This is a genomic window from Actinacidiphila sp. bgisy160 (genome assembly GCF_057707815.1).
Window position 1 is genome coordinate 55,628 of the sequence record NZ_JBYIQW010000011.1, and the last position, 57,671, is coordinate 113,298.

General features: G+C 73.6%; 44 protein-coding genes. 22 read left to right on the forward strand and 22 right to left on the reverse strand.

Translation table 11 applies throughout. The features are described 5' to 3' along the window. Positions 1 to 535: 535 nt before the first annotated feature. The 4 genes from AC3EUJ_RS12420 to AC3EUJ_RS12435 form a co-directional block, all read right to left on the reverse strand. Complete coding sequence (locus tag AC3EUJ_RS12420; RefSeq protein WP_431961168.1) at positions 536 to 1,918, reverse strand: serine hydrolase domain-containing protein; 1,383 nt, start codon at positions 1,916 to 1,918, stop codon at positions 536 to 538. Positions 1,919 to 1,972: 54 nt separating this feature from the next. Further along, positions 1,973 to 3,025: a YeiH family protein gene (locus tag AC3EUJ_RS12425; protein ID WP_431961169.1), complete on the reverse strand. Its 1,053-nt coding sequence runs from the start codon at positions 3,023 to 3,025 to the stop codon at positions 1,973 to 1,975. A gap of 71 nt (positions 3,026 to 3,096) precedes the next feature. Next, a complete protein-coding gene (locus tag AC3EUJ_RS12430; protein WP_431961170.1) occupies positions 3,097 to 3,660 on the reverse strand; it encodes a cysteine dioxygenase family protein in 564 nt (187 codons plus the stop codon). 99 nt (positions 3,661 to 3,759) lie between these two features. Continuing rightward, positions 3,760 to 4,665 carry a LysR family transcriptional regulator gene (locus AC3EUJ_RS12435; RefSeq protein WP_431961171.1) on the reverse strand — a complete coding sequence of 302 codons (906 nt, stop codon included), beginning with the start codon at positions 4,663 to 4,665 and terminating at the stop codon, positions 3,760 to 3,762. Between the two features lie 161 nt (positions 4,666 to 4,826). Between AC3EUJ_RS12435 and ddaH the strand changes: the two genes are divergently transcribed. Both ddaH and AC3EUJ_RS12445 read left to right on the forward strand, forming a co-directional pair. Then, positions 4,827 to 5,642 (forward strand): dimethylargininase, encoded by an 816-nt coding sequence (gene ddaH / locus AC3EUJ_RS12440; RefSeq protein WP_431961172.1) that lies wholly within the window; start codon positions 4,827 to 4,829, stop codon positions 5,640 to 5,642. A gap of 31 nt (positions 5,643 to 5,673) precedes the next feature. Further along, complete coding sequence (locus AC3EUJ_RS12445) at positions 5,674 to 7,206, forward strand: phytoene desaturase family protein (protein ID WP_431961243.1); 1,533 nt, start codon at positions 5,674 to 5,676, stop codon at positions 7,204 to 7,206. Positions 7,207 to 7,433: 227 nt separating this feature from the next. Here the strand turns inward: AC3EUJ_RS12445 and AC3EUJ_RS12450 are convergent, their stop codons facing one another. Next, positions 7,434 to 8,426: a small ribosomal subunit Rsm22 family protein gene (locus tag AC3EUJ_RS12450; protein WP_431961173.1), complete on the reverse strand. Its 993-nt coding sequence runs from the start codon at positions 8,424 to 8,426 to the stop codon at positions 7,434 to 7,436. Between the two features lie 477 nt (positions 8,427 to 8,903). On the opposite strand from AC3EUJ_RS12450, the gene AC3EUJ_RS12455 reads away from it, so the two are divergent. Further along, positions 8,904 to 10,160 (forward strand): MFS transporter, encoded by a 1,257-nt coding sequence (locus tag AC3EUJ_RS12455; RefSeq protein WP_431961174.1) that lies wholly within the window; start codon positions 8,904 to 8,906, stop codon positions 10,158 to 10,160. Positions 10,161 to 10,208: 48 nt separating this feature from the next. Here AC3EUJ_RS12455 and AC3EUJ_RS12460 read toward each other — a convergent pair whose 3' ends face one another. Then, positions 10,209 to 12,044, reverse strand: a complete 1,836-nt coding sequence (locus AC3EUJ_RS12460) for an ABC transporter ATP-binding protein (protein ID WP_431961175.1) — start codon at positions 12,042 to 12,044, stop codon at positions 10,209 to 10,211. Continuing rightward, on the reverse strand, positions 12,041 to 13,771 hold the full coding sequence (locus AC3EUJ_RS12465) for an ABC transporter transmembrane domain-containing protein (protein WP_431961176.1): 1,731 nt from the start codon (positions 13,769 to 13,771) through the stop codon (positions 12,041 to 12,043). The genes AC3EUJ_RS12460 and AC3EUJ_RS12465 overlap by 4 nt, the downstream gene beginning before the upstream one ends. A 400-nt stretch (positions 13,772 to 14,171) precedes the next feature. Here AC3EUJ_RS12465 and AC3EUJ_RS12470 point away from each other — a divergent pair, with 400 nt between their 5' ends. Continuing rightward, positions 14,172 to 15,653 carry a sugar transferase gene (locus AC3EUJ_RS12470; protein ID WP_431961177.1) on the forward strand — a complete coding sequence of 494 codons (1,482 nt, stop codon included), beginning with the start codon at positions 14,172 to 14,174 and terminating at the stop codon, positions 15,651 to 15,653. 3 nt (positions 15,654 to 15,656) lie between these two features. On the opposite strand, the gene AC3EUJ_RS12475 is transcribed toward AC3EUJ_RS12470, so the two are convergent. Continuing rightward, the gene (locus tag AC3EUJ_RS12475; protein WP_431961178.1) at positions 15,657 to 16,607 is read right to left on the reverse strand and encodes a GDP-L-fucose synthase family protein; all 951 of its coding nucleotides are present in this window, start codon (positions 16,605 to 16,607) and stop codon (positions 15,657 to 15,659) included. Between the two features lie 95 nt (positions 16,608 to 16,702). On the opposite strand from AC3EUJ_RS12475, the gene gmd reads away from it, so the two are divergent. Both gmd and AC3EUJ_RS12485 read left to right on the forward strand, forming a co-directional pair. Beyond that, positions 16,703 to 17,716 (forward strand): GDP-mannose 4,6-dehydratase, encoded by a 1,014-nt coding sequence (gene gmd, locus AC3EUJ_RS12480; protein ID WP_431961179.1) that lies wholly within the window; start codon positions 16,703 to 16,705, stop codon positions 17,714 to 17,716. A gap of 182 nt (positions 17,717 to 17,898) precedes the next feature. After that, positions 17,899 to 20,607, forward strand: coding sequence for a CBM96 family carbohydrate-binding protein (locus AC3EUJ_RS12485; protein WP_431961180.1), 2,709 nt, complete (start codon positions 17,899 to 17,901; stop codon positions 20,605 to 20,607). 44 nt (positions 20,608 to 20,651) lie between these two features. Here the strand turns inward: AC3EUJ_RS12485 and AC3EUJ_RS12490 are convergent, their stop codons facing one another. Further along, a complete protein-coding gene (locus AC3EUJ_RS12490; protein WP_431961181.1) occupies positions 20,652 to 21,062 on the reverse strand; it encodes a nuclear transport factor 2 family protein in 411 nt (136 codons plus the stop codon). A gap of 202 nt (positions 21,063 to 21,264) precedes the next feature. On the opposite strand from AC3EUJ_RS12490, the gene AC3EUJ_RS12495 reads away from it, so the two are divergent. From AC3EUJ_RS12495 to AC3EUJ_RS12515, 5 genes are all read left to right on the forward strand, one after another. Further along, on the forward strand, positions 21,265 to 23,481 hold the full coding sequence (locus tag AC3EUJ_RS12495; RefSeq protein ID WP_431961182.1) for a LamG-like jellyroll fold domain-containing protein: 2,217 nt from the start codon (positions 21,265 to 21,267) through the stop codon (positions 23,479 to 23,481). 105 nt (positions 23,482 to 23,586) lie between these two features. Beyond that, on the forward strand, positions 23,587 to 23,790 hold the full coding sequence (locus AC3EUJ_RS12500; protein WP_431961183.1) for a hypothetical protein: 204 nt from the start codon (positions 23,587 to 23,589) through the stop codon (positions 23,788 to 23,790). Positions 23,791 to 23,899: 109 nt separating this feature from the next. Then, positions 23,900 to 26,128 carry a LamG domain-containing protein gene (locus AC3EUJ_RS12505; protein WP_431961184.1) on the forward strand — a complete coding sequence of 743 codons (2,229 nt, stop codon included), beginning with the start codon at positions 23,900 to 23,902 and terminating at the stop codon, positions 26,126 to 26,128. Beyond that, positions 26,125 to 26,829, forward strand: coding sequence for a hypothetical protein (locus tag AC3EUJ_RS12510; protein ID WP_431961186.1), 705 nt, complete (start codon positions 26,125 to 26,127; stop codon positions 26,827 to 26,829). Before AC3EUJ_RS12505 ends, AC3EUJ_RS12510 begins: the two co-directional genes overlap by 4 nt. Next, entirely contained in the window at positions 26,826 to 27,665 is an 840-nt protein-coding gene (locus AC3EUJ_RS12515) for a glycosyltransferase family 2 protein (protein WP_431961187.1), read from the forward strand. Before AC3EUJ_RS12510 ends, AC3EUJ_RS12515 begins: the two co-directional genes overlap by 4 nt. On the opposite strand, the gene AC3EUJ_RS12520 is transcribed toward AC3EUJ_RS12515, so the two are convergent. Together AC3EUJ_RS12520 and AC3EUJ_RS12525 are read right to left on the reverse strand one after the other, a co-directional pair. Beyond that, positions 27,610 to 28,773, reverse strand: a complete 1,164-nt coding sequence (locus AC3EUJ_RS12520) for a glycosyltransferase (RefSeq protein ID WP_431961188.1) — start codon at positions 28,771 to 28,773, stop codon at positions 27,610 to 27,612. The two genes, AC3EUJ_RS12515 and AC3EUJ_RS12520, sit on opposite strands and share 56 nt — an antisense overlap. Further along, positions 28,770 to 29,315: a WcaF family extracellular polysaccharide biosynthesis acetyltransferase gene (locus AC3EUJ_RS12525; protein WP_431961189.1), complete on the reverse strand. Its 546-nt coding sequence runs from the start codon at positions 29,313 to 29,315 to the stop codon at positions 28,770 to 28,772. Before AC3EUJ_RS12525 ends, AC3EUJ_RS12520 begins: the two co-directional genes overlap by 4 nt. A 129-nt stretch (positions 29,316 to 29,444) precedes the next feature. Between AC3EUJ_RS12525 and AC3EUJ_RS12530 the strand changes: the two genes are divergently transcribed. Continuing rightward, positions 29,445 to 30,977 carry a hypothetical protein gene (locus tag AC3EUJ_RS12530; RefSeq protein WP_431961191.1) on the forward strand — a complete coding sequence of 511 codons (1,533 nt, stop codon included), beginning with the start codon at positions 29,445 to 29,447 and terminating at the stop codon, positions 30,975 to 30,977. A 17-nt stretch (positions 30,978 to 30,994) separates the two neighbouring features. On the opposite strand, the gene AC3EUJ_RS12535 is transcribed toward AC3EUJ_RS12530, so the two are convergent. Continuing rightward, entirely contained in the window at positions 30,995 to 31,441 is a 447-nt protein-coding gene (locus AC3EUJ_RS12535; RefSeq protein ID WP_431961192.1) for an FAD synthase family protein, read from the reverse strand. Positions 31,442 to 31,606: 165 nt separating this feature from the next. Between AC3EUJ_RS12535 and AC3EUJ_RS12540 the strand changes: the two genes are divergently transcribed. From AC3EUJ_RS12540 to AC3EUJ_RS12550, 3 genes are read left to right on the forward strand one after another with little or no spacing between them, the layout of a single operon-like run. Next, on the forward strand, positions 31,607 to 32,863 hold the full coding sequence (locus AC3EUJ_RS12540; protein ID WP_431961244.1) for a glycosyltransferase family 4 protein: 1,257 nt from the start codon (positions 31,607 to 31,609) through the stop codon (positions 32,861 to 32,863). A gap of 23 nt (positions 32,864 to 32,886) precedes the next feature. Further along, positions 32,887 to 34,632: a tyrosine-protein kinase domain-containing protein gene (locus AC3EUJ_RS12545; protein WP_431961193.1), complete on the forward strand. Its 1,746-nt coding sequence runs from the start codon at positions 32,887 to 32,889 to the stop codon at positions 34,630 to 34,632. Next, entirely contained in the window at positions 34,629 to 35,888 is a 1,260-nt protein-coding gene (locus tag AC3EUJ_RS12550; protein ID WP_431961194.1) for an MATE family efflux transporter, read from the forward strand. Before AC3EUJ_RS12545 ends, AC3EUJ_RS12550 begins: the two co-directional genes overlap by 4 nt. 76 nt (positions 35,889 to 35,964) lie before the next feature. On the opposite strand, the gene AC3EUJ_RS12555 is transcribed toward AC3EUJ_RS12550, so the two are convergent. The 6 genes from AC3EUJ_RS12555 to AC3EUJ_RS12580 all read right to left on the reverse strand — a co-directional run bounded on the left by AC3EUJ_RS12555 (position 35,965) and on the right by AC3EUJ_RS12580 (position 43,489). Next, positions 35,965 to 37,533, reverse strand: coding sequence for a methionine--tRNA ligase (locus tag AC3EUJ_RS12555; RefSeq protein WP_431961195.1), 1,569 nt, complete (start codon positions 37,531 to 37,533; stop codon positions 35,965 to 35,967). Positions 37,534 to 37,674: 141 nt separating this feature from the next. Further along, a complete protein-coding gene (locus AC3EUJ_RS12560; protein WP_431961196.1) occupies positions 37,675 to 38,445 on the reverse strand; it encodes a CDP-alcohol phosphatidyltransferase family protein in 771 nt (256 codons plus the stop codon). Positions 38,446 to 38,501: 56 nt separating this feature from the next. Next, entirely contained in the window at positions 38,502 to 40,649 is a 2,148-nt protein-coding gene (locus AC3EUJ_RS12565; RefSeq protein WP_431961198.1) for a SpoIIE family protein phosphatase, read from the reverse strand. Positions 40,650 to 40,906: 257 nt separating this feature from the next. Further along, positions 40,907 to 41,995: a serine hydrolase domain-containing protein gene (locus tag AC3EUJ_RS12570; protein ID WP_431961199.1), complete on the reverse strand. Its 1,089-nt coding sequence runs from the start codon at positions 41,993 to 41,995 to the stop codon at positions 40,907 to 40,909. Then, on the reverse strand, positions 41,961 to 42,158 hold the full coding sequence (locus AC3EUJ_RS12575) for a hypothetical protein (protein ID WP_018556880.1): 198 nt from the start codon (positions 42,156 to 42,158) through the stop codon (positions 41,961 to 41,963). Before AC3EUJ_RS12575 ends, AC3EUJ_RS12570 begins: the two co-directional genes overlap by 35 nt. 38 nt (positions 42,159 to 42,196) lie before the next feature. Then, positions 42,197 to 43,489 (reverse strand): multidrug effflux MFS transporter, encoded by a 1,293-nt coding sequence (locus AC3EUJ_RS12580; protein WP_431961200.1) that lies wholly within the window; start codon positions 43,487 to 43,489, stop codon positions 42,197 to 42,199. An 81-nt stretch (positions 43,490 to 43,570) separates the two neighbouring features. On the opposite strand from AC3EUJ_RS12580, the gene AC3EUJ_RS12585 reads away from it, so the two are divergent. After that, positions 43,571 to 44,581: a Gfo/Idh/MocA family protein gene (locus AC3EUJ_RS12585; RefSeq protein WP_431961201.1), complete on the forward strand. Its 1,011-nt coding sequence runs from the start codon at positions 43,571 to 43,573 to the stop codon at positions 44,579 to 44,581. A 5-nt stretch (positions 44,582 to 44,586) separates the two neighbouring features. Here AC3EUJ_RS12585 and AC3EUJ_RS12590 read toward each other — a convergent pair whose 3' ends face one another. Then, positions 44,587 to 46,233 carry an alkaline phosphatase D family protein gene (locus tag AC3EUJ_RS12590; protein ID WP_431961202.1) on the reverse strand — a complete coding sequence of 549 codons (1,647 nt, stop codon included), beginning with the start codon at positions 46,231 to 46,233 and terminating at the stop codon, positions 44,587 to 44,589. Between the two features lie 1,003 nt (positions 46,234 to 47,236). Next, positions 47,237 to 47,830: a PadR family transcriptional regulator gene (locus tag AC3EUJ_RS12595; protein ID WP_431961203.1), complete on the reverse strand. Its 594-nt coding sequence runs from the start codon at positions 47,828 to 47,830 to the stop codon at positions 47,237 to 47,239. 67 nt (positions 47,831 to 47,897) lie between these two features. Here AC3EUJ_RS12595 and AC3EUJ_RS12600 point away from each other — a divergent pair, with 67 nt between their 5' ends. Together AC3EUJ_RS12600 and AC3EUJ_RS12605 are read left to right on the forward strand one after the other, a co-directional pair. Continuing rightward, a complete protein-coding gene (locus AC3EUJ_RS12600) occupies positions 47,898 to 48,596 on the forward strand; it encodes an ABC transporter ATP-binding protein (protein WP_431961204.1) in 699 nt (232 codons plus the stop codon). A 5-nt stretch (positions 48,597 to 48,601) separates the two neighbouring features. Further along, positions 48,602 to 51,400, forward strand: coding sequence for an FtsX-like permease family protein (locus tag AC3EUJ_RS12605; protein WP_431961205.1), 2,799 nt, complete (start codon positions 48,602 to 48,604; stop codon positions 51,398 to 51,400). 346 nt (positions 51,401 to 51,746) lie between these two features. Here AC3EUJ_RS12605 and AC3EUJ_RS12610 read toward each other — a convergent pair whose 3' ends face one another. Beyond that, a complete protein-coding gene (locus AC3EUJ_RS12610) occupies positions 51,747 to 52,061 on the reverse strand; it encodes a 4a-hydroxytetrahydrobiopterin dehydratase (protein WP_431961207.1) in 315 nt (104 codons plus the stop codon). Between the two features lie 117 nt (positions 52,062 to 52,178). Between AC3EUJ_RS12610 and AC3EUJ_RS12615 the strand changes: the two genes are divergently transcribed. The 4 genes from AC3EUJ_RS12615 to AC3EUJ_RS12630 all read left to right on the forward strand — a co-directional run bounded on the left by AC3EUJ_RS12615 (position 52,179) and on the right by AC3EUJ_RS12630 (position 56,996). Continuing rightward, the gene (locus AC3EUJ_RS12615) at positions 52,179 to 52,871 is read left to right on the forward strand and encodes an SDR family oxidoreductase (protein WP_431961208.1); all 693 of its coding nucleotides are present in this window, start codon (positions 52,179 to 52,181) and stop codon (positions 52,869 to 52,871) included. A 125-nt stretch (positions 52,872 to 52,996) separates the two neighbouring features. Further along, entirely contained in the window at positions 52,997 to 53,647 is a 651-nt protein-coding gene (locus tag AC3EUJ_RS12620) for a hypothetical protein (protein WP_431961209.1), read from the forward strand. Beyond that, the gene (locus tag AC3EUJ_RS12625) at positions 53,644 to 55,761 is read left to right on the forward strand and encodes a bifunctional polysaccharide deacetylase/glycosyltransferase family 2 protein (RefSeq protein WP_431961210.1); all 2,118 of its coding nucleotides are present in this window, start codon (positions 53,644 to 53,646) and stop codon (positions 55,759 to 55,761) included. Before AC3EUJ_RS12620 ends, AC3EUJ_RS12625 begins: the two co-directional genes overlap by 4 nt. 29 nt (positions 55,762 to 55,790) lie before the next feature. Continuing rightward, positions 55,791 to 56,996: an acyltransferase family protein gene (locus tag AC3EUJ_RS12630; protein ID WP_431961211.1), complete on the forward strand. Its 1,206-nt coding sequence runs from the start codon at positions 55,791 to 55,793 to the stop codon at positions 56,994 to 56,996. 26 nt (positions 56,997 to 57,022) lie between these two features. Here AC3EUJ_RS12630 and AC3EUJ_RS12635 read toward each other — a convergent pair whose 3' ends face one another. Then, positions 57,023 to 57,592 carry a hypothetical protein gene (locus AC3EUJ_RS12635; RefSeq protein ID WP_431961212.1) on the reverse strand — a complete coding sequence of 190 codons (570 nt, stop codon included), beginning with the start codon at positions 57,590 to 57,592 and terminating at the stop codon, positions 57,023 to 57,025. Positions 57,593 to 57,671 lie beyond the last annotated feature (79 nt).

A 57,671-nucleotide genomic window follows, 5' to 3' on the forward strand; every position in this document is an offset into this window, starting at 1 on the left:
GGCGCGGCCCGCACCGACCTCGCCGGCCGTGACCACTGTCACCCGCGGAACGGCACGTCGACCGCCCCGGGAGGTCGATCCGCGCTCGCCTGGGTTTCCGACAGCTTGTCGGCAACCCAGCGACTCAGGTCTACCTGAGTCGCGACGATTCCTGCAGGCCCGACGCAGGAGGATTCCCTTGACGCCGGCCCACGGCTCCGCGACCGCACCGTTCTCGGCCGTCATCCGCTCCGCCAGCCACGACCGGCACACCGAGGCGGAGACCTCGGTCTTCATCGACGACCGCGGCCAGGGCTCGCCGTGCCGTCTCCGCCAGGGCCGGGCGGCCCAGGCACGCGCGCGGTTCAGGCGCTCCCCGGCGAGATACCGGCCGACGCCGGTGAGCGCGGCGGCGGGAGCCCGAAGGGACGGTTCCCCGCGCCCGGCAGCCCCGACTCATCTGACCAGCCTGTCCGCCGGCGTCGCGGGGGCTCGCGTCCGGCGGCGCCGGCGTCGGCGTCCCCGTCAGTGCGGGTCCCCAGGACGACCGGGGCTGCTAACCCAGGGGGGAGGTCCAGCCCGAGGGGTCGACTCCGCCCGGGACGGGGGCCGTCGGGTCGTAAGGGGTGCGGGTGAAGACGAAGGAGCCGAGGTCGAGATGGCTGACCGCGCCGTCGGGGGTGCGCACGGCGCGGAGGGTCTCGCCGTCGTAGTAGCCGTCCAGGCCGGTCCAGGTGCCGTCCGGTTCCGCGCGGAAGCGGGCACCGCGGGCGGTGCCGGACAGGGCGGCCAGTTCCAGGTCGCGGCCGGTGCGCAGGCGCAGAACGTGGGAGGCGGTGCCCCAGTACCAGGGGCCGGTGAGGGCGAGCAGTTCCGGGTCGGGGTCGGAGACCGGCCGCCAGGGCTCGGGGATGCGGGGCTCGCGTTCGGCGACGAGGCGCAGCAGGTCGGCGGCGATCGTCGTGGCCGGGGCGCCGGTGGTGGAGTTGGCGAGGACGACCGCGCCGAGGCCCTCGGCGACGTCGCACCACAGCCCGGCCACGAAACCGGGCATCGAGCCGCCGTGGCCCACCAGCACCCGGTCGCCCGGGGCCTTCGCCAGTTGAACGCCGAGGCCCTGGTCGCCGCCCGGCGCGGCCGGCCTCCGCATCTCCTCCAGCGTCGCCGGCGCCAGCACGCGCTCGTCGCCCGCGGCGAGGAAGGCCGCCCAGCGGCACAGGTCGTCGGCGGTCGACCACAGTTCGCCCGCCGGGGACATCAGCCCGGTGTCCTGCACGGCCTCGGCCATCATCAGCTCGGCGTACGGGTGGACGGCCCAGCCGCCGGCGTGCGGGGCACGCGGGCGGCGCGTCGTACGGGTCATCCCCAGCGGCTGGAGGACCTCGGAGGTCAGCACCTCGTCCCAGGGCCGGCCGTCGTGGAGCGCCTCGACGACGGCGCCGAGCAGAGCGTACCCGGGGTTGGAGTAGTGGTGGCGTTCGCCGGCGGGGTGCAGCCGCGAGGTCCCGCCGAGGAGGTCGGCCGTCTCCGGGCGCAGCTCGCCGGGCGTGCGCTCCCACCAGGGTCCGGGGGTCTCCGCGGCCAGTCCCGCGGTGTGTGTGAGGAGTTGGCGCACGGTGACCCCGTCCGCCGGGGTGCCGCCGATGTGCTTCTCGACCGGGTCGTCAAGGCCGAGGCGCCCGGCGTCGCGCAGCCGCATCACCAGTACGGCCACGAAGGTCTTGGTGATGGAACCGATCCGGTACTGGGTGTCCCCGTCCGGGGCGTGCCCGTCCACGCAGGAACGCGCCCCGGTCCACACGTTCTCGCCGTCCCGGACGACGGCCGCCACGAGGGAGGGGGTACGGCTCTGGGACTGGGCGACCGCGACGCGGTGCAGCAGCGCCCGGCGGGTGTCGGGGAGCAGGGCGGCGTCGGGGTCGGTGTGCGGTGTCGGCATGCGCTCACCTTAGAGGTCGCCCCGGCGCGGGTGCCGGGCGCTCGGTCGCGGGCGTCAGCTGGTCAGGAGCACTCCGGCGTAGGAGACGGTGGCGATGAGGGTCCAGGAGATCAGGCCGACCGCCACCACACGCGGCCCGGTCCGCGCGAGCGCGGGCAGGTGCACCATGCTGCCGAGCCCTACCATGGCCATGGCCAGAAGCAGTTGCTGCAACCGCTGCGCGCCGTCGAGCACGTCGGCCGGCAGGACTCCGGTGCCGCGCACGGCGATCATGACGAGGAAGCCGACCACGAACAGGGGCAGCAGCGGGGTCCGCCGCGCGGACGCGGTGGCATCGGGCCCCGCGGTGCCGGAGCCGGCGCGCCGCCTGCGCAGGGAGTAGGCGACCGCGGCGACCAGCGGTGCCAGGAGCGCGACGCGCATCAGCTTGACGAGCACCGCCTCGCCGAGCGCCGCCGGGCCCGCGGTCTGGGCCGTCGCGACGACCTGCCCGACGTCGTGCACGCCGGCCCCGGCCCAGCGTCCGAACTGGACGTCGTCCAGGCCGAGCGGGTGGTGCAGCAGCGGCAGCACGCCGATGGCCAGGGTGCCGCAGAGCGTGACCAGGGCGACGGACGCGGCGACGTCCTCCTCGTCGCTGCCGGTGACCTGGCTCACCGCGCCGATGGCGGAGGCACCGCAGATGGAGTAGCCGGTGGCGATGAGCAGGGGCTGGTCGCCGCGCAGGCCCATGCGGCGGCCGAGCCAGACGGTGCCCCAGAAGGTGGCGGCCACGACGCCGACCACCATGCCGGCCGTGGCCCAGCCGAGGCCGAGCACGTCGTCGAGGCTCAGTTGCAGCCCGAGGACGACGATGCCGACCCGCATCAGCCGTTTCCCGGCGAAGGTCAGTCCGGGCCGGGCCCCGCCGCGCAGGGTCGCGCGCAGGCCCGGCAGGTTGGCGGCGGCGATGCCGAGGACGACGGCGGTGGTGGGCACCGGCACGGCGGGCAGCAGCAGGTGCAGCGCGGTCGCGAGCGCGGCGCCGAGGGCGGCGACCAGCAGGCCGGGCAGCACGGCCGCGGCGGCCCGGCGGCGGCCCGCACCGCCTCCGGCGGGGGCGGTCACGGCGGGCGCCGCCGGGGTCGCTCCCGCGGGGGCGGGCGACGGGGCGGCGGCGGGCGCGTGAGTGCGGAGGTTCACCGTTCGCCGACCGGCAGCCGGTAGACCCGCCGCACGCTGGAGCCCAGACGGGAGATGTCGGCCCCGTAGATGTGCAGCGATACGGCCTTGCCGGTACCGCCGTTCCACACCTCGTGGATGTCGCCGGGCGGCGCGAAGCCGCACACGTCGCCCGGGGCGTTGACGACGTCCTGGGTCGGGACGAGGCGGGAGCCGTCGCCGTCGGGGACCAGCCGGTAGCGGCGCTCGTGCTCCTGGCCCTGGTGCACGCCCGTGACGCACCACGAGACGTGGTCGTGGATGGACGTCCGCTGCCCCGGCAGCCAGACCAGGGCGACGATCGAGAAGCTGCCGTCCTCCTCGGCGTGCAGGATGTGCTGGCGGTAGCGGTCCGGGTCGCCCTCGGTGTGCCGGTCGGCCAGCAGGCCGGCGGCGCCGAGGTACGGCGCGAGCCGTTCGCCCACCAGATGGGCCGTCGGGCCGGGCGGCAGGCCACGGCCGACCGTCTCGCGCACCTCGTCGACGAGGCGGGCCAGCCGGGCGGTGGGCGCGGAGAGCGCCGGAACGGTCGCGGAGGTCATGCCCGCAGCGTCCGTGCGCGCGGGCCCGCGCGTCCACTGACAGTTCCTTCACCCTGCCCGCGCCGCTCCTTATGGATGGGGCACGGACAGGGGCCCGGGTCAGCAGCCACTGCGCCGCTCGGCGACCGTCCGCAGCGCGTCGAGCACCAGCGCCGCGGCCGGGATCCGCAGATGGTCGCGCGGCACGTACGCCGCGACCCGGCGGCGGGAGACGGGGTCGAGCGGCCGCCCGGTGACCCGGTCCAGCCGCATGAAGGACAGCACCAGCCCGGGCATCATCGCGACCCCCAGCCCCTCCGCGACCAGCGACTGCACCACCAGGTTGTCGTCGGTGGCGAAGGCGATGTCGGGGGCGAAGCCCAGCTCGGCGCACTCGTGGAGGAAGTTGACCCGGCAGCGCATGCAGCCGGCGATCCAGCGTTCGTCCGCCAGGTCGCGGAGCCTGACCGAGCGGGACCTGGCCAGCCGGTGCCCGGTCGGCATCAGGACCATGAGCTGGTCCTCCAGCAGCGGGATCTCGACCAGGTCGTCCGGCACCGCCTCGTGCAGTCCGGGATAGGTGAAGGCGAGGGTGATGTCGCACTCGCCGCGGGTGACCCGCTCCAGCGACTCGGGCGGTTCGTCCCCCAGCAGCTCGACCCGTATGCCGGGGTGCTCGGCCGCCAGCAGGGCCAGCGCCTCGGGGATCAGGGTGGCGTTGGCGCTGGGGAAGGCGCACAGCCTCACCCGGCCGGTCTCCAGCCGGGTCACCGCCCCTATCTGCTCCCAGGCCACGGACATGCTGTCGAGGATGGTCTCGGCGTGCCGGGCCAGTGCCTCGCCCGCCTCGGTCAGCCGCATGCGCCGCCCGACGCGGACGAAGAGCGCGGTGCCGACCGAGCGCTCCAGCGCCTTCATCTGCTGGGTGACCGCGGGTTGCGTGTAGCCCAGCGCCGCGGCCGCGGCCGAGTAGGAGCCGGCCGTGACCACGGTGTGGAAGGTCTTGATGTGTCTGGAATCGAACACCTACGAATCATAAGAGGAACTTGGGGCAACCCGGCACGGGGCCCTCTGGTGCTTCTGGGACCGCTGCGCCGGGAGGTGTTTGCGTCCGCAATCCGGTGCGTGGCGTCCGCTGCGGGTCCACCATGTCTCTACGGCCTCAACCACACCGCGAGGAGCCTTCATTGAGCGCAGCGCGAACCGCCTCGTACCGCCGGTATCTGATGTGTCCTCCCACGTACTTCCGCGTCACGTACTCCATCAACCCCTGGATGGACCCCACGAAGCCGGTCGACCCCGCGCTCGCCCTGCTCCAGTGGGAGGACCTCCGCGACCGCTACCGCTCGCTGGGGCACACGGTGGACGTCCTGGAGCCGCTGCCGGGCCTGCCGGACATGGTCTTCGCCGCCAACGGCGCCACCGTGGTCGACGGCCGGGTCTTCGGGGCCCGCTTCGCCAACGCCGAACGGGCCGCGGAGGCGCCCGCGCACCGCGAGTGGTTCCTGGGCCGCGGCTACGGCGAGGTGCACGACCCGCACCACGTCAACGAGGGCGAGGGGGACTTCGCCGTCACCGAGAGCTGGCTGCTGGCCGGGAAGGGGTTCCGCAGCAGCCCGCTGTCGCACGCCGAGCTCCAGGAGTTCTTCGGCCGCCCCGTCATCGGCCTGGAGCTCACCGACCCGCACTTCTACCACCTCGACACGGCGCTGTGCGTGCTCGCCGGCGACGAGATCATGTACTATCCGGACGCCTTCTCCCCCGGCAGCCGCGCGGTGCTCCGCCGGCTCTTCCCCGACGCGCTGACCGCCACCCGCCAGGACGCCACGGCCTTCGGCCTGAACAGCGTCAGCGACGGCCTGCACGTCCTGATCCCCTCCGGGGCCACCGGGCTGCTGCGGCGGCTGCGCGAGCGCGGCTTCGAGCCGGTGCCGGTGGACATGTCCGAACTGCACAAGGCCGGAGGCAGTGTGAAGTGCTGCACCATGGAGCTGCGCGACTGACCGTGATACGAAAGGGCGCATGTCGCAGCAGCTGCCCCTCCGCACCTCGTACGACGTCGTGATCGTCGGCGGCGGCCACAACGGCCTGGTCGCCGCCGCCTACCTCGCCCGCGCCGGCCGCTCCGTGCTGCTGCTGGAGCGGCTGCCGGACACCGGCGGCGCCGCCGTCTCCACGCGGGCGTTCACCGGTCTGGACGCACGGCTGTCCCGCTACTCGTACCTGGTGAGCCTGCTGCCCCGGAAGATCGTCGACGACCTGGGGCTGCGTTTCGCCGTCCGGCGCCGCCGCATCTCCTCGTACACCCCGCACGGCGACGGCGGCCTCCTCGTCGACGCCGAGTCGCCCTCCGCGACCCGCGAGAGTTTCGTCCGGCTGACCGGCTCCGACCGCGACTTCGAGGCCTGGCAGCGCTTCTACGGCATGACGCAGCGGGTCGCCGAGCGCGTCTTTCCGACGCTGACCGCGCCGCTGCCCTCCCGGGCCGAGCTGGAGCGGACCGTGGACGACGCGGAGGCCTGGTCGGCGCTGTTCGAACGGCCGCTGGGCGAGACCGTCGAGTCCGTCTTCGAGGACGACGTGGTGCGCGGCGTGGTGCTGACCGACGCCCTGATCGGCACCTTCAGCCACGCGCACGACCCCTCCCTGCTGCAGAACCGCTGCTTCCTCTACCACGTCATCGGCGGCGGCACGGGGGACTGGGACGTGCCCGTCGGCGGCATGGGCGCCCTCACCGACGCGCTGGCGGACGCGGCGCGGGCGGCCGGTGCGGAGATCGTGACCGGGACCGAGGTCACGGCCGTCGAGACCGACGGCACCCGGGCCGAGGTGTCCTTCGAGGGCGGCCTGGTGGGCGCGGGCCACGTGCTGGTCAACGCCTCCCCGTACGCCCTGGCCGAACTGCTGGGGGAGGCGCCCCCGGACAAGCCGGAGGGCGCCCAGCTCAAGGTGAACATGCTGCTGCGGCGGCTGCCACGGCTGCGCGACACGGCGGTGGACCCGCGCGACGCCTTCGCCGGCACCTTCCACATCGCCGAGTCGTACACCCAGCTGGACCGGGCCTACCGCGAGGCGGCCGAGGGCGCGGTGCCCACGGCGCCGCCCTCCGAGATCTACTGCCACTCGCTGACCGACCCCTCGATCCTCTCCCCCGAGCTCGCCGCCCAGGGCGTGCACACCCTGACCCTCTTCGGGCTGCACGCCCCGGCGCGGCTGTTCACGGACGACCCCGCGCAGGCGAAGGAGACCCTGCTCAAGGCCACCCTGGCGCAGCTGGACGCGGTGCTGGCGGAGCCGCTGGCGGACTGCCTGGCGGTGGACGCGGACGGGCGGCCGTGCATCGAGGCGAAGTCGCCGCTCGACCTGGAGCGGGAGGTCGGCCTGCCCGGCGGGCACATCTTCCACCGGGACCTGGCCTTCCCCTACGCGGAGTCGGGCGGCGGCGCCTGGGGCGTGGGGACCGCGCACGCGAACGTCCTGCTGTGCGGGGCGGGCGCGGTGCGCGGCGGCGGGGTCAGCGGCGTCCCCGGCCACAACGCGGCCATGGCGGTGCTGGGCGGCCGCTGAACGCACGGCGGGGTGCGGCCTGCGCGGTGCGCGACGGCTCCCCGGCAGGCGAGCCGCTCCGCGCACCCGGGGCACCGGCCGCACGTCGTCCCGGACGAGGTCGCGCAACTGCCGGCGCCGCACCACGCGGTCCGGCGAGCCACCATCCGCCGCCCACCGCCCGCCGACGACAGGCGGTCGCTCCCCGGACCCGGCGCATCGGCCTTGTCCGGCGGCCCGCCCCGGGGTTACTCCGGCTCCGCCGGAGGAGGCGGCCACGTGTCGCCCCAGGTGACGTCGCGGGCGGCGCGGTACAGCGGCCCGTGCCGCTTGGTGACGGTGTCGCGGCGCAGGCCGTCCTCGACCGTGCACAGGTCGACGAGGACCTGCCCCTTGCGGATCTGCGGGTGCCGGACCACCCGGTCCGGTGAGCCGTGCCGCGCCGCGGGGAAGCGGGCCGCGGCGACGTAGCTGAACTTCTCGTCCTCGTACGGGAGGGAGCCCCCCTTGACCTGCCGGTGCAGTGAGGTCCGGGCGACCCGCGCCGCGAAGTGGCACCAGTCCGGGGCCTGCACCGGGCACGTGCCGTCGTGGGGGCAGGGAGCGAGAACGTGGAAGCCGTCCGCGACGAGCCTCGCGCGCGCCGCGAGGATCCGCGCGTAGCCGTCGGGGGTGCCCGGCTCGACGATGAGCACGGCGCCGCGCGCCGCCCTGGCGGCCTCGGCGACGACCGCGTCGCGGTCGGGTCCGGTGAGCTCGCCGATGACGTACGACAGCGTGACCAGGTCCGCCTCCGGCAGCCGGGCCCCGCCGCCCAGCGGCGTCTTCTGCCAGCGCGCGTCCCGCACCGCCGCGTGCTCCGAGCCCGCGGCCAGCTCACGGCCGAGCGAGAGCGCCGCGTCCGACCAGTCGAGGACGGTGCTGGTGTGCGTGCCGTCCTCCCAGGCGTCGGCGACCGCCCAGGTCGCGGCGCCGGTCCCGCCGCCCACGTCCAGGTGGCCGGCCGGGGCCCACTCCCCCGCCCGGGCCCGGAACTCCGCCAGCGCCGCGCCGACCGCGGCGTGGGTGGCCGGCATGCGGTACGCCGCGTATGCGGCGACGTCGGAGCGGTCGCGGAGGATCGGGGTGCTGCTGGGGGTGCGCCCCCGGTAGGTGGCGATCAGCCGGTCGACGGCCTGGGCGGCACGGCCGGGCGGGAGCCCGTCGAGGAGACCGGCGAGGGCGGATTGCAGAGAGGACACAAGGATCAAGGGTAAGGCCCGCCCGGAGCGGGCCGGCGCGGTCGCCGGCAGGGTGCTCCGGCACCCGGTCGGCAGGAGGTCGCGCGATGTTCCTGGAGATCGTGCTCACCGCTGCCCCCCTCGACCGGACGAGGCCGAGGAGGCGCAGGAGGCCGCGTTCGGGGACGACGGTGAGATCACCGGCGCCTGGACCGGCGAGGGCCGCTGCCACCTCGACCTGGAGGTCGATGACGCGGCGGACGGGGATGAGGTCCTGCGGCGGGTCGGCCGGGTCCGCCGGGTCCTGCTCGGCCTCGGTCTCGGCGGCCACGCCAGGGTGATCGTCCGGGACCGACGGAACCCCTGGGGCAGGCCCGGGGGTTGCGTCGGTCCGGATCCTCGCGGCGTCGTGCCATCCGGCCCACGCATCCGCCGCGTTGTCGTCGGTGACCCCTAGGCTCTGCCGTCATGACCTCGCCGGATGATCAATCGGATGACATGCGCCGAGACTTCGGCCGGCTGTGGGGCGCCTACGCGGTGAGCGCGGCGGGGAGCGCGGTCGGCTCCGGGGCCCTGCCATTGGTGGCCGTGCTGGCGCTGGACGTCACGACCTTCCAGGTCTCCCTCCTCGCGGCCCTGTCGGCGCTCGCGGGCGCCGCCATCGCCCTCCCCCTGGGCGGCCACGTGGAGCACCGCCGCAAAAGGCCGGTCATGATCACCGCCGATCTGGTCCGCTGCCTCGTGCTGCTCAGCGTCCCGGTCGCGGCCGCCCTCGGCGTGCTCACCTTCGCGCAGCTGTGCCTGGTGGGTGTCTTCCAGTCGGCCGCGGCCATCGTGTTCGGCGCGGCGAGCACCGCGCACCTCAAGGGCCTCGTCCCGCCGGCGGAGCGCCTCCGGGCGGCCTCGCGGCTGGAGACCACCAACTGGCTCAGCCAGAGCGCGGGGCCGCCGATCGGCGGGCTGCTCGTCACCGCCTTCGGGACGACGGTCTCGCTGGCCGTGGACGCGTTCTCCTTCCTGCTGTCCGCCCTGGGCGTCCGCCGGATCCGCCGCCCCGAACCGGTGCCCCCGGCACGGTCCCGGTCGCACGGCCGCGGCCGGGAGCTGATGGCCGGCTGGACCTACGTCCTGGGGCACCGCGGACTGCGGCCGCTGTTCTGGAACGCCATGCTCTTCGGCGGGGCCATCATGATGAGCAGCCCGCTGCTGACCGTCCTGATGCTCCGCGAACTGCGCTTCGCTCCCTGGCAGTACGGCCTGGCGCTCGGACTGCCCTGCCTCGGCGGCGTCCTGGGCTCCCGCCTCACCGCCCCGCTGACCGGCCGGCTCGGCCCGCACCGGGTGCTGCTCCTGTTCGGGGTCCTGCGCACGCCCTGGCTGCTGCTGCTCGCCTGGGCACCTTCCGGCTCCCTCGGGCCCGTCGTCCTGATCACCGCCAACACCTTCCTGCTGCTGGCCGCCGGTGTCTTCAACCCCTCCTTCACGACGTACCGCATGGCCGCGACGGACGACGCCGTCATGACCCGGGTCGTCACCGCGTGGTCGGTGGGATCCAGGACGGCCCAGCCGCTGTCCATGCTGGCCGGCGGCGCCGTCGCCGCAGTGGGAGGTGTCCGCCTGGCGATCGTCGTCGCGGGCGTGCTGTGCCTGGCCAGCGCCCTGCTGCTGCCCTGGCGCGCACTGCCCTCCGCGGCCGCCGGCGGGGCAGGGGCTGGGAAGGAGGCCGAGCCCTCGGGCAAGCCCGCCACGACCTGAACCCCGTCGGGCTGCCGTCGGAGTGGGACGGCGAGCCGGACGGTGTCATCACGGTGGCCCCTGTGGACCGGCGCAAGCGGCCGGCCGGCCGGGTGTTCCGTCCCGGCGCTCCGGCGTGTCCGTCGTGTCCGGGGTGTCCGTCGTGCCGTGCCAGGAACGCCAGAGGGCGGCGTAGGCCCCACCGCCGGCCACCAGGTCGTGGTGGGTGCCGAGCTCGGTGACCACACCGCGGTCCATGACGGCGACGCGGTCCGCGTCGTGTGCGGTCTGCAGCCGGTGGGCGATGGCGATGACCGTACGGCCCCGCAGGACACCGGCGAGGGCACGCTCTGTGCTGCGCGCCGTCGTGGGGTCGAGCAGTGCGGTGGCCTCGTCCAGGATCAGGGTGTGCGGGTCGGCCAGCACGACCCGGGCCAGGGCGAGTTGCTGCGCCTGGGCGCCGTCGAGGCGGTGGGCGCCACCGCCGAGTTCGGTGTCGAGACCGCCGGGCAGTTCACCGGCCCAGCCGGCGTCGACGGCGGCGAGCGCGGCGCGCAGCTCGGTGTCGCCGGCGGCCGGTTTCGCGATGAGGAGGTTGTCGCGGAGCGTGCCGTGGAAGACGTGGTGTTCCTGGGTGACCAGGACGACCTGGCGGCGCAGGTCGTCCGGGGCGAGGTCGGCGACCGGCACACCGCCGACGGTGACGGTGCCGCTGCGCGGCCGGTCGACGCCCGCGAGCAGCCGGCCGAGGGTGGACTTGCCGGCCCCGGACGGGCCGACCACGGCGAGCCGTTCCCCGGGCCGTACGTCCAGGTGGACGCCGTGCAGCACATCGCCGCCGTGGCCGTACGCGTACCGGACGTCCACCACCTCGATGCGGTCGTCGGCGGGCACGTCCGTGGTGGGCGGCCCGGCCCCGGGGACCATGGCCAGGCCCTCGACGCGGGCGTACGAGGCGGCGCTGCCCTGCAGGTGCTCCACCCACAGCAGCAGGTTGTCCAGCGGCCCGGCCATCTGCCGCAGGTAGATCGCGGAGGCGATCACGGTGCCGAGGGAGACGGCACCCCGGGCGTGCAGCGCGCCGCCGGCCAGCAGGACGCACACCACCGGCAGCGTGTAGGAGACGTCCACGGCGGGGAAGAGCACCGTGCGCAGCCAGAGCGTGCGCAGCCGGGTGCGGCGGGCCTGCGCGACGGCGGCCTCGGCCGTCGCGACGCGGCGTTCCTGCAGGCCGAGCGCCTCGACGGTGCGGGCCCCGCCCGCCGTGGCCGCGAGTTCCTCGGCGAGCGCCGAGTTGGCCTCGCCCTCGGCCAGGTAGGCGGCGCGGGCCCGGCGCAGGTACCAGCGCAGGGCGACCGCCATCACTGTCATGCCGGCCAGGCCGCACAGTCCGAGCAGCGGGTCGAGCAGGACGACGGCGCCGACGACGAACAGCACCTGGACGCAGGAGATGAGGACCTCGGGCACCGCGTCGCGCAGCGTGACGGCGACGGCGGTGACGTCGGTGGTGCCGCGTGCGACCAGATCGCCGGTGGGGACCCGTTCGACGGTGGCGGCGGGCAGCGCGAGCGTACGGTCGAGGAAGCGCTCGCGAATCCGGGCCGCGGTGCGCTCGCCGAAGCGGGCGCCGGCCCGCAGGGCCTGACGGGAGAGCAGGATCTGCAGCACCGTGCAGGCGGCGATGGCGAGCGCCAGCCGGTCCACGGCGGCGAGGGCGGCGCGGCCGGGCGCGTCCTTGACGGTGTCGACGATCGCGCCGAGCAGCCGCGGCCCGGCGAGTCCGGCGGCCGCGGCGAGCGCGTTGAGCGCGAGCACTCCGGCGAACGCGCGCCGTTCGGCGCGCAGTTCGCCGAACGCGGCGCGACGGACCCGGGCGCGGTCGGCGACCGGCAGCACCCCCGTCACCTTCCGGCCTCCTCACCCGTGCCGCGCGCCACCAGTGCCCGGTAACCGGGCTCGTCGCGCAGCAGGTGGTGGTGCGTGCCGGTGGCGGCCGCCTTGCCGTCGACGACGAACACGACGACGTCGGCCTGTTCGAGCACGAGCGGCGACGTCGTGGTGACCAGGGTGGTGCGGCCCTGCCGCGCGGCGCGCAGCCGTGCGGCCATCGCGGCCTCGGTGTGCGCGTCGACGGCGGAGGTGGGTTCGACGGCGAGCAGGGTGTCCGGGGCGGCGTGCAGGGCGCGGGCGAGCCGCAGCCGCTGGCGCTGGCCGCCGGAGAGGTTGCGGCCCTGGGCGGCGACGGCGGAGTCGAGGCCGTCGGGGAGGGCGTCGACGACGTCGTCGGCGACGGCGGCGTGGACGGCCGCGCGGATCGCGTCGTCGGCCGGCTCGTGGCGTCCGGCGACGACCTCGCGGACCGTGCCGGCGAAGAGGTCGGCCTCGTTGTCCGCGACGAGGACGCGGTCGCGGAGCGCCTCCACGCAGACGGCGTGCAGCCGGACGTCGCCCCAGGTCGCGTCGGAGGGGGCGAACCGGCCGAGCCGGTCGACGACGGCGACGGCGTCCTCGGGGCGGGTGGCGGCGAGCGCGGTCAGCAGCCCGGGGCGGACCTCCACTCCGGAGCCGGGGTCGCGCAGCACGGCGGGCCCGTCCGGGAGGTGGGCGGTGACCCGCCCCGGGGCGTCCGGGTCGTCGGCGTGTTCGGGCCGCAGGGCGAGGAAGCGGATGACCCGCCGTGCGGCGACGGTGGCCCGGGCGAGATCGGCGCCGCCCTCGATGAAGAACGCCACCGGGATCACCAGCACGGCGACGTAGCCGTAGACGGCGACGAGGTCGCCGACGCTGAGCGAGCCCTGTGCGGCCATCCGCGCGGCCAGCCAGGTCACCACCGCGAGGAAGAGCGCGGGGAGGCCGTTGCCGAGGGCGCCGACCCAGCTGGTCACGGCGCCGACCCGGTACCCCTGCTCGCGCAGGTCCGCGGAGTCGCGGCGGTAGCGCGCGGCGTACGCGTCCTTGCCGCCGAGGCCGCCCAGCACCCGCAGTCCGGTCACCACGTCGACCAACCGCGCGGTCAGCGCGCCCTGTTGTTCACGGTAGCCGGTGCCGACCCCCTGCAGCCGGCGCAGCAGGGGCCCGACGGTGAGGGCGAGCAGCGGCACCCCGGCCAGCACCACGACCGCGAGCAGCGGGGATATGGACAGCAGGAGCACCGCGACGGCGACGTACGCGACGACGGCGCCGACCCCGGGTCCGGTCACGGTCAGCGACTGCGCGATGGCCTGCACGTCGCTCATGCCGATGGCGACGACCTCGCCCGCCGTGACCCGGCGCGGCAGGGTGGCACCGAGGCGCGTCGCGTGCGCGACGGTGACCCGGACTGTGCGGAAAGAGGCGTCCATCCGGACCTTGGTCATCGTCCGGTGCCGCGCGACGCCGAGCCACGCCGTGCCCGCGCTGCCGGCGAGGATGGCCGCGGCCCAGCCGGCGAGGGCACCGTGGTCGTGCGCGCGCAGGCCGTCGTCGACCGCGCGCGACAGCAGGTACGGCGAGAGGGCCAGGCTCGCCATCCACGTGCTGCCCAGCAGCGCCCCGAGCACCACGCGGCGGCGCTGGCTGACGACCAGCCACCACAGGAACCGGACCGGACTGCCGATGTGTCTCGGGGCGGGAGCGATGCGGCTTCCTGGCATGGCCACACCATACTGACCCGGTCCGCCCGCTCCGTCACCCGCCCACCCGCCCGGAATGAGCGGTTCCACCCGCGCGCGCCCGTATACGAAGTGCCGGGGCGTACCGCACCATGGCCAGGGGGCGCACGAACCGCCCACCGGAGCGCGTCCGGGGGTGTACAGGGCGCCCGCGACCCCGCACAATCAGGAACGCTCCGCAGACGGCGCATTACCACATCACAGGGCCACTGAGCGGACAGATCAAGCCGTATGTGAACTTCAGGACAACTGGCCTCCGAAATTTCGTAAACCGCAGCGAACACACAACTGTTTGGCATAGCGTTCCGGGTTATTACGGCGCACGGCTACTTGGGGAAGTAGCGGGTGTGCCCACTTTTGTCGCGTTGTGCCAGGGGGGTCCATGCGGCGTGTCGGTATACCCAATTCAGTCCCGATAGATACGTCCCCCGCGCCCGGCCGTACGGCCGCCCCGCGCGGGCTGAGCGACAAGGCCCGCTGGTACCTGCCGGCGGCGCTCGTCACGGACGCGGTGGGGGTCGCGCTCCCGGTGGGAGTCGTCTTCGACGCCACGCTCCAGCCACATCCCGTGCTGTGCGCCGTGACCGCCGCGGCCGCCTGGCCGACCGTCCAGATCGCCCGCCGCCGGTACGGCCAGCGCGCGCTCGGCGAGTCGCGCAGCGGGCTGTCCGTGCTCTACGACTGGCTGGTCCTGCTCGGCGTGCTCGCGGTGGTCCGCGCGCTGCTCGGCGAGCACTCCGAACCGTACGTGGCGCTGCTCGCCCTCACCCCGGGTCTGCTGCTGACCACCGCCTGCCGCAAACTGACCTACCGTCATCTGCTGGCCTCCCGCCGCGAGGCGCACGCGGTGCGCCGCGTCCTGGTGATCGGCGAGCCGAGCGCGGCCGACTACGTCGTCGACCAGCTGGCCGCGCGCACCGACCACGAGTACGTCGTGGTCGGCACCATCCCGGTGGGCCTGGCCAACCTGGAGTGCGGCGCGCCCGTGGCCGCCCGGCTGGAGTCACTGGCACCGGCGCGGCCGAGCGCCGACTCCGGCGCGGTGCTGACCGCGGCCCGGGAGCTCGGCGCCGACCTGGTGCTGGTCGCGCCCGGCCCGCGGATGGCCGGCGAACGCCTGCGGCGGCTGTCGTGGGCCGTGCACGACGCCGGCATCCCGCTGGCCGTGCTCCCGGGCCTGACCGACGTGGCGGTACGCAGGGTGGAGCTCACCTCCGCCGCCGGGCTCACCCTGCTGCACATCAGCCCGCCGCTGCGGCGCGGTTTCCAGGTGGGCCTGAAGGAGGTGCTGGACCGCGCCGGGGCCGCCGTCGGACTGCTGCTGCTCTCCCCGCTGTTCGGCCTCATCGCGGCGGCGATCCGGCTGGGCTCCAAGGGGCCCGTGTTCTACCAGCAGATCCGGCATGGGCTGGACTGCGTGCCCTTCACCATGTGGAAGTTCCGCACGATGGTGACGGACGCCGACGACCGCAAGCCCGAGCTGGCCTCCGCCAACGAGAACGACGGCCTGATGTTCAAGCTGCGCCGCGACCCGCGCGTCACGCGGGTCGGGCGGATCCTGCGCCGCTGCTCGCTGGACGAACTGCCGCAACTGATCAATGTGTTGCGGGGCGAGATGTCGCTGGTCGGCCCGCGTCCCCCGCTGCCGGACGAGGTCGCCCGCTACGACGAGGTCGCCCTGCGCCGGCTGTCGGTGAAGCCCGGCCTGACGGGCCTGTGGCAGGTCAGCGGGCGCTCGGACCTCTCCTGGGACGAAACGCTGCAGCTCGACCTCCGGTACGTCGACAACTGGACCTTCACCAGCGACGTCGACGTGATGGCCCGCACGTTCCGGGCCGTCGTGGACGGCCGCGGAGCGTACTGAATGTCAGGCAGCGCGATCGTCCCTCCACCAGCGGTACGTGGCGGCGATCCCGTCCCGCAGCGGGATCGCCGGCTTCCAGCCGAGCGCGGAGAGGCGGGAGATGTCCAGCAGCTTGCGCGGGGTGCCGTCGGGCTTGGAGGTGTCCCAGGCGATGGCACCCTCGTAGCCGGTGACCTCCCGTACGATCTCGGCCAGTTCACGGATCGTCAGGTCGGCGCCACAACCGATGTTGACCGGCTCCTCGCCGTCGTAGCAGCGCAGCAGCACCGCGCACGCGGCGGCGAGGTCGTCGACGTGCAGGAACTCCCGGCGCGGGCTGCCGGAGCCCCACAGCACCACCTCGGGGGCGCCGTCGCGGCGCGCCTCGTGGAAACGGCGGATGAGCGCGGGCAGCACGTGCGAGGTCTCGAGGTCGAAGTTGTCCCCGGGGCCGTACAGGTTGGTGGGCATCGCGGACACGAACGAGGCGCCGTACTGCCGCCGGTAGGACTGCACCTGGACGATGCCGGCGATCTTGGCGAGTGCGTACGCCTGGTTGGTCGGCTCCAGCGGGCCGGTGAGCAGTGCGTCCTCGTGGATCGGCTGCGGCGCGTGCTTCGGGTAGATGCACGAGGAGCCGAGGAAGAGCAGCCGGCCCACCCCGGCCGCGTGCGCCCCGGCGATCACGCTCAGCTGGATGCGCAGGTTGTCCTCGAGGAACTGCACCGGGTAGGTGCTGTTGGCCATGATGCCGCCGACCTTGGCGGCCGCCAGCACCACCGCGTCGGGCCGCTGCTCCTTCAGGAACGCCTCGGTGCGCGCCGCGTCACGCAGATCGAGTTCCCCGCGGCCACGGGTGATCACCTCGTGCCCGTCGGCGGCGAGCCGTCGGGTCAACGCCGATCCGACCAGGCCACGGTGGCCCGCGACGAAGATCCGGGCGCGGTCGGGCAGCAGTGCGTTCGCTTCGCTCATGGAAGCGGATTCTGCCAGCAGGGTTCGCCCCACCGGGGGTGATTCCAAACATCAGTACGCAAAAGAAACATAACCGACCCAAGGGGGGAGATCGCATGGGCAAGAGTGCCCTGATCACCGGTGTGACCGGCCAGGACGGCTCCTATCTGGCGGAGCTGCTGCTGGGCAAGGGGTACACCGTGCACGGCCTCGTCAGGCGGTCGTCCAGCTTCAACACCGAGCGGATCGACCACATCTACCAGGGGCCGCAGGAGGCGAACCGCTCCTTCGTGCTCCACCACGCCGACCTCTCCGACGGCGTGGCCCTGGTGAACCTCCTGCGCGACCTGCGGCCCGACGAGGTCTACAACCTGGGCGCCCAGTCCCATGTCCGCGTGTCCTTCGACGCCCCGCTCTACACCGGGGACGTCACCGGGCTCGGCTCGATGCGGCTGCTGGAAGCGGTACGGGCCAGTGGGGTGGAGACCCGGATCTACCAGGCCTCCTCCTCCGAGATGTTCGGCGCCGCCCCGCCGCCGCAGAACGAGCGGACGCCCTTCCACCCCCGCAGCCCGTACGGCTGCGCCAAGGTCTACGGCTACTGGGCGACGGTCAACTACCGCGAGGCGTACGACATGTTCGCGGTCAACGGCATCCTGTTCAACCACGAGTCCCCGCGCCGCGGTGAGACCTTCGTGACCCGCAAGATCACCCGCGCCGTCGCCCGCATCAAGGCCGGTCTGCAGGACCGGCTCTACCTGGGCAACCTCGACGCCGTCCGCGACTGGGGCTACGCCCCGGAGTACGTCGACGCGATGTGGCGGATGCTGCAGCGCGACGAGCCGGACGACTATGTGGTCGCCACCGGCGAGGCGGCCACCGTGCGGCAGTTCGTGGAGACCGCCTTCGGGCACGTGGGCCTCGACTGGGCGGAGTACGTCCGCTACGACCCCAAGTACGAGCGTCCCAGCGAGGTCGACGCTCTGATCGGCGACGCCAGCAAGGCGGAGGAACTGCTCGGCTGGAAACCCTCCGTGCGGGTCGAGGAACTGGCCCGGATCATGGTCGACGCCGACCGCAAGCAGGTCGAGGACCAGCTCGCCGGCGTGACCGTGCGCATCGACCGCTGAACCCGTCTGGGGCCGCGTCGCGTCGATCCCCGGCGTCATCCAGCCAAGCCATGAGTGCACACAATTTCGTCAAACTTTCACGCGAGAAGCTTTACGGGCCCCTACGCTGCCGACCACAGGTGGGCGATCGGGCCGCTTGTGTACGAGACGGCCTTGGGGGGCACATGCGAAGACTTGGGGCGATGACCGCCGCCGGGACACTGGTGGCCGGCACTCTGGCGGGGTTGGGGGTGGTCGCGGCTCCGGCGGCGACCGCGCTCACCCCGCCGGTCGCGATGACCGCGGACGAACTGCCGACCTGGCAGACCAACGGCATCGTCTGGGCGATGGCCCAGTCGGAAGGGGTCGTCTTCGCGGGCGGGACCTTCTCCACCGTCCGTCCGCCCGGCAGCGCGGCGGGCAGCAACGAGCAGTCCGCGGTGAACTTCGCGGCGTTCGACGCCGCCACCGGCGCACCGGCCGACTGCCACCTGTCGTTCACGATCGGCCCGGGCAGCACGGCCACCGTGCGCGCCCTGGCCGTCTCACCGGACGGCGACACGCTGTACGCGGGTGGCTACTTCAGCTCCGTCAACGGCGTCCAGGTCAACAGCCTGGCCGCCATCGACATCGCGAGCTGCACGCCGATCGCGTCCTTCCACCCGGCGGTCTCCGCGACCGTGCGGGCGCTGGACGTGACGGCGGACACCGTCTACATGGGCGGTGACTTCACCAGCGTCGCCGGGCAGTCCCGGCGGTACTTCGCGGCACTGTCCACCGCGGGGGCGCTGACGGCCTGGGACCCGCAGGGCGACAAGCCGGGGCGGGCCGTCCAGGTCGCCCGGGACGGCTCCCACGTGATGATCGGCGGCGACTTCGACACCATCGGCGGGGGCGACTCGCACGCCCTGGCCGTCGTCGACTCCGGCACGGGCGCGCTGACGAAGGCGTACCCGATGGGCTTCTTCCCAGCGACCTCCGTCGTCAAGGACGTCACGGACGACGCGACGGGACTGTACGTCGCCAACGAGGGCACCGGCGGCGGTGTCTTCGACGGCCGGACCGCCTTCGACCTGAGCGACTTCGACCAGCGCTGGCGCGACACCTGCCTCGGCGCCACCCAGTCGCTCGCGGTCTACCAGACGGTGCTCTACAGCGGTTCGCACGCGCACGACTGCAGCAGCATGGGCGAGTTCCCCAACCAACGGCGCAAGCACCTGCTGGCGCAGTCGGTGGACGACCCCAAGCTGCTCGGCTGGTTCCCGGACACCAACGACGGCCTCGGCGAGAGCATCGGCCCGCGCGTGATGTCCGTGTCGTCCGCGGGCGGCAAGGACTACCTGTGGGTGGGCGGTGAGTTCACCACCGTCGAGGGCACGCCGCAGCAGGGCCTGACCCGCTTCTCCAACGGTCCCGACACCGGCAACCCGAGCACGCCGGAGGCGAGCGCGGCGAGCCTGGCGGCCGGCCAGGTGAAGGTGAGCTGGCAGGCGAGCCTGGACAAGGACGACAGCGCGCTGACGTACAAGGTCTACCGGGACGGCGTGGCCACTCCCGTGTACACCACCTCCGGCAGCTCGCTGCCCTGGGTACGGCCGCAGCTCAGCTTCACCGACACCGGGCTGACCGTGGGCTCGACCCACAGCTACCGGGTCACCGCGAGTGACGGCACCAACACCAGTCCGCTGTCCTCGACCGCCACGGTCACCGTGGCCGGCGGCAGCAACAGCTACGCCTCGGCGGTGCTCTCCGACGGCGCGAACCTGTACTGGCGCTACGACGAGAGCGGCGGCACCTTCGCCGCCGACGCCTCTTCGTCGGACGACAACGGCGACTACGTCGGCGGGCCGTCGTACCGGCAGAGCCCGGGGGCGGTCAGCGGTTCCAGCACGGCGGTCGGCTTCAACGGCTCGGACCAGTGGGTCCACAGCGACCGCAGCCACCCGCGCCCGGCCACCTTCAGCGTGGAGTCGTGGTTCAAGACCACCACGACCTCGGGCGGCAAGATCGTCGGCTTCGGGAACACCACCAACGGCACCAGCAGCCAGTACGACAAGCACGTCTACATGACCAACGACGGCCGGCTGGTCTTCGGCGTCTACACCGGCGCCACCAACACCATCACGACCGGCGCCGCCTACAACAACGGCGCCTGGCACCACGTGGTGGCCACCCAGGGCGCCGACGGCATGAAGATGTACGTCGACGGCACCCTCGCCGGCACCCACCCGCAGACCTCCAACGAGAACTACACCGGCTACTGGCGGGCGGGCGGCGACAACCTCAACGGCTGGCCGAACCAGCCGTCCAGCGGCTACTTCAACGGGCAGATCGACGAGACCGCCGTCTACCCGTCCGTGCTGACGGCCGCCCAGGTCGGCAACCACTACGCCCTGGCGAGCGCCCCGGCCGACACCGTCTCCACGCTCACCCCGGCCGAGGACACCTACGTCAACGCCGGAGCACCGTCGGCCAACTACGGCACCTCGGGCTCACTGGCCGTCCGCGGCAGCTCCGCTTACCTGACGTACCTGCGCTTCAGCCTGCCGCCGGCCCCGGCCGGCCAGACCCTGAAGAGCGCCGTGCTGCGGGTCATGACCAGCAGCGACCCGGCGGCGGGCACCAACGACACCGTCTCCGTCGTGCCCGTCACGGGCGCGTGGACGGAGACCGGGGTCACCTACGGCAGCCGTCCGGCGCTCTCCTCGACCGTCCTGGGCACGCTGAGCGGTGCGACGACGAGCTCGACGTCGTTCACGGTGCCGCTGGACGTCTCCTCGCTCACCGGCTCGCTGGGCGGCTCCTACAGCCTGGCGCTGACCAGCACCGGCACGGACGCGATGTGGCTGTGGTCGCGGCAGGCCGCGTCCTCCGCGAACGGGCCGCGGCTCGTGCTCACCTTCGGCTCCTGACCAGGTGACGGAGGGGCCCGGCCGAGTCCCGGCCGGGCCCCTCCTCACTCCTCGCCGCCCCGGGGCGCGGCCGGTGCGGACGATCCCGTCGGCGGCAGCTCTCCGGCGAACACGATCATCTGGTCGATCCTGCCGTTCCGCAGGTGCACCACGTCCGTCCCCGTGAGCTCCCGCTCGCCCTCCGCGGTGCGGAAGGCCCACTGATAGCGCGCCCATTCCCCGGGCATGTCCACCGCCGAGGAACGCGCCATGGCGCCGGGCCCGGCCGGGTGCCCGCGCATCTCGATGATGAAACGCTCCACGGCCGCGACCCCCTCGCTGCGCCCCAGCGGACCCCAGAAGACGACATCCGGGGTGAGCGCGCGCGACAGCAGCGCGGGGACGTACCCGTCGTGGGAGGCGTTGAACGCGGCGATGAAGGTGTCGATGGCCTCCTGGCCCGCTGCTTCCTGCATCCTCCTGTCCTATCAGAGGGTGCCCGTACGCCGCGGGAGAGGCGGTGCGCCGGCCCTCGCCGGAGCCCCGTCCCCTCGTGCCGCCCCCACCCGAGCCCGGAGTTTAGGCCGAAGTCTCCTCCCAGCCGCCCGAGACCGCGTACGCTGCCGGGCAGGGCGGTTCGTTTCCGCACCGCCGGGGGCGGCGAGGGCTGGGGGGCTCATGCGCACTTGGGGAAGACTGTCCGCTGCGCTGGTACTGACGGCGGCCTCACTGGCCGGCGCGGGGGTCGCGGCGGCGCCGACCGCCGGGGCGCTGACCCCGCCCGTGGCCATCACCGCGGACCCGCTGCCGACCTGGCAGACCAACGGCGTGGTGTGGGCGATGGCCCACCAGGGGGGCACGGTCTTCGCCGGCGGCACCTTCTCGGCCATCAGGTCCTCCGGGTCCGGCAGCACCACGCAGCCCGCCGTCAACTTCGCGGCGTTCAACGCCGCCACCGGCGCTCCCACCGGCTGTCGGCTCTCCTTCACCATCAGCTCCGGCACCGCGACGGTACGCGCCCTGGAGGTCTCACCGGACGGGCGGACGCTCTACGCGGGCGGCTGGTTCAACGCCGTCAACGGAGTGACGGTCAGCAGCCTCGCCGCCATCGACATCGCGAGCTGCACGCCGATCGCCTCCTTCCGGCCCTCCTTCTCGGCCACCGTGCGGGCCATCGACGTCACCGACGACACCCTCTACGTGGGCGGCGACTTCACCTCCGTGGCCGGACAGTCCCGGCCGCGGTTCGCCGCGCTGTCGACGGCCGGAGCGCTGCGCGCCTGGAACCCGAACGCCGACAAGCCCGGGCGGGCGGTCCAGCTCACCCCGGACGGCGCCCACGCCGTGATCGGCGGCGACTTCGACACCGTCAGGGGCACCGCGTCCCACGCCCTGGCCGTGGTCGACACCGGCACGGGGGCGCTGACCCGGGCGTACCCGGGCGGCTTCATCCCGCCGACCTCGGTCGTCAAGGACCTGACGGCGGACGCCACGGGGGTCTTCACCGCCAACGAGGGCACCGGCGGCGGCGTCTTCGACGGCCGCATCGCCCTCGACATCAGCACCTTCAACCAGCGCTGGCGGGACACCTGCCTCGGCGCGACCCAGTCCGTGCAGGTCTACAAGACCGTGCTGTACAGCGGCTCACACGCGCACGACTGCAGCAGCATGGGCGGCTACCCGAACCAGCGGCGCAAGCACCTGCTCGCCGAGTCCGTCGGCAACCCGACCCTGCTGCCGTGGTTCCCGGACACCAACGACGGCATCGGCGAGGGACTGGGCCCGCGGGTGATGACGGTGGCCTCCTCCGGAGGCACCGACTACCTCTGGGTCGGCGGTGAGTTCACCACCGTCGCCGGGGCCGCCCAGCAGGGCCTGACCCGCTTCGCCTCCGGCCCGGACACCGGGGCTCCGAGCGTGCCCGAGGTGAACGTGGCCAGCATCCGGCCGGGCCAGGTCACCGTGCGCTGGCGGACCAGCCTCGATCTGGACGACGGCCCGCTGACCTACCGCGTCTACCGCAGCGGCTCCACCACGCCGATCCGCACCACCACCGGCTCCTCGCTGCCGTGGGTGCGCCCGCAGCTGGCCTTCACCGACACCTCGGTCACGGCGGGCACGACGTACTCGTACCGGGTCACCGCGAGCGACGGGACCAACACCAGCGCACTGTCCCCCGCCCGGTCGGTGACCGCCGCTTCGGCCACCCAGGCCTACCCGGCCCGGGTGCTCGCCGACGGCGCGAAACTGTACTGGCGCTACGACGAGGCCTCCGGCCAGTTCGGCGCCGACTCCTCGCCCGGCAACGACAACGCGGTCTACCTCAACGGACCGCTGTACCGGCGGACCCCCGGCGCCGTGCCCGGCAGCACCGCCATGGGTTTCAACGGCACCAACGACTACGCCTACAGCGACGCCCGGCACAACCGCCCCTCGGCCTACAGTGTCGAGACCTGGTTCCGGACCACGACCACGGCCGGCGGCAAGCTCATCGGCTTCGGCGACCGCAACGTCGACAACAACCTCAGCAGCAACTACGACAAGCACATCTACATGACGAACAACGGGCGCCTGGCCTTCGGGGTCTACGTCAGCGGCACCCACACCATCACCACGCGGGGCACCTACAACAACGGCCGGTGGCACCATGTCGTCGCCACCCAGGGCAGCGGCGGTATGCGGCTGTACGTCGACGGCGCCCTCGTCGGCACCAACACCACGACCACCAGCCAGAACCACGTGGGCTACTGGCGGATCGGCGGTGACAACCTCAGCGGCTGGCCGAACCGTCCCACCAGCAACTACTTCGCCGGGCAGCTGGACGAGACCGCGGTCTACCCGCTGGTGCTGACCGCCTCCCAGGTCGCCGGCCACCACACGCTGGGCGCCGGGTGAGGCGGCACGGCGCCGGGCACCAAGGCCAGGGTCGCCGTCTCGCAGGACGCGTACGACACCGCATGGGCGGCGTCGGCCGGCCACGGCACCTCGGGACCGCCCGCGGTGCGCGGCACGCTCACCGGGGCCACGGCGGCCCGGAGCACGTACGAGACGGCGCTGAACGCCGACACGCTGGCCGGGGCCCCGGGCGGCTCCTACGCGCTCGCGCTCACCAGCACGGGCAGCGACGCGCTGTGGCTGTGGTCGAGCGAGGCGGCGGGAGCGGGCAACCATCCCGTGCTCGTACTGACCTTCGGCGCACCTTAGTGCTCACATTTTCTTCAAACACCGTCCATCAGCCGTATGTCAGCCCATACCCTGCGGTGCACGGGCGGCCAAGTGGGACGCTCGGGGGCATTGGGGCCTTGGGGGGCACATGCGCAAGCTCAGATCCATATCCGCTGCCTTGACCATGGCGGCGGGCTCCTTGGCGGCGGGAGCGATCGCGCCGCAGCCGGCGGTGGCCCTGACGCCACCGGTGGCGATGACGGCCGACAGCCTGCCGACCTGGCAGACCAACGGCATCGTCTTCGCCATGGCGCAGGCGAACGGCACCGTCTTCACCGGCGGCACCTTCTCCTCGGTCCGTCCGTCCGGAGAGGCGGCGGGCGGACCGAACGAACGGGCGGCGGTCAACTTCGCCGCCTTCGACGCGGCCACCGGCGCACCCACCGACTGCAGCCTGTCCTTCACCGTCGGCTCCGGCACGGCGACCGTGCGGGCGCTGGCGGTGTCGCCGGACGGGGCCACGCTGTACGCGGGCGGCTTCTTCGGCGCGGTCAACGGCACCCCGGTCAGCAGCCTCGCAGCGATCGACATCGCCACCTGCACCGTCAGGACGAACTTCGCCGTCGCGGTCAACGCCACCGTCCGGGCGCTGGCCGTCACCGGCGACACCGTCTACCTGGGCGGTGACTTCGGCTCCGTCGACGGCCGGCCGCACGCCAACTTCGCCGCCGTCACCACCTCCGGCGAGGTCACCTCCTTCACCGCCGACGGCGACGCGCCGGGCCGCGCGCTGGAGATCACCCCGGACGGGGCGAACGTCGTCCTCGGCGGCGACTTCGACCACGTCAACGGCACGGCCTCGCACGCCCTGGCCGTGGTCGACGCGACGACCGGCGCCGTGGTGAAGGGATACGGATCCACCTTCATCCCGTCGACGTCGGTCGTCAAGGACCTCACGACCGACGCCACCGGCGTCTACACCGGCAACGAGGGCACCGGCGGCGGCGTCTTCGACGGCCGCATCGCGCTCAACCTCGACGACTTCAACCAGCGCTGGCGCGACACCTGCCTCGGCGCGACCCAGTCGGTCGAGGTGTACAAGTCCGTGCTGTACAGCGGCTCGCACGCGCACGACTGCAGCAGCATGGGCGAGTACCCGAACCAGCGGCGCAAGCACCTGCTCGCGGAGTCCGTCGACAACCCCGCGAAGCTGGGCTGGTTCCCCGACACCAACGACGGCCTGGGCGAGGGGATCGGCCCGCGCGTCATGTCCGTCTCCTCCTCCGGTGGCACCGACTACCTCTGGGTCGGCGGCGAGTTCACCACCGTCAACGGGGTCGCCCAGCAGGGGCTGACCCGCTTCTCCTCGGGCCCGGACACCGGCGTGCCTACCACCCCGAACGTCAACGCCTCCAGCGTCACCCCGGGCTCGGTCAAGGTCCGCATCCAGACCAGCCTGGACCTGGACGACAGCTCGCTGACCTACCGCGTGTACAAGAACGGCGGCACCACGCCCGTGTACACCACGACCGCCTCCTCGCTGCCGTGGGTGCGGCCGCAGCTGACCTGGACCGACACCGACGTGACGGCCGGCGCCACCTACACCTACCGGGTCACCGCGAGCGACGGCACCAACACCACCGTCAAGTCGCCGACCCAGACGGTCACGGCGGCGACCGTGCCCGAGGCCTACCCGACCCAGGTCCTCGCCGACGGGGCCACGCTGTACTGGCGCTACAACGAGACCGCCAACACCTTCGTCGCCGACAGCTCGCCGGCCGACGACGGCGGCAACCACGTCGGCGGCCCGACCCGTGGCGTGAGCCCGGGCGCGATCGCCGGCTCCGGCAGCACCGCCGTGACCTACAACGGCACCACGCAGTGGTCGTACAGCGACGCCAAGCACAACCGGCCGTCCGCCTACAGCATCGAGACCTGGTTCCGGACGACCACCACCACCGGCGGCAAGATCATCGGCTTCGGCGACCGGACGACCGAGGCGAGCGCCACCACCGACAAGCACGTCTACATGACCAACGCCGGCCGCCTGATCTTCGGCGTGCGCAGCGGCAGCAACCGCACCGTCACCACCCTCGGGGCCTACAACGACGGCGAGTGGCACCACGTCGTCGCCACGCAGGGCTCCAGCGGGATGCGGCTGTACGTCGACGGCTCGCTGCAGGCGTCGAACCCCTTGATCACCGGCGGCAACGACTACGTGGGCTACTGGCACGTCGGAGGCGACAACCTCTCCGGCTGGACCAGCCGCCCGTCGAGCAACTACTTCGCCGGGAGCATCGACGAGACCGCGATCTACCCGAGCGTGCTGTCCGCCTCGCAGATCGCCCAGCACTACGACCTGGGGAAGAACGGATGAACCACCCGCCCCGCCGGGTCGCCACCGCCGCCGCCGTCCTGCTGACGGCGGCGGCGGTGCTGCTCACCGGCTGTTCCAGCGGCTCCGACGGCAAGGGCACCGCCGCCAAGAACGCGCCCGCGCCCTCCGCCTCCGCCTCCGTACCGGCCCCGGACCCGGGCTCGGACTCGGCGGAACCGACCGCCCCCACCGACCCCGCCTCCGACGCAGTCCCGAGCGGGCCGAAGGTCCCCGAGGCGGAACTGACCCCGGTGACCGGCTCCTTCACCAAGAAGGAGAAGGCCTACCTGTCCGGGCGGGTGCCCAGGGGCACCGACCCCGCGGCCGTGCTCCAGCTCGGCCAGGAGACCTGTGACCGCATCGCGCGCGTCGCCGAGGTCGACAAGGACGCCGCCATCGGCGGCATCATCACCGGGCAGATCGGCGGCGCCAAGGGCGCCGTCACCCACCTGTGCCCGGACCAGGAGGACATCCTGGCGGCCGCCGCGACCGGCTTCGCCGACGGCTCCTACACCGTGGGCACCAAGGCGAAGGCGGGCAGCGTCGTCGTGCCCGGCACCTACCGCGCCCTGACCCCCACCAAGGACTGCACCTGGACGGCCGGCACGAAGACCGGCACGGCCCACAAGGTCACGATCACCGCGGGCACGAGGACCTTCGACTCGCGCGGCTGCTTCGCCTGGGCACGGGAGGGCCGGTGAACGAACTCGTGAGCAGGCTCCCCGTCGTGGTGGCGATCCCGACCAAGAACGAGGCGGAGAACATCGCCACCACGGTCGGCTCGGTCATCGACCACTTCGAGGCGGTGGTGGTCGTCGACTCCGGCAGCACCGACGACACCCGCGCCATCGCCGAGTCGCTGGGCGCCCAGGTCGTCCCCTACACCTGGGACGGCAAGTACCCCAAGAAGAAGCAGTGGTGCCTGGACAACGTCCACCCGGACATCCCCTGGCTGCTGTTCCTGGACGGGGACGAGGTGCCCACGCCGGAGCTGATCGCCGAGCTCCGCGAGCTCTTCGCGCGGCAGCCGGTCCTGCCCGCGGCCTTCGACATCCCGCTGCTGTACTGGTTCGCCGGGCGGCCGCTGCGGCGCGGCTACACCGTCGTCAAGCGGTCGCTGCTGGACCGCACCCGGGTGTCGTACCCGGAGGTCGACGACCTGGGCGCACCCGGCATGGGCGAGCAGGAGGGCCATTACCAGCCGCGTGCGGACGGACCCGTCGGGAGGCTCAAGGGGCGCATCGAGCACCGCGACCTGGACCCGCTACGCACCTGGTTCGAGCGGCACAACCGCTACTCGGACTGGGAGGCCTGGCTGGAGCACCACCCGGGGGCGAAGGAGCAGGTACGCGGGCTGAAGACCCGGCAGGGCAGGCTCTTCCAGAGGGTGCCGTTCAAGCCGCTGCTCTTCTTCGGTTACACCTACCTGGCCCGGCGCGGCTTCCTCGACGGCCGCGCCGGCTTCGACTACGCCCTCGCGCTCAGCTTCTACCGCTGGCAGATCGGGCTGAAGACGCGGGAGAACGTTCCTTCATAGCCGTCTCGTAGACGCCTTGAAGGACGTCGAGCGCGGCGTCGAGCGACAGCTCGTCCCGGATGAGGCGCCAGGCGGCCCGCGAGGCCGCCTGGTTCGCCTCGGGCTCCAGCAGTTCCAGGACGGCCTTCCCGACGTCCTCGGGCCGCCACACGACCCGTCCGGCGCCCGCCCGCTCGATGTCGGGCGCGAGGCCGTTGGACTCCCGCACGACCACGGGCGTGCCCACCGACATCGACTCCAGCAGCGACATCGCGAACGGCTCGTCCACGGACGGCAGGACGTAGACGTCTGCGGCGCGGAAGGCCTCCAGCGCCTCGGCGTGGCTGAGCGGTCCGACGTGCCTGACGGCGTTCTCGACTCCCAGCGCGCGGACGGTCTCCAGGGTGCCGGACAGCTCGCCCGAGTCCGGGCCGGCCAGGACGAACCGGGCGTCCGGGTACCGTCTCAGGATCTCCGGGATCGCGGCCGCGAAGACCTTGGGGCGCTTGCGGGCCTGGAAGCGGGCCAGGTAGAGCACGGTGGGCGGGCCGCTGCGGACCCTCGGCTGGTGCAGCGCGGTGCCGTTGGGCAGCCGTACCGGACGGGCCAGGTTGCCCGCGCCCACGACGGCCTCCAGGTCGGTGCGTTCCCACTCGGTCAGGTGCAGCACGGCGTCGGCGCGGCGCAGCAGCCGCTTGGTGGCGAGCGCGTCGAGCACCTTGGCCAGCGGCTTGTCGCTGGGGTCGACCATCCCGTGCGTCTGCAGCACCAGCGGCCGCCCGCACCGCAGCGCGGCCACGGCGACCGGCAGGGTGATCAGGTCGCGCATCAGGTGGACGTGGACGACGTCCGCCGAGCGCACCAGCCGCCGGGCGCCCGCGAGCAGGGACGGTGAGGTGATCCCGGAGACCTCGAAGCGCGGCAGCACGTGCCGGGCCCGGAAGATTCGCGCGGGCACGCCCTCCACCTCGCCGGGCAGCTCGCCCTCGGGAAAGCCGTCGCCCAGGGTGACCAGTTCGGCGTCGACGCCGCGGCCGCGCAGCCCACGGGCGAGGTTGAGGGCGACCCGGGTCGGGCCGCCGAAGGCGTTGGTCGGCGTGTGCAGGGTGACGACGTGCAGCACCTTCACGACTGTGGCTCCTTGAGCGTCCGGATACCGTCGGCGGCGTGCAGGGTGAGCTCGGGCAGGTCCTTCGACAGGACCGTGCCGGCGCCGACGATGGCGTGGCGGCCCACCGTCACCCCGGCGAGCACGATGGCGCGGGCGGCGACCCAGGCGCCGTCCTCCACCGTGATCGGCGCGTTGCGGTAGCGGAAGTCGACGGTGCGGTGGTCGTGGCTGCCGGTGCACAGCAGCGCCTCCTGGGAGACGCAGACGTCGGTGCCGATGGTGATGGGCTCCAGGTTGAGCAGCCAGGCACCCTCGCCGATCCACGTGCGGTCCCCGACGGTCAGCTTCCAGGGCCACAGCACCCGGACCCGGTGCCGGATCAGCACGCCCTCGCCGATGGTGGCGCCGAAGGCCCGCAGGATCGCCACCCGCAGCCGCGCCGGGCAGAACCAGGCGGAGAACACGGTGTTCATCACCGCGAACCACAGTGCCTGGACGGCCTTGCCCCGTCCCTTGTCGTACCCGGCCAGTGTGAAGGCCGACAGATCACGTGCCGTCACGGACGCACCCCCAAGAACCCCCGCCCCTGGTGCCCTCCCCGGCACCGTTCGCACAGATTATCCGTGGACGCGCTACCGGGGAGGCAGGATCTATAGACTGCGCGAGGGGAATCGTTGGGGGGCTGTCGCATGGCCGTTCAGGCACACGGAATCCAGCCGCGCGGAATCCCGCCGCGGGAGCCCGGCGGCCCGGGGGGCCCGGCCGGTCCGGGGACGGGCGACGTCGAGGTCCCGGCGGTCTCGCCGCGGGCGCTGCTCTCCCGCGCGCTGGCCGTACCGCTCATCCTGGGCCTGGGCCTGTTCCTGCCGGCGGTGGTCGCGGCGCAGCCTGGCCCGGGGGTGCGCGACGGCGTCTTCTGGCTGCAGATGGTGCTGACCTGCTACTCCGGCACCCGGCTGGCGGTGATGGCGCTGACGGCCCACCGCAAGCTGATCCAGGGTTCGTTCTGGCTCTTCGTGTACGTGGCGATGGGTGTCGCCCCGCTCGTGCAGGACGTGCTGGACCAGACGCCGACGCCGGTCGTCGGCACCCGCGCCGACCTGCTGGTCGCGGTCGCGCTGGTGCTGATCGGCTGCGCGGCCTTCGACGTCGGCGCCCTGCTGTCGCGGCACCGGCCGATCCGCCGGGCGCGGCGCGGGGACCGCTCCGCCTCCTTCCACCGCAGACGGGTGTTCCTGCTGGTGGCGATCGCGTTCGTCGGCAGCGCGCTGCTGGTGGTCAAACTGGGCGGCCCGGCGGTGTTCTTCAGCAGCCGGCAGGCCATCACCGACACGATCCGGGCCGACGGCGCCGCCTCCGCGGAGTCCAACGTCGGCTCCGCCTTCCTGCGCGGCTTCGGCACCGTCCCCGCGCTCCTGGCGCTGCTCGTCTTCACCCGCTGGCTGGTGACCTCGCGGCGAGCCCGCCGCCGGCCGCTGGTGATCGCCACCTGGAGTGCCCTGCTGCTGCTCAACGGGGTGGTCAACAACCCGATCAGCAACCCGCGTTACTGGTTCCTGACGGTGCTCTTCTCGTTCCTGTTCACGGCCTTCCCCAGGAGCCCGGCGATGTACCGGACGGCCTTGGCCCTGGGCGTGCTGGCCGCGCTGGTCGTCTTCCCGTTCGCCGACCGCTTCCGCTACGACGACGACGGCTACAAGCCGGTGCAGACCACGTCCGTCTTCGAGCCGCTGGCGATCAAGGACTACGACCAGGTCGGCATGTTCGCCAACACCATCACCTTCTCGGACAGCGGCCCCGGCCACTTCTACGGCCGCCAGCTCGCGGGCTCCGCGTTCTTCTTCGTGCCGCGGTCGGTCTGGCAGGGCAAGCCCCGTGACACGGGCGTCATGATCGGCCAGTGGATGGGGATGAAGAACGTCAACCTGTCCTCTCCCACGTGGGCCGAGGTCTGGATCGACTTCGGCGCCGGCGGCGTCGTCGTGGCGTTCACCGCCCTCGGCTACGTCGCCGCCCGGGGCGACCGCCGCTATGCGCTGCGCACCTCGGTGGACCCGCGCCCGGGCAACGTGATGGCGATCGTCATCCCGCTCGTCGCGGGCTACTCCTTCATCCTCCTGCGCGGGCCGCTGCTCCAGGCCTCGGGCCGCATCGGGGTCGCCCTGATCTGCTTCGCCCTCGTCACGACCCTGCGATCCGACGAGCGCAAGCACCTGCGCTGACGGGGCGCCCCGGTGGGCTACCGTCCGGCCGCGCCCGCCGCCGGGGTCGTGAGCGCGTCGAGCGCGCGGCGCAGTTGCGTGCTGGAGGTGTGCACCGTGTAGGGGAAGTAGACGACCTCGACGCCGACCGTGGCGAAGTCGCGCTCGAGCCGGTCCCCCTTCTCGGTGCCGCGCCAGTCGTCGCCCTTGAAGATGACGTCGAACCGGACCTGCTCCCAGGTCTCCAGTTTGTCCGGGACGGTCTCGACGAAGGCCGCGTCGACGAAGCGCACGCTGCGGACGATCTCCAGCCGCTCGACGAGCGGGACGACCGGCCTGCGCCCCTTGGCGAGGGCGGCCATCTCGTCGGAGACCACCCCCGCGACCAGGTAGTCGCACTGGCTGCGGGCGTGCCGCAGGATGTTCAGGTGGCCGACGTGGAACAGGTCGTAAACACCAGGTGCATACCCCACACGGTGCGCCATGTCGCGAATCCCCCCACAGGAATACAACCATTCCGCGAGCTGCGGAGTCTCAGACATTAGCGTGAAGCCAGTGTGTTTCTCCGGTGAACGGATAAGGTGAGCATCTGGTCACTTCTGGGGGGAAGGGGTCCTTCCGTGCCCGAGTTCAAGGGCCGCACACTGCTATTGGTCTCCACCAACTACGCGCCCGAGCACGCGGGCATCGGCCCGTACGCCACACAGATCGCCGAGCACTGGGCGGCCGCGGACGGCGGCGGCGCGGAGGTCCATGTGCTCGCCGGCATGCCGCACTACCCGTCGTGGCGGCTCGATCCGGCGTACAGGGGCGTGTGGCGGATCGAGGAGCGGCGTGCCGGGGTGCGCGTGCACCGCCGGCGGCACACCGTGCCGCCACGTCAGACGGCCGTCAAGCGCGCCCTGTTCGAGGCGTCGATCCTCGCCCACGGGCTGGTCGCGGCGCCCCGCGTCCGGCCGGACGCGGTGGTGGCGCAGATGCCGAGCCTCGCCGGCGGTGTGATCGGCGCGCGCATCGCCGCCCGGCACAAGGTGCCGTACGTGCCGATCGTGCAGGACCTGATGGGCGCCGCCGCCGCGCAGAGCGGCATCCGCGGCGGTGACCGGGCGGCGGCGGCCGCCGGGGCCGTCGAGGCGTACGCGCTGAAGCGGGCCACGCTGGTCGGCGTGATCCACGAGAGCTTCGTGGACAAGGTCGCCGCGATGGGCGTGGACCGCGGGCGCATCCGGCTGGTCCCCAACTGGTCGCACGTGGCCCGTCCTTCGCGCCCGCGCGAGGAGACCAGGGCCCGGCTGGGCTGGGGCCGGGGGCAGACGGTGGTGCTGCACTCCGGGAACATGGGGCTCAAGCAGGGCCTGGAGGTGCTGGTCGAGGCGGCCCGTCTCGACCCCTCGGTGCGGATCGTCCTGATGGGCGACGGCAACCAGCGCGAGCACCTGCGGGACCTCGCGGCGAACGTGCCCAACCTGGAGTTCGCGCCGCCCGCCGACGACGCCGACTTCGCCGACGTGCTGGCCGCCGCCGACGTCCTGGCGGTCACCCAGCGGGCCTCGGTGCTGGACATGAGCATCCCGTCGAAGCTCACCTCCTACTTCGCCGCCGGACGGCCCGTGGTCGCCTCCGTCGCCGCCGAGGGCGGCACCGCGCAGGAGGTGCTGCGGTCCGAGGCCGGGCTGCTGGTGGAACCGGAGGACCCGGGGGCGTTCCTCAAGGCCGTGCGCGCCCTCGCCGAGGACCCGGAGGCCGCCGCCGAACTCGGGGCCCGGGGACCCGTGTACGTGGCGGCGCACCTGAGTCGTGAGGCCGGATTGTCACGGATCAGTGCGCTCCTCGCGGAGGCACTGGACACGGCCGTAGAAGCTGTCGATCCTGAGGGATCGGACGTATGGGGGGTTCCACGCACGTGAGTGATCAACCGCACGCATCGCAGATGTCCGAGGCCCACGACGAACCGGACCTCCTGCGCGACCAGTTCCGTCAGCTCGTCCGCTACCGCGCGCTGCTGGTGGCCGGTGTGCTGATCGGGCTGCTCGGCGGCGGATACCTGGCCGTCTCCGGCAAGGACACCTATGTCGCGACCAGCGAGGTCGTACTGCGGGCGGCCACCGTCGACGAGTTCGCGGCCGGCGGCACGGCACCCGACAAGGCGATCAACATCGGCACCGAGCGGCAGACGGCGATGAGCAACGAGATCGCCAAGCGCGCCGCCAAGAAGCTGCACCTGCCGGCACGTTCCGTCTCCTCGCTCCAGTCCGACCTCCAGGTCACCAACCCGCCCAACACGCTGGTGCTGCGCTTCGCGTACACCTACACCGACCCGGACGAGGCGGCCCGCCGGGCCAACGCGCTCACCCAGGCGTTCATGGACGCCCGCCAGGAGACCACCGAGAACACCATCAAGAACACCGTCCACAACCTGCGCAAACAGCTCGACCCGGTGGTCAAGCAGCGCAAGGAACTCGACGACCAGATAGCCAGGCTGGGCGAGGGGCCCACTCTCGACGCGGCCACGACGGTGCAGGCCACCCTCGTCGGCCGCATCTCCGAACTCAGCACCAACATCACCAGGTTGCAGACCCTCGACACCACGCCCGGCAAGTGGATCCGGGTCGCCTCCCCGCCGTCCGCGGCCTCCGGCCCCGGGCTGCCCATGATGCTCGGCCTCGGAGCCCTCGTCGGCATCGCCATCGGCCTGCTGGCCGCGTGGGTGCGGCTGGTCTTCGACCCCACCGCGCGGTCCGAGAGCGACGTGGTGCGGGCGCTGCGCGCGCCCGTGCTGGGCACCCTGCCGCGCGCCAAGGGCGGCCCGCTGCTCGCCGTCGACCAAGCCGACCCGCGGCTGGCCGAGGAGTTCCGCTCGGTCGCCTTCCGGCTCGCCTACGACCAGCGGTTCGCCGAGCACCGCCGGCTGCTCGTCGTCGCCCCGCGCGGCACCGGCGAGACGGCCGCCTCGGTCGCCGTCAACCTGTCCGCGTCCTTCGCCGAGATGGGCATGGACGTGCTGCTGGTCGAGGCCGACCTGCGTACCCCCGGGCTTTCGGCGCGGCTACGCGCGGCGGACGGCTCCCGGCCCGGCTGGGCGCGTTCCCCGCATCTGAGCGAGGGCGGCTGGCCGGCCGGTCTCCAGGTGCCCATCGACGCCGGCGAGTCCGGCTCCTTCGACCTCGTGCCGGGGCGCCGGGTGCGCAACGTGGCGCGGGCGCTCACCTCGTCGGCGGCGAGCCGGCTGTTCGCTGAGGCGGACGCCCCGGGCGCCGCGGTGATCGTGCTGGCGCCGGCGGTCCTCACGTACGCCGACGCGCTCGCGGTGGCCGACCGCATCGACGGGGTCCTGGTCGTCGCCGACCCGCACGCGGTGCACCGCGCCGACCTCGACCGGGTCCGCCAGCTGATCAGCGGCGTGGGCAGTACGGTGCTCGGCGCCGTCCTGCACACCTCGCCCGGCCGCGGCTGGTGGGCCCGGCGGGCCCGGCGGGCGGCGCGCAAGCGGAACGCCGCCGCCGCGTCGCGTTCCGAGGCCTCCGTCCCGGCGGCCGGGGCCGCGTCCTCCGCCGACGCCGGGGTCACCGCCGCGGCGGCCACCAACGCCGCCACGGCCAGGACGCCCCTGCCCTCCGGTGACGACACCCCGGCGCCGACCACGGACACCATCCCGCTGCGCACGGTGACCAGGTGACGGTGCGCCCGGCGCCGGGCGCGAGGACCGCGATCGTCTGCTCCGTGCTCGACCAGGGTGTCGCGGCGCTCACGAACATCCTGGTGCTCGTGGTCGCCGCGCGGCTGTCCAGCGCCGCCGGGTTCTCGGTCTTCTCGATGGTCTACACCGTCTTCTCCGTGCTGCTGGGCGTGAGCGTCTCGTACGTCGGCCAGGCCCTGGTGCTGGAGCGGGGCGAGGACGCCTCGGTGGCCGCCGCCTGCCGCTCGGCGGCCTCTTTCGTGGCCGTGGCCTCCACGGTGGCCGGCGGCGCCATGGCGGCGGTGCTCGCCTTCGTCCCCGGCGAGACGGCGTGGGCGCTGGCGGTGCTCGGCATGGTGCTGCCTCTGGTCCTCACCCAGGACGGGCTGCGCTACTGCTTCTCGACCCTGCGGCTGCCCCATCTCGCCCTCGCCGGCGACTCCTTGCGGCTGGCGGTCGCGCTTCCCGCGCTCGCCCTGCAACCGCACGGCACGGGCCCGGCCAGGCTGGTCGCGGTGTGGGGCCTGTCGGCGGCGCCCGCGCTGCTGCTCGGCGGGGCCCTGCTGGCCCCCCGGCTGCGCGGCGCCAGGACCGACCTGCGCCGCTTCGTGCGCCGCGGCCACCTCGGGCAGCGCTTCGTCGTCGAGTACGGCGTGGGCAACGCCTCCAGCCAGCTCGCGGTGGTCGGCCTCGGTGTGTTCGCCAGCCAGTTGGCGGTGGGCTCGCTGCGCGGTACGACGACGCTCTTCGGCCCGATGAACGTGCTGTTCAACTCCGCCACCGCCTTCGGTCCCCCGCTGCTGGGCCGCGTCCCGGGCATGCGCGGGCAGGTCCGGGCGACGGCCGTCCTCGCCGCCGTCCTCGCGGGTGTCGCCGCGGTCTGGACGGCCGTCCTCACGGCCTTGCCGGACCGGGCCGGCCGTGAACTGCTCGGCGAGACCTGGGCGGCGGCGTCCCGTCTGCTGCCCGCGACGGGCACGCAGTACGCCGCCATCGCCGCCGGAACGAGCGCCCTGCTCACCCTCCGCGTCCTGCGGCCGAAGGCGACCCTGCCCATCCAGGTGGTCTTCTCCCTGGCCTCGGTCGCCTTCATGATCGGCGGCTACGCCCTCGGCGGCGTCCTCGGCGCCGCCTGGGGCCTGGCCCTCGGCTCGGCCCTCAAGGCGCTGGTGCTCTGGGCCCGCATCGCCGTCGTCCGCCGCGAGACCGCCCCGGCGGACGACCCCGAGACCCGCCCCGAACCGGCCCCGGCCTAGCGCCCGGCGGGGTGTCCGGCTCCCTTCGGTCGCACCGATGCGGACTGCGGGCGGGAGGGTGGGGGCGGGCCCGGCCTCACGGGCCGGGCGTCGCGGCGGGCTGCCGGTGGGCGGAGTGCGGGAACAGCGGGGCCGGCGGCGGGAGGTGGCCGTCCGGGGTGGGCGCGCAGCGCCGGGCGATCAGGGCGGCGGCGTCCGGCAGGAAGGGTTCCAGCTCGGCGGCGAGGGCGCGGCAGGCGTGCACCAGGGCGGCCAGGACCGCGTCGAGGCGGTGTCCGGCAAAGGCGTTGCGGTGGCGGCGTTCGGCGCGGGCCAGTTCCCAGGGCCGGGTCTCGTCGATGCAGCGGTTGGCCTCGTCGACGATCCGCCACACGGCGGCCGTCGCCCGCCGGAAATCCACGTCGTGCAGGGCCGCCGCGACGGTGTCCGGCGTCTCCTGACATGCCGTCAGTAGCGCTTCCGTGCCGGGCTCGCCGGGCCTGTCCGCCGCGGGGACGAGGCCGTCGCGGAAGCGGTGGACCATGGTCACCACCCGGTGCACCAGGTTGCCGAGCCCCCCGGCCAGGTCCGCGTCGGCGCGGGCGACCAGCCGTTCGCGCGTGAAGTCGGCGTCGCCCACCCGCGGCACCTCGCGCAGCAGCCACCAGCGAACCGCGTCGGTACCGTGCTCGCCGACCAGTTCCTTCGGGTCGACGGTCGCGCCGGCCGACTTGCTGATCTTGCGCCCGTCCACCGTCAGGTAGTCGTGGACGAGGATGTCCGTCGGCAGCGGCAGCCCGGCCGACAGCAGCATCGCGGGCCAGTAGACGGCGTGGAAGCGCAGCACGCCCTTGCCCACCAGGTGCACCCGCCGTCCGTCGCCCGCCCACCACTGCTCGTACGCGGCGCCGCGCTGCCCCTCGCCCCCGTAGCCCAGGCTGGTGACGTAGTTGCCGAGCGCGTCCCACCAGACGTAGATCACCTGGCCGGGGTCGCCGGGCACCGGGATGCCCCAGCCGCGGGCCCGGGTCTGGGAGCGGGAGACGGAGAAGTCGCGCAGGCCGCGGGCGAGCAGGGCGAGCACCTCGTTGCGGCGCGCGGCGGGCTCGATGCGCAGCCGCCCGTCCTCGATCAGCGCGCGCAGCTCGTCGGTGTACCGGGACAGCCGGAAGAACCAGTTCTCCTCCGCGACCGTCTGCGGCTCGGTGCCGTGCTCGGCGCAGCGGCCGTCGACCAGGTCGTCCGGGGTGTAGAACTGCTCGCAGCCCACGCAGTACAGGCCCTCGTAGTGCTCTCGGTAGAGGTCGCCCGCCGCGGCGCAGCGGCGCCAGAGCCGCTCCACGCCGGCGCGGTGGCGAGGGTCGCGGCTGGTGCGGATGAAGTCGTCCAGGGAGAGCGCGAGCGGGGCGTCCAGCGCGGCGAAGGCGGCCGCGTTGCGGTCCACGAGGTCCTGGACGGGGATGCCCTCGGCCTCGGCGGCCAGCACGTTCTTCAGCGAGTTGTCATCCGTGCCGCTGAGGAAGCGCACCGGTTCGCCGCGCCTGCGGTGGTGCCGGGCCAGCACGTCCGCCTGCACCAGTTCGAGCGCGAAGCCGAGGTGGGGGCGGGCGTTGACGTACGGGATGGTGGTGGTGACGTAGAAACGGGAAGCCTGGGGTGCGGTCATCGGAACCTCCGGGAGGGGCGGGGCGGGGCTCCGATGCGCGAAAGGATCGAGGCCCCGGTGGGGGCCTCGGAAGACGCGGACGCGTCCGGTGTCAGCGGCCCCGGGCGGGGGCCATCATCTGCCGGTGGTACGGGTTCGCGATCATGCCTCGATGCTAGCAGCCGGGGCGCTCAGTTCGCGGAACCATTTCGCGAGGAAGGCGACGAGGAAGAACGCGTGCACGACGAACAGCGCGGCGTACGCGGCGAGGAAGACGCGCGGCGCCCCGAGGGTGAGGAAGACCAGACAGAACACCCCGTAGTCGACGGGCAGCAGCGCGACCGCGCGCAGCCGTGACGGCGCGGGAGCCGGGGCCGTCCCCGCGGCCGCGGCAGGCTTCGGCTTGAGCTTGTCGGCCAGCAGGCCCCCGCTGAAGATCAGCACGGCGACGAACTGGAAGCCGAGCGGCAACAGCAGCCAGCCCTCGGAGGCCAGGTCGAAGAAGCGGTGGAAGGAGATCAGGACGGCCGCGTGGATCGCGGTGATCTTCGCCGCGTCGACCACGTGGTCCAGCCACTCCCCCGCCGGGTTGCCCCGCTTCAGCAGGCGGGCGAGCTGGCCGTCCGCGGAATCGAAGGCGAAGCCGACGACGAGCCCGAGGTAGACGGCCACGGCCAGGGGCCAGGAGGGCCGGGCCAGCGCCAGCGCCGCCACCGCGCCCAGGCTGAAGGCGGCGCTGACCAGGGTGACCTGATTGGGCGTCAGGCCGGCCCGGTAGGCGCCGGCGGCGAGCACCCGGCCGGCCGGCCGGTTGATGTGGCGCGAGTAGAGCGACACGCCCTTGGCCGACTTCTGGGCCGTGCGCAGCTCGCGCAGCGCGCCACCGATGGTCAGCGTCACGTAACCCCCCAGCGATGCGTCATTCGTGCGCATCACATCATGGCAGGACGCGGCCCTCCGCGGGGTCGGGTCGGCCTGCTGAAGGGGCGTCACACGGGGGGCCGGTCCGGCCGTCCCGTCACGTGGGTGAGCAACAGAGCGATGTCGTCGTTGCGCGGGGCGGACCGCTGGGCGTGCCCGAGGAGGCTGGCGGCCAGGGCGTCCATGGTGGCGTCCGGGCCGGCCCGGGCGAGGTGCGCCGCCAGGTCGGCGGCGGACGCGTCGAGGTCGACGCCCGGGGTCTCCACCAGGCCGTCGGTGTACAGCGCGAGCACCGCGCCGGGCGGCAGCGCGATCTCCGTCGTCGGGTAGCGGGCGTCGGGGTCGACGCCCAGCAGCGGACCGGGCGGCAGCGGCAGCACCTCGGTGGTGCCGTCCGGGTGCCGCAGGACCGGTGGCGGGTGGCCGGCGGTGGCGACGCAGGCGGTGTGCCGCTCCAGGTCGAGCTGGGCGTAGAGGCAGCTGGCGAGCAGGCCGGGATCGAGGTCGACCAGCAGCCGGTTGGAGCGGGCCAGGACCTCGCTGGGGGAGGCGCCCGCGGTGGCGCGGACGGCGGTGCGGACCTCCCCCATGAGCGCGGCGGCGTTGACGTTGTGCCCCTGGACGTCGCCGATCGCCACACCGCAGGTGGTCGTGTCGAGCCGGATCACGTCGTAGAAGTCGCCGCCGATGTCGATGCCGCGGGTGGCCGGCATGTAGCGGGCGGCCACCTCCAGGCCGGGGATGTCCGGCAGGGCGCGGGGCAGCAGCCGCGCCTGCAGGCTGATGGCGAGGCTGTGCTCGGCGTCGTACAGGCGCGCGCGTTCCAGGGCCTGCGCGACCAGTCCGGCGATCGAGATGAGCACGCTGCGCTCGCCCGCGGAGAACGGGTGCGGGCGGTCGTAGGCCAGGGCCATCGAGCCGACGGGTCGGCCGGAGGTGATCAGGGGCAGGAACGCCCAGGCGGCCTTGCGGTCCCGCACGACCGTGCCCGGGTAGATCCGCAGCAGCTCGTCGACGTTGGCGAAGAAGCCCGGGACCCCGGTCTTGACGACGCGTACGGCCGCGTTGTCGACGTCCAGCGGCTGCGCGACGACGGACTCGATGTAGTCCTCGTGGTGGCCCCGGTGCCCGATGATCCGCAGCCGTCCCTCCTCGACCGTCAGCAGCGCCACGGCGTGCACGCCGAAGACGGAGAGCATCTGCTCGGCGACCAGGTCGATGACGTCCTGGGTGCCGACGGCCTCGGTGAGCGTGGCGGCCATGTGCAGCAGGTGGTAGAGGGCGATGGCCCGGTCCGGCGTGGGGCCCGCGGGGAGCTGCGCCGCGGGTGTCTGCGCGGCCTCCGGCGTGGGGGCGGGGGTGACGCGGACGCTCACGCCGGTGCCGTCCGGGTGGAATTCGAAGGTGAGCCACCGGTCGGGTGGGCGCAGCGCCGTGGCCGTGCCGGGACGGCGGCTGATCATCGCGCCGCGGAAGCGGTCCTCGAAGACGGGGTCGTCCAGCCAGGGCAGCAACTCCCAGGGCTCGGTGCCCAGGAGGTCGGGCACCTCGGCCCCGAGCAGGGCGGCGGCCGTCTCCGTGACGAAGGTGATCCGGCCGTCCAGGTCCAGGGCGAGTGCGCCCTCCGGGAACCGCTCGGCGAGGTCGGCGGCGGCCATGGCCTCGTCCGGGCTGTGGGTGCGGGTGCGGAGCACGGGCAGCACCCGCGGCTCGGCGGGGGGCAGTACCGGCTCGCCGTCCTCGGCGGCCCTGCGCAGCAGGCGTCCCATGCGGTCGCAGGCCCCGCGGTACGCCTCGCGGGCCCGCCGGTCGAACCGCCCCGGGTGCCCGCCCGGCCACACCAGGCACAGCGCGCCCCAGGTGGTGGAGCCGCTGGCGATCGGGGCGGCGGCGAGCGGGAAGTCGTACGGCAGGACCAGGGCGAGCCGTGGGTAGGACCGGACGGTGTCCTCGTGACCGCACAGCAGCACCATGCGCCGTTCGCGGACCGCGTCTGCGACGGGGCTGGAGGCGCTGGGCACGACCCGCCCCCAGATCGTGTCGATCTTGCGCGAGACGCCGACGGCCACGGCCAGCCGCAGCAGGTCCCGCTCGGGGGTCATCAGGTAGACCAGACCAATGGAGGCGCCCGTGTCGCGCACCACCTGGCTCAGCGTGGAGTCCAGCAGCTCCGGACCGGGGTCGGCTGCGACGAGACCGGCGAGCTCCGGCGGCATGACCTCACCGCCCCCCGGCCGGTGCCGGGCCCGGTCGTGTGGTCGGCTCGGGGACCATCGCCTCCTGCGCCTCCGTTCCGCCGTGAGGGCCGGCCGGCCGACGCGGCTGCCGGGCAGGATCGTCACCCCACGTCAGCTGCCAAACTACCCGATGAACCGCATGAGGCACCTTTCGGGCGGCCGCCCCGCCGCCCCGCCGCCCCGCCGCGGCCCGGCACGCCCCCACAAGCCGCACGGGCCGCACGGGCCTCGCCGGCTCACGCCACGCCGAGCGCCCTCGCGAACCGCGTGCCCGCGGCCGCCCGGGGCGCGCTCCCGTCCCGCCAGGTACGGCACGGGTGCACGGAGTTGGCGAGCAGCACCAGGAAGCCGTCGGTGGCGGGGTCGATCACCAGGCTGGTGCCGGTGAACCCGGTGTGGCCGGCCGCGCCGCGCCCCGCGAGGGCGCCCATGAACCAGGACCGGTCCACCTCGAAGCCGGGGTAGGGGCCGCCGCGGTCCAGCAACGCGCGGCAGAACAGGGCGAGGTCCCAGGCCGTGGAGAACAGCCCCGCGTGCCCGGCCACCCCGCCCATGACGTGGGCGTTCTCGTCGTGGACGGTCCCGTGGAGCGGGCCGCGGTCGAGCCGGGCCCAGGGCCTGCGCTGGTCCTCGGTGGCGGCGACCCGCGGGGTCCAGGAGGCGGGCGGGTTGTAGCGGGTGTCGTACATCCCGAACGGGTCGGTGACGTCCTCCCGCACGAGGGCGTCCAGGGCCTCGCCGGTGGTCCGCTCCAGGACGTGCTGCAGGGCGATGAGGTTCAGGTCGGAGTAGATCCGCTCGGTGCCCGGTGCGACCACCGGGGCCTCCTCCCAGAGCAGCTTCGCCCGGGCCTCGGCGTCGGGGTGGTCGTAGAGGGGGAGCTCGGGGCGGAGCCCCGAGGTGTGGTCCAGCAGCTGGCCGACGGTGATGCGCTGCTTGCCCGCCGCGGCGAACTCGGGCACGTAGGCCGCGACCTCACGGCCGAGTTCCAGCCGGCCCACCGCGACGACGGCCGTGCACAGCTTGGTCAGCGAGGCCAGGTCGAAGACCGTGTCCGGCCGCATCGGCACCCACCGCTCGCCCGGCAGTTCCACTCCGCGATCGGCGCTCTCGTCGTACGAGGCGTACCGCACCGCCCAGCCCACGGCCTCGTGCAGGGCCACCGTTCCCGCGCGACCCGCCAGGACCACCGCCCCCGCGCACCAGGGATGCGCGGAGGGGGGCACGGGCTCCAGATATGGGGTGATGTCCGCGACGAGCAGACTCAGCTCGTCGCCGCGCAGCTCCGCCTCACGGGAGGTACCTCTCGACAGCTGCGGGGCCATGCTCCTCCAGCAACTTGCGGGCCTTCTCGATGAGGGCCGGCGTCGGCTCGCGGCCGGAGGCCATGACCAGGTCCTCCGGATCGATCATGTGTTCGGACCCGGTGTGCAGGCAACTGTCTGCGGTCTTCCAGGCCCACTTGCTCTCGTCGATCGGCTCGGACATCACTGCCTCCTGACTCGGCGCGCCAATGACGGCACGAATCACCGTGCATCCACAGTACGCCGCCACGGCCGGCACAGCCCGGCGAAGCAGACCCAGGCCGCCAGGGCGCTGCCCAGTTGCACCAGGGCCATCGGCACCGCCGTGTGCTCCCCCGCGATCCCGACCAGCGGCGAGGCGACGGCACCCACCAGGAAGGAGGTCGTGCCGAGCAGCGCGGAGGCCGATCCGGCGGCGTGCCGGGTGCGCATCAGCGCGAGCGCGTTGGTGTTGGGCAGGACCAGGCTCATCGCCGCCATCAGCACGAAGAGCCCCGCGGCGACCGGCAGCAGCCCCACCGGCCCGAACCATCCCGCGGTCAGCGCCAGCAGCACGGCCGCGGCCGCGGTGATCACCGCGAGCCCCACCCCCGTCACCTTGTCCATGCCGACCCGGCCGACCAGGATCTTGCCGTTGACCTGGCCAAGCGCCACCAGGCCCACGGAGTTGAGGCCGAAGAGCAGGCTGTAGGTCTGCGGCGAGGCCCCGTAGATCTCCTGGACGACGAACGAGGAAGCCGAGACGTACGCGAACAGCGCGGCGAAGGTGAAACCGCCGGTGAGCATGTAGCCGGTGAAGGCGCGGTCGGCGAGCAGCACGCGCATCGCCCGCAGCGTGGCGCCGAACCCGCCGCCGTGCCGGTCCGCGGGGCGCAGTGTCTCCGGCAGACAGCGCCACACCACGAGGGTGAGCAGCACGCCCACCACGGTCAGCACGACGAAGACCCCGCGCCAGTCGGTGACCCGCAGCACCTGTCCGCCGATGAGCGGCGCGACGATCGGCGCGACTCCGGAGATCAGCATCAGGGTGGAGAAGAAGCGGGCCATCGCGATGCCGTCGTACAGGTCGCGGACGATCGCGCGGGCGATCACGATGCCGGCCGCGCCGCTGAGGCCCTGCAGCAGCCGGAAGCCGACCAGCAGTTCCGTGGTGGACGCGAAGGCGCAGACGGCGGTCGCCAGGACGTAGAGCACCATCCCGGCCAGCAGCGGACGGCGGCGGCCCCAGCGGTCGCTCATCGGGCCGACGACCAGCTGGCCGAGGGCGAGTCCGGCCAGGCAGGCGGTGAGCGTCAGCTGCACGACGACGGCGGGGCTGCGCAGTTCCTCGGTGACCTGCGGCAGGGCCGGCAGATACATGTCCATGGAGAGCGCGGGGAGGGCGCTGAGTGCGCCGAGGAGGAACGTCACCATCAGGCTGGTGCGAGCTCCTGGTGCCTCTCCGGCGCGTCGTACCGGGGTTGACGGCCCCGGTGTGGATATCTGGTCGGGCGGGGTCGCGCCGGCTTCCGGCATGGGTCTCTCTCCGTGGTGTGTGAATCGTTCTCTATGCTCTCAGCAATCACGAGGTGGTCGAGGCCAGGTGGGGGCAGATTCATGACGGAATCGGTCGGTTCCGGTAGGAAAGTGCGCTGGGGCATCCTGGCCACCGGCGGCATCGCCGCGTCCTTCGCCGAGGACCTGCGCGAACTGAAGGACGACGCGGAGATCGTCGCGGTCGGCTCGCGCCGGCTCGACTCCGCGCGCGACTTCGCGGACCGCTTCGGCATCCCGCGCGCGTACGGAAGCTGGACCGAACTCGCCGACGACGAGGGTGTGGACGTGGTGTACGTCGCCACCCCGCACTCGGCGCACCGCGTCGCGGCCGGCCTGTGCCTGCGGGCCGGACGGTCGGTGCTGTGCGAGAAGCCGTTCACCGTCAACGCGGTCGAGGCCCGCGAGCTGGCCGACCTCGCCCGGACCCACGAACGCTTCCTGATGGAGGCCATGTGGACGTACTGCAACCCGGTGGTGCGGCGGCTGACCGAGCTGGTCGCGGACGGGGCGGTCGGCGAGGTCCGCGGCGTGCACGCGGACTTCGGCCTCGCCGGACCCTTCGAGCCCGGCCACCGGCTGCTCGACCCCGCGCTCGGCGGCGGCGCCCTGCTGGACCTGGGCGTCTACCCGGTCTCCTTCGCCCACCTGCTGCTCGGCGAGCCCGACGAGGTCCAGGCCTGGGCCCACCTGACCGACGACGGCGTGGACGACAACACGGGCATGCTGCTCGGGTACGACAGCGGCGCCGTGGCTGTGCTCAGCTGCTCCCTCACCGCCGACACCGCCCGGACCGCGGTGGTCACCGGCTCCGCGGGGCGGATCGAGATCCCCCGCGGCTTCTTCCACCCGGACCGCTTCGTGCTGCACCGCGAGGGCCGCGAACCGGAGGAGTTCGGCGCCCCGGACGACGGCCTGCGCGGACTGCAGCACGAGGCGGCCGAGGTCATGCGCTGCCTGCGCGCGGGCGAACGGGAGTCCCCGCTCGTGCCGCTGGAGGGCAGCCTCGCCGTGATGCGCACGCTCGACACGGTCCGGGACCGGATCGGCGTGCGCTACCCCGGCGAGGGCTGAGCCCGTCAGGTCTCCCGCAGACCGGGGTCCCCGGCCTCGGTCACGAAGGAGGCGGCGGTGGTCAGGGCGGCCCCCGGGGTGGTCACGGAGTCGACGGTCTTGAAGTCGGCCCGCGCCTCCTCGGCGTCCAGGCGGACGGTCACGTAGCCGCGCCGCCCGTCGTAGAACCGCAGGTGCGGGTTGGCCGCCATGAGGCTCGCCCAGTTGGACGGACGCGGGGAGCCGTCGCGGCCGCTGGTGAGTGAACTGGTGACGAGCTCCGTGCCGATGGTGCGCGAGGTGGGGTCGTCCCAGTCGGCCTTGATGTCCAGGGCGTAGTGGACGTGCACGTCGCCGGTGAGCACCAGCAGGTTCTCGATGCCGGCGGCGCTCGCCCCGGCCAGCACGCGGTCCCGGGATGCCGGGTAGCCGTCCCAGGCGTCCATGCTCAGCGGGGAGGAGGCGGCGGTGGTGTTCTTCCGCCGGGACAGCACGACCTGCTGCGGGATCACGTTCCAGGTGGCGTGCGAGCGATGGAAGCCGTCCAGCAGCCAGCGTTCCTGCGTCGCGCCGGTCAGCGTGCGCGCCGGGTCCCGCGACGCCGGTCCCGGGTCGTGCCAGCGGCCCCGGTACGCCTGGTCGGTGCGGTACTGACGGGTGTCGAGGATGTCGAACTGCGCGAGCCGCCCGTAGTGGAAGCGGCGGTAGAGCGTCATGTCCGGCCCCCGCGGGAACTGCGGGAGGCGCAGCGGCTGGTTCTCCCAGTAGGCGCGGTAGGCGGCGGCGCGGCGGACCAGGAACGCGTCGCCGGGGCCGCCGTTCTCGTCGGAGCCGCCCGCGTAGTTGTTCTCGGTCTCGTGGTCGTCCCAGGTGACGAACCAGGGGAAGGCGGCGTGCGCGGCCTGCAGGTCGGGGTCGGACCTGTAGAGGGCGTACCGCAGGCGGTAGTCCTCCAGCGTGACCGTCTCCTTGCCGAACCAGGACGGCAGGACGCGGTCGGTGTAGGCGCGGGCGCCGCCGGTGGCGCTGACGGGGTATTCGTAGAGGTAGTCGCCCAGGTGGAAGACGGCGTCGACGTCCTCGGCGGCGAGGTGCCGCAGCGCGGTGAAGTACCCGTCGTGGTAGGCCTGGCAGCTCACCGCGGCCAGCCGCATCTCGTACGGGAGGGTCCCCGGCGCGGGGGCGGTGCGGGTCCGGCCCGGGGGGCTGATCCAGGGGCCCGCGCGGAAGCGGTAGTAGTACACCCGGTCCGGTGCGAGGCCATGGGCGTCGACGTGCACGGTGTGGTCGAACTCCGGGTGCGCCTGCGCGATGCCGCGGAGGACGACCCGTGCGAACCTGTCGTCCCGGGCGATCTCCCACTGGACGGGCACGCGGGCGTCGGCCATCCCGTTGCCCGGCGCCGGCTCGTACGGGCGCGGCGCGAGCCGGGTCCACAGCACGACCCCCGAGGGCGTGGGGTCGCCGGAGGCGACACCCAGCGTGAACGGGTACTCGGTGAGCGCCCCGGGCAGCGCCTCGGCGGCCTGGGCGGCGCCGGCGACCGGCAGGTTCGTGCTGAACGCGAGTGCCGCGGCGGCGCCCGTGACGGTCAGGAAGCGGCGGCGGTCGAAGCGCGCGGCGGCGGCTCGCAACGTGCGGTCATGGCGGCCCCGGGTCTGCGGATGCGTCACGTGTCCCTCCGAGGCGGCGGGTTGCGTGGCCCCGGTGCAATGGCCAGGGGGATCGTCATTGTTGGCGCGCACACGACATGTCGTTGCCGCCGCGCGCACCGTTTCCCTGAACCCCCCGTTCGGCCCACGGCGCCACACTCCTCGAATATGACGTACCGTCACTTCATCGGTCCGGAACGGCCACCGTAACCGGCACACCCTGCTTCCGCGACGCGACGACCGCCGTCCGGGAACACCGCGATCCCACGGGGTACGGCCGGCCCGCCCTCCGCCACCGCCGGAACGTCACCCTGACCGGTGACCCCGCCATGCGGCCCCCGAAGCCGCACGGAACATGACACCTCGTCATGCGCCGGCCGGGCCGGCGCCACCCGGGGAGCGCTTCCCCGCGGTCGGCCGCGGGCGCCCCCGATCCGCTCCGGTCCCCGTGCCTGCGCCGTCGGCTGACCGCACCGGGCACCGGCCCCGCCGAACGCCCGCGCCCGCCCAGCCTCCGTGATCACCGGGCCGGACAGCTCGCCCCCATCGGCGCGTCCCCGTCGCGCCCACGGCGGCACCCCTGTCGGATCGGTCGGTGCGCGCGTGCCGGCGCGCCATGGGCGGTGGGGCATGCGCTGTGCCGCCCATCCGCTCTCCCCGCTGCGGGGCGGTAGCGGTCGTCCGGCTCGGGCGGGCTCGGGCGGGCGTGAGACCAGGCCGTACGCCTGCGGCCCGTGGGCGGGCAGGATCTCGCCGGCCGCCGGCGGGGTCGACGGGCCCATGACCTGGCGTGCGCGATGACTTCTTCCCGGCGCGCGGTGGCCCGGCCGGGCCGGACGACCGGCGGGCCGCCGGGGCGCGTCGGGGTGCCGTTGGTCCGCTCGGATGCCGTCCGTGACGGGGCGCCGCCGGCCCTCGGGTCTGCGCGATCCGGACTTCCGCCGCAGCCGGGATCACCCCATCGCTCAGCGCCGCCTGCCGCGCACAACGCCCTCGGCGGCTCCGCGGAGCAAGCCCGCACGCGTCACGCCCCCCGCTCGTGGCGCTCCGGTTCCCGCCCTTCCTCCTGCGCCGGGGTTCCCGCCCGGATGTCGCGCCCGGCGAGTGGCGCCAGCCGGTGGGTGGCGGTGTCGACCAGTTCCAGGTCCGCCTTGGTGTGGGCGATGGCCGCGTCGATCAGCAGGGCCACCAGCGGGTCGCCCGCGTGGACGCGCCGCAACCGTGTCAGACCGGCGAGTTCGGAGAGGTACGTCTGGCGCTGGGCCCGTACGAGGGCGCCAAGGGTCTCGGGGCCCAGCGAGGCGGCACCGAAGAGCTTGAGGAACAGTTCGTCACGGAATCCGCCGGTCCGTACCCACGCGGCGGTCGCCCAGTCCCGCAACTCGTCCCGCCCCTGCGGGGTGAGGGTGTAGCGCGTCTTGTCCGGGCGGTCCGACTGGGTCACATGGGACCGGGTGACGTAGCCGTCGCGCACGAGGCGGTCCAGGATCTGGTACAGGTGGCCGATGTTGAGGCCGCCCCACTGCGGGCCGATCGCCTCCTCGAAGCGCCCCTTCAGCTCGTAGCCGTGGCTCGGCCCGTCGGACAGCAACGCGAGCACCGCATGATGCAAAGGCATTTTACACCCCCTATGTATTGTGACAATGTACTCCTGCATTGGCACAATGCAGGAGGTGGGCAGGACCATGGGCGTGACACTGCGGGGAGTGACCCGGGGTTACCCCGGAATCACCGCGCTGGACTCCGTCGACCTGGAGATCGACGACGGCATGTCCGTCGCGCTCACCGGCCCGTCCGGCGCCGGCAAGTCCACCGTGCTGCACCTGATCGGCGGCATGGACCGGCCGGACTCGGGCATCGTCGAGGTCGACGGCGAGGAACTCACGCCGGGCCGGCTGGACGCCCACCGCCGCCGGACCGGCTTCGTCTTCCAGCGCTTCCACCTGCTGCCCGCCCTGACGGTGCTGGACAACGTCCTCGCGCCGGTACTGCCCCGCCGGGTGGACTTCGACCGGCGGGCCCGGGCCGGGGAGCTGCTGGAGGCCGTCGGCCTGGCGCACCGCGCCGGTGCGCTGCCGTCCGAGCTGTCCGGTGGCCAGCAGCAACGGGTCGCGGTCGCCCGGGCGCTGATCAACCGGCCGGGACTGCTGCTGGCGGACGAGCCGACCGGCAACCTGGACAGCTCGACCGGGCGGGAGATCATCGACCTGCTGCTCGCCCTGAGCCGGCAGTACGGCATGACGATGCTGGTCGCGACCCACGACGCCGAGGTCGCCGCGAACTGCGACCGCATCGTGCGGCTCCACGACGGCCGGATCACCTCCGACGAGCTCGTGACGCCGGCCGCCGACGTGTTCGACCGGCTCGGGGGGTTCCGTCCGTGATAGCCATGATCTGGTCCCAGCTGCGGCGGCATCGGGCCCGCGCGCTGGCCCTGGCCGCCGGCATCCTGGTCGCGGCCACCAGCTTCACCCTGCTCACCTCGACGGTGACCACCAGTCAGGCGCGGACCACCGAGACCGTGCGGAAGAACGCCCGCTCCGCGTACGACGTCCTGGTGCGCCCCCGCGGGAGCCAGACCGCGGTCGAGCGCAGCGACGGTCTGGTCGAGGCGAACTTCCTTTCCGGGATCTTCGGCGGCATCACCCTCGACCAGTACGACCGGATCAGGGCAATGGCCGGGGTGCAGGTCGCGGCGCCGGTCGCCAACGTCGGCTACCTGATGGTCCCGGGGCGGTTCACGATCGACGTGTCCGCGTTCCTGGACAGCGGGGCGACCACCCAGATACTCCGGGTCAGCCCGACCCTGACCGCGGGGCTGGGCAGGTACCGGGCCGCCGACCAGTACGTCTATCTGACCCGCAACCCCGTCAAGACGTTCAAGGACTACACCGGAACCCACTTCTACGGCCTGCAGGAGGAGGACACCGGACACGGGAAGTACTACGTCTGCTGGTACTACAACGAGAACAAGACCGGCATCCTCATCAACGGCGGCGACCACACTCCGCTGACGCCCACGCCCGTCCCTGAGGACCGCCGGGAGCACTCACCCTTCGAGCGGGACATGAACTCCCAGCTCAACTGCCAGTCAGGCCGGGGCAGAGCCACGATCGAGGTCCCGGCGTCCTATCCGGTGCTGCTCTCGGCGATCGATCCCACCGCCGAGGACCAACTGGTGGGCCTGCACAGCACCGTCACCACCGGCCGCATGCTCACCGACCGGGACAGGCCCGTCTGGGGCACGAAGAAGAACTACTCGGACGAGCCGTACTACCTGATCCCGGCCCTGCTCAGCAGCAAGGCGCTGACCGCGGGGACCCTGAACGCCACCGTGGAGCGGCTGGACATCGGCGACCCCGCGGCGGTGCCCGCGAAGCTGGGCAGCCCGGCCGCCCACGACTTCGTCAACGGCCTGCACGGGACACCCGTCGGGCGTGTCACCGCCGACCTCGCCAAGGGATTCCCGCCCGCCGACTCGCTGTTCAACCTCGGCACCGAGGCCTACTGGACGATCGGACCGGTCGACTACCGCCGTTCGCGGGGCCGGCTGGTTCCCCAGCCTCGCGCCGGCCAGTCCCCCGAGCTCTGGCGGACCCGCCAGGAGGAGCAGTTCGTCGAGGACGTCCCCGAGGAGAACACGGGCACCCAGTTCCGGAAGGCCACCGCTCATCCCAGCACGTCCGGGTTCTGCTGGGGCGTCCGGACCTGCGGCGACTCGGAATTCGGGCGGTCCTCGCAGCCGCTCGTGGACATCGTCGGCCGCTACGACACCGCCAGGCTCCCCGGCTTCTCCGCGCTGTCCGAGGTCCCGCTGGAGACCTACCGGTCCCCGCAGGTCACCGGCGCCGACGCGGCCGGCCGCGCGGCCCTGCACGACCGCCCGCTGCGACCGGACCGCAACCTCGGCGGCTACCTCACCGCGCCGCCCACCCTGCTCACCACGATGGACTCGGTCTCCGTCCTCGCCAACAGCCGCCAGAAGGCCTCCGTGCAGGACAAGGCGCCGATCAGCGCCATCCGCATCCGGGCGGCCGGCGTCACCGGCGTCGACCCCGCCTCCCAGGCCCGGGTCAACTCGGTCGCCGGCCAGATCCGCGCCGCGTACCCCGGGCTGCAGGTGGACATCACCGTCGGCAGCTCCCCCGCGCCGCAGACCCTCATGCTGCCGTCGGGCGTCAACGTCTCCGAGAACTGGACGGCCAAGGGCGTGGCCCTGCGCATCCTCAGGGCCGTCGACACCAAGAGCGCCGTGCTGTTCGTGCTCGTCCTGGTGGTGTGCGGACTCTTCCTGGCGCAGGCCGCGCTCGCCTCGGTACGGTCACGCCGCGTCGAGATCGGCACTCTGCGCGGCCTGGGGTGGTCCTCGGCGGAGATCCTCCGGCTGATCCTCGGCGAACTGGTGGCCATCGGCCTCGGGGCGGGCGCGGCCGGTTCGGTGCTCGCCTGGCTCCTGGGCTCGCTGCTCGGACTGTCCGACGCGGTCGTCAGGGCGGCACTGGTACTGCCCGTCGCACTGCTGCTGACCGTCGCCGCCGGCGTGTTCCCCGCCTGGCGGGCCACCCGGCTGACACCGCTGGACGCCATCACGCCGCCGGTGGCCGCCACCGGCCGGGCGACGCCCGTCCGCTCGGTCATGGGCCTGGCCACACGCAACCTGCTGCGGGTTCGCGGCCGGACCGTGCTCGGCGCGGCGGGACTGGCGCTGGGCGTGGCGGCCTTCACCGTTCTGCTCGCCCTCACCCTGGGCTTCCGCGGCCAGGTGGCCGGCTCGCTGCTCGGCAACGCCGTCGTCGCGCAGGCCCGTACCGCCGACTACCTGAGCGTCGCCCTGTCCCTGCTGCTCGGCGCCGCCGGGGCCGTGGACGTACTGGTCCTGTCCATGCGCGAGCGCGCCGCCGACCTCGCCGTCCTGCGCGCCACCGGCTGGACGACGCGCGAACTCGCCCGGCTCAGCCTCTACGAGGGAGTCCTGCTCGCCCTCCTGGGCGGCCTGAGCGGTGCGGTCGCCGGGCTCGTGACGGTCCTGTCGATCGGTCGGGGCATGCTGGACGGACGTCTGCCGGCGGTGGGCGGTGCCGCGCTGCTCGCCACCGTGGCCGCCGTCGCCCTGGTCTGCGCTGCCCTCGCCTTCCCCGTCCGTCTCCACTCCCGTATCGCCCCCGCCCACCTGCTGGCGGCGGACTGACGTGGGCCCCGGCCGTCGCGCGGCGCCCGGGGCGGCTACCGCGGCCCGGAGGGCGGCAACCGGGTCCGCGCGCCATCAGCCGCCGCTCAGGCCGTGACCCCGGTGACGCGGGCACTTGTGCGCTGTGGCCGCGCCCCGGACCGGCGCGCTCGCCGCCGCGCCCGGTAGGGGCCTCGCCCGGCGCGGGGTTTTGGGCCGTACCGCGCGCTCACCCGTGGGCCCACGGCCGTCCCGGTCCGGCTGGGGGACGGCAGGCCGGGGACTCCGGCCGGCGCGTTCCGCCACCCGGCGGACCGGCCGGATGGAGGGGCACCGCGGAGCGGCGACGGAGCCCCTCGTGCCGCGGCTACGCGGCCCCGTGGGACGGGGCGATGCCCTCGATACGCTGGGCCAGGCCGAAGTCCCGTTCCGTGAGCCGGCCGCCCGCCGCGTGCGTGGTGATGGAGACGGCGACCGTCTGGTATCCCAGCGTCAGGTCGCTGTGGTGGTTCAGCTCGTCCTGGATCTGCGCGATGTGCATCACGAGGACCGCCGCCGGGATGTGCGGCAGCCGGTACGTGCGCAGCAGGCTCGCGCCGTCCTCGGACAGGGACCAGCCGGGCAGCTCGGCGAGGCGGTCCTCGATCTCCTTGTGCGACAGGGGCTCGGCGTAGGGTGACATGGTTTCATCGTGGCACCGCATACCCTGCGGAGCCATGACCGAGATCGCGGGAAATGGAACGGGCGCGGCGCACCGGGTCGCGGTGGTCACCGGGCCGGGTCCGGCATCGGGCGGGCGGTGGCTCGCGAACTGGTGGCCGGCGGCTGGGTCGTGGCAGCGGCCGGCCGGCGGGAGGAGGCGCTGCGCGGGACCGCCGACGGCCTGCCGGACGAGGCGGTGGCGGTCATCCCGACGGACGTCACCCGCCCGGAGGCGGTGGACGCCCTGTTCGCCGCCGCGGGCGCCCGCTCCGGCCGCGTCGACCTGCTGTTCGACAACGCGGGAACGGGGGCGTCCGCCGTAGCGCTGGACGAGCTGACGTACGAGCAGTGGCGTGCCGTCGTCGACGTCAACCTCAACGGCGCGTTCCTGTGCGCGCAGGCGGCCTTCCGGACGATGCGCGCGCAGCGGCCGCAGGGCGGGCGGATCATCGGCAACGGGTCGATCTCCGCACACGCGCCGCGGCCGCGGAGCGCTGCGTACACGGCGACCGAGCACGCCGTCACCGGACGGACGAAGTCCCCGTCGCTGGACGGCCGTCCGTACCGGATCGCCTGCGGCCAGATCGACATCGGCAACGCGGCCACGGGGATGACGGAGCGGATGGCGGCCGGGACCCCGCAGGCGGACGGACGACTGATGGCCGAACCCCTGATGGACGTCACCGACGTGGCCCGCACCGTCGCGCACATGGCCTCGCTGCCGCTGGAGGCGAACGTGCAGTTCGCGACGGTGATGGCGACGACGATGCCGTACATCGGCCGCGGCTGAGGGCACGGCCGGGACCGCCGCCCCGGCCACACCCACCCACGGCCGGATTCGACCACTTCACCCACGGAAATGGTCAAGTCCGAAATACGTCCCATAGGACCGCTTGCGTCGCGTTACGTTGCGGCATGCTCTCCAAGCACCACCGCGACGTATGGTCAGAAACGCCCGCAGACGAAGTCGGGTCCCAGGCCGGGGCCCCCGAACCGGAGACCGAGCTGATAGCGCTGCCCGGTCCCGTGTTCGTCGATTCCAGCGGGAGACGGGCCCGCGCGGTACGCAGGGCCGGCTGGCTGGTCGGCGCGGCATGCTCCGTCTACACGGCGGCGCTGGCGCTCAGTCTCTCCGGCGCGACGCCGATCGCGCCGAAGACGCTGCTGCCGCTGCCGGGGGTGCCGAGCACAGCGCCGGACGAGGCGGGCTCCTCGGGGACGGGGGAACTCGACGTACCGGCCGACCAGGCCGCAGCACCCCCGGTGACGGCGGGCTTCCTCCGGGCGGGGGCGGCGGCCGCGCCGTCCCCGCCCGGGACGGCCGGCTCCCCGTCCTCCCCCAGCCCCAGCGTCTCCCGGACCGATCGCCCGGCCAAGGGTGGCGGCGCCGCCGCCACCCCGCGGGCGACCGCGGGCAGCCCTGCCGCCCCGACCCCTACCGCCGGCGCGACCGCGACCGAACCGGCGCCGTCCGGCTCCCCGTCGGCGCAGCCCAGCGGTTCCGCCTCCGCCGCCCCGGGCGCCTCCGACGGCCCCGTCGACCAGCAGCCGCAGGGCGGCCAGTGACCGCCCTGCGCCCCCGCTTCGTCATACCCCTGCTCGCCCTCGTGGTGCTCGTGTGCGTCCTGCTGCTCGGCGGCTACGTACGCGGCGACTTCGAGGCCGACCACCGGGTCCATCCGCCGGTCTCGGCGGACAAGGTGCCGGAGGCGGTGCTGGAGGGCGGCCCGGTGGTCGACGCCACCGGCGAACGGCCCCGCTCGTACCGCACCCCGGACCGCACCATCGCCCTCACCTTCGACGACGGACCCGACCCGGTCTGGACACCGAAGGTGCTGGACGTGCTCGAGCGGCGACACGTGCGCGCCACCTTCTTCGTGACCGGCGGCATGGCCGCCCGGCACCCCGGGCTGATCCGGCGGATGGTCGCCGAGGGCCACGAGATCGGGGTGCACACCTTCTCCCACCCCGACCTGGTGTACCAGTCGCCGGGGCGGATCGACCGGGAGCTGTCCCAGACCCAACTGGCGCTCGCGGGGGCCGCCGGCATCCACACCTCCCTCTTCCGCCCGCCCTACTCCTCGACCGCCGACGCGCTGGACGACCTGTCCTGGCCGGTCGTCCAGCGGGTCGGCAAGCAGGGCTACGTGACAGCCTTCATCGACCGCGACGCCGAGGACTGGCGTCGGCCGGGCGTGCAGGCGATCGTGGACGCGTCCGTGCCGGCGAAGCCGGGCGAGGGCGCGATCGTGCTCATGCACGACGCCGGCGGCGACCGCTCGCAGACCGTGGCGGCACTGGACCGGCTGATCCCGCGGCTCAAGGAGCGCGGCTACCGCTTCGCCACGGTGGGCGGGGCGGTCGGCGCCACGTCCACCAACGACAGGGTCAGCGGCTCGGAGCTGTGGAAGGGGCGGGTCTTCGTCGCCGCGGTGGAGGTCTCCGAGGCCGCGGTCCCGGCGCTCGCCGTCCTCCTGGCCGGGGTGGGCCTGCTGGTGCTGGCCCGGTTCGCCGCCATGCTGGTGCTGGCGCGCCGCCACGCGCGGCAGCGCCGGGCGCCCGGCTTCCGCTGGGGGCCGGCGGTCACCGAGCCGGTGAGCGTCATCGTGCCCGCGTACAACGAGAAGGAGTGCATCACCCAGACCGTGCGCTCCCTCGCCGCGAGCGGCCATCCCATGGAGATCGTGGTCGTCGACGACGGCTCGACCGACGGCACCGCCGACCTCGTCGAGGCCCTGGACCTGCCCGCAGTCACCGTCGTACGGCAGCCCAACAGCGGCAAGCCCGCGGCGCTCAACAACGGTGTGGCGCACGCCCGGCACGACCTGATCGTGATGATGGACGGCGACACGGTCTTCGAGCCGGCCACCGTCCGCGAACTGGTGCAGCCCTTCGGCGACCCCCGGGTCGGGGCGGTCGCCGGCAACGCCAAGGTCGGCAACCGCTCCCGGATGATCGGGCGCTGGCAGCACATCGAGTACGTGATGGGCTTCAACCTCGACCGGCGCATGTACGACCTGCTGCGCTGCATGCCCACCATCCCGGGCGCGTGCGGCGCCTTCCGGCGGGACGCGCTGCGCGACGTCGGCGGCATGAGCGACGAGACCATCGCCGAGGACACCGACGTCACCATGGCGCTGCACCGCGCCGGCTGGCACGTGGTGTACGCCGAGAACGCCCGCGCCTGGACCGAGGCGCCGTCCTCGGTGCGGCAGTTGTGGAAGCAGCGTTACCGCTGGAGCTACGGCACCATGCAGGCGATGTGGAAGCACCGCGGCGCCGTCCTGGACCGCGGGCACTCCGGCCGCTTCGGCCGGGTCGGGCTCCCGCTCGTCGTCCTCTTCCAGGTGCTCGCGCCGCTGCTGGCGCCGCTCATCGACGTGTTCGCGATCTACGGCCTGGTCTTCATGGACCCGTTTCGCACCGCGCTCGCGTGGGCGGGCGTGCTCGCTGTGCAGGCCGCGTGCGCGGCGTACGCCTTCCGGCTGGACGGCGAGCCGCTGCGGGACCTGTGGCCGTTGCCCCTGCAGCAGGTGCTGTACCGGCAGTTGATGTACCTGGTGCTGCTGCAGTCCTGCGTGACGGCCGTGAACGGCGGGCGGCTGGGCTGGCACAAACTGCGGCGCACGGGCGAGGTCGGCGCGCCCACCGTCGGCAGCGGCAGCGCCGGCCGCGTCTGAACATCGGTACTTTCCCGAGGAGTTGCCCCATGCCCGAAGCACCTGAGGCGGCAGCCCCGGCGGCTCCGCCCCCGCCCGCGGACGGCGCCGGGTCGCACATACCGGGTCCACGGAGCTCCAGCCCCGCCGCCCCCGCCGCCGCTTCCTCCGGCGGCGGGGGCGGGGGCGGCCGGGACCGCTACCTCGATTTGCTGCGCGCCCTCGCCCTGGTGCGGGTGGTCGTCTACCACACCTTCGGCTGGGCCTGGCTGACCCTGCTCCTCCCGTCCATCGGCATCATGTTCGCCCTGGCCGGGTCCCTGGCCGCGCACTCGCTGCAGCGGCCCGCGCTGTCCGTGGTGCGCGGCCGGCTGCGGAGGCTGCTGGTGCCCTTCTGGCTGTTCTCCGCGGCCGTGAACGTCCTGATGCTGCTGCACGGCTGGCGGCCGCACTCCTGGCACCGGATGCTGCTGTGGATCCTGCCGCTGGCGGACCCGCCCGGCACCGCCTGGGCCGAGCAGATCATCGCCCCGCTCTGGTACATCCGCACCTACCTGTGGCTCGTCCTGCTCTCGCCGTGGCTGCTCAAGGCCTTCCGGACGGCGCCGCGCCCGTGCCTGGCGGCCTGCGGCGCACTGGCCGTCCTCGCCCAGTACGACCGGCTGCCGCTCACCGAGCCGGCCCTCACCCCGGTGGTCGACCTCGCCACCTTCGCCGCCTGCTGGCTGCTCGGCTTCGCGCACCGCGACGGCCTGCTGGACGCCCTGCGGGCCCGCACGGTGGTCGCCGCGGCCGCGCTCTGCCTCGTCGCGGGCGGCTGGTTCGCGTACACCCACCCCACCGACGAGGGCATCGACCTCGGTGAGATCCCGCTGGCCCAGGCGCTGTGGTCGGCCGGTTTCGTGCTCCTGCTGCTGCGCTTCCGCCCGCGCCGGATGGGCCGCGTGCCCGGGGCCGACGGAGCCGTGGGGCTGCTCAACGCCCGCGCCGTGACTGTCTACCTGTGGCACGAGGTCGCGCTCTTCGTCAGCGTCCCGCTGATCGACCTGATGTGGGACGTGCCGTTCTTCGAGGCCCGTCTCCCGCTCGACGCGACCTGGTTCCAGTTCCTGGTCGTCTGGCCGCTCATCGGCGCGGCCGTCCTGCTGGTCGGCTGGACCGAGGACCTCGCCGCGCGGCGTCGGCCGCGCCTGTGGCCGGCGGGCGGCCCGAAACACGGCCGACGCGCCTGCGGACGCGCCGCGCGGGCACGCTGAACACCGGGGCGGAGGGCCGTCCGTCGTCACCGTGGGATCTGCGCGTCACCGTGACCGGGGGCGGCGGCGGGCGTCGGCAGGAGGAGCATTCCCGCCGCCCCGCCCAGCAGCCAGAGGGCCAACGTGGCGACCGGCCGGCCGAGCACCAGCGCGGCCTGGAAGCCGGTGCCCGCCACCGTGATGACGACGGTCGCGGCGCGCCGGACCCCGCCGCCCCCGTCCCACTCCCGGCGGAGCCAGCCGGAAGGCCGCCAGAACATCCACAGCCCCAGGACGGCGAGGAGAGCGGCGAACACGGCGAGGGAGACAGGCATCCGGGGGAACCCCTCGGGCCGCACATGCCCCCGGCCCAGTTCGAGCAGACCGCCGACCAGGACCACCGGTCCGACGAGGGCGAACACCCCGGCCACGAAGCGGACGAACCCGACGCCCACCCGCGGCGTCCCGGTCCGGCCGAAGGGCACGGACCACTCGGACAGCGCGTGGAAGCGGCGCGCCGCGCCCCGGAAGTCCGTGGCGACGATCCAGCCGAAGCCTGTCGCCCACAGCCCCCATGCCACCGTGAACAGCCCTCCGGCCGCGTCGCCGTCCGCCACCCGAGCCCCCTGTGCGCAACGTGGTCCTGCTCCTCCCGGGCGCGTCGTGCCGCCTGAGGCGGGGTCGGTCGCCGGTGCC

Excerpts from the sequence above, each read along its gene's own strand:
- AC3EUJ_RS12585 (WP_431961201.1), top strand. The coding sequence starts at position 43,571 with ATGACGGAATCGGTCGGTTCCGGTAGGAAAGTGCGCTGGGGCATCCTG.
- AC3EUJ_RS12465 (WP_431961176.1), bottom strand. The coding sequence starts at position 13,771 with ATGCCAGGAAGCCGCATCGCTCCCGCCCCGAGACACATCGGCAGTCCG.
- AC3EUJ_RS12595 (WP_431961203.1), bottom strand. The coding sequence starts at position 47,830 with ATGCCTTTGCATCATGCGGTGCTCGCGTTGCTGTCCGACGGGCCGAGC.
- AC3EUJ_RS12600 (WP_431961204.1), top strand. The coding sequence starts at position 47,898 with ATGGGCGTGACACTGCGGGGAGTGACCCGGGGTTACCCCGGAATCACC.
- AC3EUJ_RS12630 (WP_431961211.1), top strand. The coding sequence starts at position 55,791 with ATGCCCGAAGCACCTGAGGCGGCAGCCCCGGCGGCTCCGCCCCCGCCC.
- AC3EUJ_RS12430 (WP_431961170.1), bottom strand. The coding sequence starts at position 3,660 with ATGACCTCCGCGACCGTTCCGGCGCTCTCCGCGCCCACCGCCCGGCTG.
- AC3EUJ_RS12545 (WP_431961193.1), top strand. The coding sequence starts at position 32,887 with ATGTCCGAGGCCCACGACGAACCGGACCTCCTGCGCGACCAGTTCCGT.
- AC3EUJ_RS12535 (WP_431961192.1), bottom strand. The coding sequence starts at position 31,441 with ATGGCGCACCGTGTGGGGTATGCACCTGGTGTTTACGACCTGTTCCAC.
- AC3EUJ_RS12510 (WP_431961186.1), top strand. The coding sequence starts at position 26,125 with ATGAACCACCCGCCCCGCCGGGTCGCCACCGCCGCCGCCGTCCTGCTG.
- AC3EUJ_RS12610 (WP_431961207.1), bottom strand. The coding sequence starts at position 52,061 with ATGTCACCCTACGCCGAGCCCCTGTCGCACAAGGAGATCGAGGACCGC.
- AC3EUJ_RS12455 (WP_431961174.1), top strand. The coding sequence starts at position 8,904 with ATGCGCCGAGACTTCGGCCGGCTGTGGGGCGCCTACGCGGTGAGCGCG.
- AC3EUJ_RS12420 (WP_431961168.1), bottom strand. The coding sequence starts at position 1,918 with ATGCCGACACCGCACACCGACCCCGACGCCGCCCTGCTCCCCGACACC.
- AC3EUJ_RS12575 (WP_018556880.1), bottom strand. The coding sequence starts at position 42,158 with ATGTCCGAGCCGATCGACGAGAGCAAGTGGGCCTGGAAGACCGCAGAC.
- AC3EUJ_RS12580 (WP_431961200.1), bottom strand. The coding sequence starts at position 43,489 with ATGCCGGAAGCCGGCGCGACCCCGCCCGACCAGATATCCACACCGGGG.
- AC3EUJ_RS12490 (WP_431961181.1), bottom strand. The coding sequence starts at position 21,062 with ATGCAGGAAGCAGCGGGCCAGGAGGCCATCGACACCTTCATCGCCGCG.
- AC3EUJ_RS12485 (WP_431961180.1), top strand. The coding sequence starts at position 17,899 with ATGACCGCCGCCGGGACACTGGTGGCCGGCACTCTGGCGGGGTTGGGG.
- gmd (WP_431961179.1), top strand. The coding sequence starts at position 16,703 with ATGGGCAAGAGTGCCCTGATCACCGGTGTGACCGGCCAGGACGGCTCC.
- AC3EUJ_RS12570 (WP_431961199.1), bottom strand. The coding sequence starts at position 41,995 with ATGGCCCCGCAGCTGTCGAGAGGTACCTCCCGTGAGGCGGAGCTGCGC.
- AC3EUJ_RS12605 (WP_431961205.1), top strand. The coding sequence starts at position 48,602 with ATGATCTGGTCCCAGCTGCGGCGGCATCGGGCCCGCGCGCTGGCCCTG.
- AC3EUJ_RS12555 (WP_431961195.1), bottom strand. The coding sequence starts at position 37,533 with ATGACCGCACCCCAGGCTTCCCGTTTCTACGTCACCACCACCATCCCG.
- AC3EUJ_RS12560 (WP_431961196.1), bottom strand. The coding sequence starts at position 38,445 with ATGCGCACGAATGACGCATCGCTGGGGGGTTACGTGACGCTGACCATC.
- AC3EUJ_RS12475 (WP_431961178.1), bottom strand. The coding sequence starts at position 16,607 with ATGAGCGAAGCGAACGCACTGCTGCCCGACCGCGCCCGGATCTTCGTC.
- AC3EUJ_RS12620 (WP_431961209.1), top strand. The coding sequence starts at position 52,997 with ATGCTCTCCAAGCACCACCGCGACGTATGGTCAGAAACGCCCGCAGAC.
- AC3EUJ_RS12505 (WP_431961184.1), top strand. The coding sequence starts at position 23,900 with ATGCGCAAGCTCAGATCCATATCCGCTGCCTTGACCATGGCGGCGGGC.
- AC3EUJ_RS12495 (WP_431961182.1), top strand. The coding sequence starts at position 21,265 with ATGCGCACTTGGGGAAGACTGTCCGCTGCGCTGGTACTGACGGCGGCC.
- AC3EUJ_RS12530 (WP_431961191.1), top strand. The coding sequence starts at position 29,445 with ATGGCCGTTCAGGCACACGGAATCCAGCCGCGCGGAATCCCGCCGCGG.
- AC3EUJ_RS12565 (WP_431961198.1), bottom strand. The coding sequence starts at position 40,649 with ATGCCGCCGGAGCTCGCCGGTCTCGTCGCAGCCGACCCCGGTCCGGAG.
- AC3EUJ_RS12470 (WP_431961177.1), top strand. The coding sequence starts at position 14,172 with ATGCGGCGTGTCGGTATACCCAATTCAGTCCCGATAGATACGTCCCCC.